Consider the following 56,952-nt stretch of genomic DNA (forward strand, 5'->3'; position numbering starts at 1 on the left):
TCTGTCGCCGAGCTGCGCGCCCAGGCACGCGCTTCATTCGTGCGCCTGGGCCACCGCCACGATGTTCTCGCCGCCTTCTTCCTTCACGCGGGTCTGCGCCTTACCGGACTTTCCTGAAGAGGGTTAGGAATCCACCCGCTCAGAGACTTCGAAGCGTCCCGCCGTGACGACGTGCTTGTTCTCCACGACGAGCTTCGCGGCGCGCAGGGTGCCCCGGACCTCCAGGGCGTAGTCGTTGTACTGCGCCTGGACATGCGTGGCCTCCAGGTTGCCGCCGATGATGACCGGGCCCTGGGACTTGAGCGTCTCGCAGGTGAAGTCACCGCCGACGAACAGCGAGGCGCCTTGGGGGTTTGCGGCCCCACCCTTCACCGTCAGGTTGCCCGTCACCATCAACGCGCCGACCTTCAGCGGGCCGTCGACCTCCAGGTTGCCGTGATGGACGTAGCTCGACTTGGAGACCTTCTTCACCTTCTTGTCCTTGGGCGGTTCCGCGATGGCCGCCTGGATGAGCTCGATGCCCGCGAAGACGAGGTCCGGGTTCATCGAGGACTGTTCCTCGATGCCCTCGAAGAACGCATCGATGGTGACGAAGTGCGCCTCCACGAAGACCGCGTCCATGATGAGGCGGAGCTTCTCCCATGAAGCGGGTCGCACGCCCGGCGGCGCGGCGCCTTGGAGATAGCGGACGACCTTCTCTTCCGAGAGGCCCTTGGGCTTCTTGGGTGGAGGCGGGCGCTGGGACTTCGTCGGCAGCAGCAGCTCCACCAGCAGGGCCGGAACCTTGCGGCTGTGTCGCGAGGTTCGTGCCGCGCCCAGCACGCTCTGCCCTCCTGGAGTCAGACCACGCGGGTCCGCGCCCTGCTCGATGAGGAACCGGACCACGCGGTCCGCGCCGAACTCCGCCGCGCGGTGCAGCGGCGTGTCGTAGCGGTATGGCGCGAGGAGGTTGGCGCCGTACTCCTTCAAGAGCTGGAGGAGCTCCACGTTGTTCTGGGTGACGGCGAGCAGCACCGGCGTGTGCTGGTTCTGGTCAACGAAGTCCAGGCTCACGCCCCCGGCGAGCATCTGGCGGATCTTCCCGAGCGCCACCTCGTTCTCCGCACGCTCCTTGGCCAAGCGCTCGTCGAAGCTGTCCGCTTCGTAGACCTGGACATGGTCCTCGAGGTGTTTATGGCTCTGGACTTGTCGGAAGAGTTTGGTCAGCTCGTACTGCTGTTCCGTCATGGTGTGTGGCCTCGGCGCTTCGCGAATCCATCGCGTGACTCGGGCGTGAATGCAACCCCGGACACGGGCCGTGCCTCAGTCCGCGCGCGTTCCACCCAGCGCGGGCAATCGCCGACGGAGGAACTCTCCAGGAGGACCTCCCGTGAACTGCCGGAAATCGCGAATGAGGTGGGCTTGATCGAAGTAGCCCTGCTCCAACGCGAGGCGGGCCTGGCTCTCCGCCGCGCCGGACTTCAGCACCTGGATGACACGGTCGAAGCGGATGAGTCGCGCGAGCAGCTTGGGCGTCAGGCCCAGCTCCTGACCACATCGCGCGATGACGTGCTTCTGGCTGAAGCCCAGCTCCCGGGCCAGCTCGCCAATCTCCACCTGTCCGCCACTGGCGCGCAGCCGCTGCCACGTCCAGGTGATGACGGGTGAAACCTCGGGCGCCGTGAGGATGCGTGAGAGGAGGAGCTGGTCCAGCAGCGCGAAGCGGGCCTCCCAGGACGGCGCCTCGACGAGCCGCTCCGTGAGCAGCGGCCCCTCCGCGCCGAGCACCGACTCCAGTCCGACGACCTGCCGCGCGAGGTGATGCAGCGGTATGCCGAAGAACCGTCGTGCGCCCACGGGGGTGAAGTTCACCTGCATGCCGTTCATCGACCCGGCCGTCTCGGTGATGGAGTACCCGTCATCCAGCCCCGCGACGAAGCCGACCGGATGCCGGCCGAGCGGTCGCCCCGTCCTCGGGTCGACGATGCGCAGCGGCGGGCCGAAGTCGATGATGAGCACGACTTGCGGCGCGGGAAGCTCGCGTCGACGCACCGGGCCAGGGGTGGATTCACGATAGCCGCAGTAGTCGTGGACGTGCTCGCGCAGTCGGGCGTCGGGCGTGCCGAACACCAGCTCCCAACCACCCTGCTCGGAGGCCTGCCGGACCACTCGCGCATGGGGGCTTTGCGTGGTCATGCGGCACCCTCCGAAGACACGCCGTGTTGACGCCTTAGCATGGCCACCGGTGCCAATAAGGGACTTCCGGTGCCCGCCAACAAGGACCGGCTTCACCTCGCCATTGCCGCGGCCCGTTTTTGCGCCTATGGGACGGGAACGGCCCGTCCCACGGTGCCACTCCCCTGCGAGGACACAGCATGTCGCAAGTGCCTCTTCACATCGCCACCGAGTTCCCGGCTCGCTCGCTCGAAGAGTGGCGCCGACTCGTGGACAAGGACCTGAAGGGCAAGCCCTTCACGTCGCTCCAGTCGCCGCTGGAAGGCGGGCTGACGCTCCAACCCCTCTACGCATCCCAGGACGCCGCGCCGCCGCCCCCGGGCGTCGCGCCGTACGTGCGAGGCACGCAGGCCCTGGGCCACACCGAGGGTGGATGGCTGGTGTGCCAGGAGTACGCCGAGCCGGACATCGCCGTCGCCGCCGAGGCCATCCGCAATGACCTGGAGCGCGGCACACTGGCGGTCTGGCTCTGCCTGGGCCCCACTCGCGGCATCCCCGTGAAGGACGAGGCCACGATGGAGCAACTGCTGGCCTCGGTGCTCCTGGCCCGCACTCCCGTGCACCTGGAGTCCGAGGCGGCGCCCGTCTCCATGGCGTCCCTGCTGTTGGGCGTCGCCACCAAGGCGGGTGTGTCGCGCAAGGCGCTGAGCGGCTCGCTGGGCATCGACCCGCTGGGCATCCTCGCTCGCACCGGCGCGCTGCCGGGTGGCGTCGACGCGATGTTCACCGAGGCCGCGCCGCTCGTCACTTCGCTGAGCGGGAGCGCGCCGGAGCTGCGCGCGCTGCTCATCTCGACGCGGGCATACTCGGACGCGGGCGCCACGTCGGTGCATGAGCTGGCGTGGGCCATCGCCACGGGCGTCGAGTACTTGCGCGGGATGGAGCGCGCGGGCGTGCCGCCGGAGGTCGCGGCGCGCTCGGTGCAGTTCGCGCTGTCCGTCGGCGGACAGTTCTTCCCGGAGATCGCCAAGCTGCGCGCCGCGCGGCTGCTCTGGGCCAAGGTCGTCGCGGCGTCGGGCGGCTCCCCCGAGGCGCAGGCCATGCGGCTGCATGCGCGCACCGCGAGCGCCACGAAGACACAGCGCGACCCGTGGGTGAACATCCTGCGCGGCACGGCCGAGTCCTTCGCAGCGGTCGTCGCGGGCGCGGACAGCGTCAGCACGTCGCCCTTCGACGAGCCGCTGGGTGCTCCCGATGAAGGCGCGCGCAGGCTCGCGCGAAACACACAGCTCATCCTGCGCGACGAGTCCAGCCTCAACCGCGTCGCGGACCCGGCGGGCGGCAGCTACTACCTGGAGCAGCTCACCACCGAAATCGCGCGAGCGGCCTGGACGGAGCTGCAGCGAATCGAAGGCCTGGGCGGCATGGAGAAGGCGCTCACTCAAGGCGATATCGCCCGCGTGCTCACGGAGACGCGCGCGGCGCGGGACAAGGCCGTGCGCACGCGCAAGCAGCCCATCGTCGGAGTGAGCGAGTTCCCCTTCCTGGGTGAGACGCCCGTGAAGCGCGAGGCCCGCAAGGCCTTCGGCGTCGAGAATTCCGCGCGAGTCCCCGGCGTCACAGAGGGCGCGGAGGTGAGCAGGAGTGTGGGCCTCAAGCCCTCTCGCATCTCGGAGCCTTTCGAGCTGCTGCGCGACGCGAGTGATCGCACGCTCGCGGCGAAGGGCCAGCGCCCCACCGCGTTCCTCGCGAGCCTGGGCGCGGTGGCGGAGCACACGACACGGTCCATGTGGGTGGTCAACGCTCTGGCCGCGGGAGGCATCGAGTCGCGCGAGAAGCACGGCTTCGCCGACCCCGCCGCCGCCGTGGCCGCCTTCGCGGAGTCCGGCGCGTCCCTCGCGGTCATCTCCGGACCGGACGCGATGTATCCGGAGTGGGTGCCCGCGCTGACCAGCCAGCTCAAGGCCAAGGGCGCACGCGTGGTCGCCGTGGCGGGTCGTCCTGGTGATAACGAGGCCGCGTTCCGCGCGGCTGGTGTGGACCTCTTCATCTACGCGGGAGCGGACCTGTTCTCGCTCCTGTCCTCGCTGCACGCGCAGCTCGGAGTGGCCTGATGCGCACCCACGTCCCGAACTTCTCCGGCATCGACTTCGACGCACCCGAGACGCAGGCGCCCACGCCCGCACTCAATGCGCAGGGCAGCCAGGCCGCCACCAGCCGGCGCGACGCCGAACACTGGGACACGCCCGAGGGCATCCCGGTCAAGCCCGTGTACACGCGCGAGGACCTGGCGGACGTCGAGCACCTGGGCTCGCTGCCGGGACTGCCGCCGTTCGTACGCGGCCCCTACTCCACCATGTACGTGCAGCAGCCGTGGACGGTGCGCCAGTACGCGGGCTTCTCCACGGCCGAGGCGTCCAACGCCTTCTACCGGCGCAACCTCGCGGCCGGTCAGAAGGGCTTGTCCATCGCGTTCGACCTCGCGACGCACCGGGGCTACGACAGCGACCATCCTCGCGTCGCGGGCGACGTGGGCATGGCGGGCGTGGCCATCGACTCCATCAAGGACATGCGCATCCTGTTCGACCGCATCCCGCTCGACCAGATGAGCGTGTCGATGACGATGAACGGCGCGGTGCTGCCCATCCTCGCGCTCTACGTCGTCGCGGCCGAGGAACAGGGCGTCAAGCCCGAGCAGCTCAGCGGGACCATCCAGAACGACATCCTCAAGGAGTTCATGGTCCGCAACACGTACATCTACCCGCCGGGTCCGTCGATGCGCATCATCGGCGACATCTTCCGCTTCACCGCCGAGAAGATGCCGCGCTTCAACAGCATCAGCATCAGCGGCTACCACATGCAGGAGGCGGGAGCGACGCAGGACCTGGAGCTGGGCTACACGCTCGCGGACGGCGTGGAGTACGTGCGCGCGGGTCTCGCGGCGGGCCTGGGAGTGGATGCCTTCGCGCCCCGGCTGTCGTTCTTCTGGGCCATCGGCATGAACTTCTTCATGGAGGTGGCGAAGATGCGCGCGGCCCGGATGATCTGGGCCAGGCTCATCAAGGGCTTCAGCCCCAAGAGCGACAAGAGCCTGGCGCTGCGCACCCACTCGCAGACCTCCGGCTGGAGCCTCACCGCGCAGGACGTGTACAACAACGTGGTGCGCACCTGCGTGGAGGCGATGGCCGCCACCCAGGGCCACACGCAGAGCTTGCACACCAACTCGCTCGATGAAGCGATTGCGCTGCCCACCGACTTCAGCGCGCGCATCGCCCGCAACACCCAGTTGTATCTCCAGCTCGAGAGCGGGACGACGCGCGTCATCGACCCGTGGGGCGGCAGCTACTACGTGGAGCGGCTCACCCACGAGCTCGCGCAGAAGGCATGGGGCCACATCCAGGAGGTCGAAGCGCTGGGTGGCATGACGAAGGCGATTGAAGCGGGCCTCCCCAAGCTGCGCATCGAGGAGGCGGCGGCCCGCACGCAGGCGCGCATCGACTCCGGCCGTCAGGCCATCATCGGCGTGAACAAGTACCCGCCCGAGCGCCCCGACAACATCGAGATCCTCAAGGTGGACAACTCCGCGGTGCGCGAGGCGCAGATCGCCCGGCTCAAGGAGCTCCGCGCGGAGCGCAACGCGGAGGAAGTGCGGCGGAGGCTGGACGCGCTGACGGAGGCGGGCCGACGCAACGAGGGCAATCTCCTGGCGCTGGCCATCGACGCGGCGCGGGCGAAGGCCACGGTGGGAGAAATCAGCGACTCGCTCGAGAAGGTCTTCGGGCGCTACGAGGCCACGGTGCGAAGCGTGTCCGGCGTGTATTCGAGCGAAGCAGGCAAGGACTCCCAGGGAATCATCCAGGCACGCGCCGCCGCGGACGCGTTCCTCGCGCGGTTCGGCCGTCGGCCGCGCATCCTCATCGCGAAGATGGGGCAGGACGGGCATGACCGGGGACAGAAGGTCATCGCCACGGCCTTCGCGGACCTGGGCTTCGACGTGGACATCGGCCCGCTCTTCCAGACGCCCGAGGAGTCCGCGCGTCAGGCCGTGGAGAACGACGTCCACGTCGTGGGCGCCAGCTCCCTGGCCGCGGGCCACCTCACGCTGGTGCCTCAGCTCAAGCGCGCCCTGCGCGAGCTGGGCCGTGAGGACATCATGGTCGTCGTCGGCGGTGTCATCCCGGCGCAGGACTATGACGAGCTTCGCGCCGCGGGCGCCGCCGCCATCTTCGGCCCCGGCACCGTCATCTCGAAGGCCGCGGTGGAGCTGCTGGAGAAGCTCTCGGCGGCGCAGGAGGAGGCGTGAAGCTGCTGACGGCGGAGGCCTATGTGGAAGGCGTCCGCTCGGGCGACCGGTCCGTGCTGGCTCGCGCCATCACCCTGGTGGAGAGCGGGCACCCGCGCCACCAGTCGCTCGCCCAGGAAGTGCTCACCCGGTTGCTCCCTCACACGGGTGGCAGCCGACGGGTGGGCATCAGCGGCGTGCCCGGCGTGGGCAAGAGCACCTTCATCGACGCGCTGGGCATGCACCTGGTGGGCGAAGGAAGGCGCGTCGCGGTGCTCGCCATCGACCCGTCGAGCACCATCTCCGGCGGCAGCATCCTGGGCGACAAGACGCGCATGGCCCGGCTGTCGCGTGAGACGGCGGCCTATATCCGTCCCAGTCCCTCCAGCGGAACGCTGGGCGGTGTCGCACGCAAGACTCGCGAGACGCTGCTCCTGTGCGAGGCCGCGGGCTTCGACGTGGTGTTGGTGGAGACGGTGGGCGTGGGCCAGTCGGAGACGGTGGTCGCCGACATGGTGGACTTCTACCTGGTGCTGATGCTCGCGGGTGCGGGGGACGAGCTCCAGGGAATCAAGCGCGGCATCCTGGAAGTGGCGGACATGCTCGCCATCAACAAGGCGGACGGTGACAACCAGCCCCGCGCGGAGCGCGCTCGCGCCGAGTACCGCGCCGCGCTGCACCTGATGCGTCCCGGCAACGAGCCCGTGGTGACGACGTGCAGCGCGATGGAGGGCACGGGCATCGCTTCGCTGTGGAGTTCGCTGGAAGCGCAACTGGACAAGCGCGTGGCTTCTGGAGCGATGGAGCAGCGTCGGCACGCTCAGCAGGTGGGCTGGATGTGGTCCATGGTGCAGGACGGCCTGCGGGCGGCCCTGCATGCGAACCCCACGGTGGCCGCCCTGTTCCCCCAGTTGGAACATGACGTGCGTGAGGGCCGTGCCACGGCGACGTCCGCCGCACTGCGCGTCCTGGGTGCATTCCTCCCGGAATCGAGGGCTTGACAGTCCGCGTCGAGCCTCGGCCGTCCCCGCTTCAATCGCTTGCCCGACACCCACCGCGCTCCTACTGTACGCGGCGTGCGAAACGTCCAGTTGACCCCGGTCCCCGGGCCCTACAAGCCGCGATTCCATGTGCGAATCGTGACGGCCGCCTCCCTGTTCGACGGGCATGACGCGGCCATCAATGTCATGCGCCGGCTGATGCAGTCCTCGGGCGCCGAAATCATCCACCTGGGACACAACCGCTCGGTCTCTGAAATCGTCGACTGCGCCATCCAGGAAGATGCCCAGGGCATCGCCATCACCTCCTACCAGGGAGGCCACGTCGAGTACTTCAAGTACATGATCGACCTGCTGAAACAGCGCGGGGCGAACATCAAGGTCTTCGGCGGCGGTGGCGGCACCATCCTCCCCACGGAAATCGAAGAGCTGCATGCCTACGGCGTGACGCGCATCTATTCCCCGGACGATGGCCGCTCCATGGGCCTCCAGGGGATGATCGACCACCTCATCTCGGAGTGTGACTTCGAGAAGCGCCCCGCGGACTACGGGCCGGCCGTCGCGGCCATGCCGGTGCGCGACTCGATGAAGATCGCCTCGCTCATCACCATCGCGGAGAACTTCGCGAGCGCCGGAGACGCGCTGCGCGACGCGATGACGAAGCTGAGCGCGAAGCAGCCGCGCGTGCCCGTGCTGGGAATCACTGGTACCGGTGGCGCGGGCAAGTCCAGCCTCGTTGACGAGCTGGTGCGCCGCTTCCTCGCGGACTTCCCGGACAAGACGCTGGCGGTGCTCTCCGTGGACCCGTCGAAGCGCAAGTCGGGCGGCGCGTTGCTCGGTGACCGCATCCGCATGAACGCCATCGACAACCAGCGCGTCTACATGCGCTCCATGGCGACCCGGCAGAGCAACCTCGCGCTGTCCAAGCACGTGGGTGACTCCATCGAGGTGTGCAAGGCCGCGGGCTTCGACCTCATCGTGGTGGAGACCTCCGGCATCGGTCAGTCCGACACGGAGATCATCGAGCACTCGGACGTCTCGCTCTACGTGATGACGGCCGAGTACGGCGCGGCGACGCAGCTCGAGAAGATCGACATGCTCGACTTCGCGGACGTCATCGCCATCAACAAGTTCGACAAGCGCGGCTCGCTGGATGCGCTGCGCGACGTGCGCAAGCAGTGGAAGCGCAACCACAACGCGTTCACCACGGCGGATGACTCGGTGCCCGTGTACGGCACCATCGCCTCGCAGTTCAATGACCCGGGGATGAACCAGCTCTATCGGGCCATCGTCGACACCGTGGTTCGCAAGACAGGCGCCCCGCTCCAGTCGCACCTGGAGCCGACGCCGGGCATGAGCGAGAAGAAGTGGATCATCCCGCCTGATCGCACCCGCTACCTCGCGGAGATCGTCGAGACGTGCGAGGCGTACGACAAGTTCGCCCGCTCCCAGGCTGCGGTGGCGCGGCGGATGTATCAGCTCCACGGCACCATCGAGGCGCTGCGACAGAACGTCGGCAAGAAGCGCCTGGAGATCGTCGAGCCGAAGGACACGTCCGACGTGGTGCACGTCACCGAGCGCGTCGAGGGCGAGCCCGCGTACCTGAGCGAGCTGGTGGAGCTGTACAAGGACCTGGAGTCCCGCCTGGACCCCGACTGCCGTCGGCTGCTGACTGAGTGGCCCGCGACCAAGCGGCGCTACGCGGCGTCCAAGTACCAGTACCAGGTGCGCGACAAGGTCATCGAGCTGGACCTGTTCACCGAGTCGCTGTCGCACCTGCGCATCCCGAAGATCGCCCTGCCCCGCTACGAGGACTGGGGCGACATCCTCATCTGGCTGCTGCGGGAGAACGCGCCGGGCGCGTACCCGTTCACCTCCGGCGTCTTCCCGCTCAAGCGCGAGGGTGAGGACCCGGCGCGCATGTTCGCGGGTGAAGGCGGCCCGGAGCGCACCAACAAGCGCTTCCATTACGTGTCACGCGGCCTGCCCGCGAAGCGCCTGTCCACCGCGTTCGACTCCGTCACGCTGTACGGCGAGGACCCGGACCACCGGCCGGACATCTACGGCAAGGTCGGCAACTCCGGCGTGTCCATCGCCAACGTGGACGACGCGAAGAAGCTCTACTCGGGCTTCGACCTGGCGGACCCGGCCACGTCGGTGTCGATGACCATCAACGGCCCCGCGCCGATGCTGCTCGGGTTCTTCCTGAACGCGGCGGTGGACCAGCAGTGCGAGAAGTGGATTCGCGCCAACAACAAGGTCGACGAGGTCGAGAAGAAGATCGACGCGATCTACCGGGAGCGCGGGGTGCCTCGGCCCCGCTACCAGGGTGACCTGCCGCAGGGGAGTGACGGACTGGGCCTGCTGCTCCTCGGCGTGTCGGGCGACGAGGTGCTGCCGCGCGACGTCTACGAGAAGATCCGCGCGACGACGCTCCAGCAGGTGCGCGGCACGGTGCAGGCGGACATCCTGAAGGAGGACCAGGCGCAGAACACCTGCATCTTCTCCACGGAGTTCGCGCTGCGGGTGATGGGCGACATCCAGCAGTACTTCACCGACAAGAAGGTGAGGAACTTCTACTCGGTGTCCATCTCTGGCTACCACATCGCGGAGGCAGGGGCGAACCCCATCTCCCAGCTGGCCTTCACGCTGGCCAATGGCTTCACCTTCGTCGAGTACTACCTGTCGCGCGGGATGCACATCGACGACTTCGCGCCCAACCTCTCGTTCTTCTTCTCGAACGGAATGGACCCGGAGTACGCGGTGCTGGGCCGCGTGGCGCGCCGCATCTGGGCCAAGGCCATCCGCGACAAGTACGGCGGCAATGACCGCTCGCAGAAGCTGAAGTACCACATCCAGACGTCGGGCCGTTCCCTGCACGCGCAGGAGATCGCCTTCAACGACATCCGGACCACGCTCCAGGCGTTGCTGGCACTCAACGACAACTGCAACTCGTTGCACACCAACGCGTACGACGAGGCCATCACCACGCCCACGGAGGAGAGCGTGCGGCGCGCGCTCGCCATCCAGCTCATCATCAACAAGGAGTTCGGGCTCTCCAAGAACGAGAACCCCAACCAGGGCGCGTTCATCATCGATGAGCTGACGGACCTGGTGGAGGCGGCGGTGCTCACGGAGTTCCGCGCCATCTCCGAGCGCGGCGGCGTGCTGGGCGCGATGGAGCGCATGTACCAGCGGTCCAAGATTCAAGAGGAGTCGCTGTACTACGAGATGCAGAAGCACGACGGGACGCTGCCCATCATCGGGGTGAACACGTTCCTGGACCCGAAGGGCTCTCCGACGGTGACGCCGCCGGAGGTGATTCGCGCGACAAAGGAGGAGAAGGACTACTCCATCACCGCGAGGGACGCCTTCTGGAAGCGCAACGCGGCGACGGCTCCGGCGGCGCTGGAGGCCGTGAAGCGCGCGGCGCTCGACAACGGCAACATCTTCTCCGCCCTGATGGACGCCTGTAAGGTCTGCACGCTCGGCCAGCTCTCCCGCGCGCTGTACGAGGTGGGTGGGCAGTACCGACGGAACATGTAGTGCTCCAGGGGCCCCGCGCGACACGGGGCCCCTGCCCTCCGCTCACTTCTTGGAGCGCGTGGGCCGTTTTTCGACGGACTGCCATGCAGCACGCGCAAGCACCGGGATGGCCGCACGCAAGTCCGTCTTCGTCCGTCCCGCGAGCCAGTCGCGCACCAGTTCCTGTGCGGGCCCGCGAAGGATGGCGAGGAAGAGTTCGAAGGACATCTCCTCGAACGCGCCGTCCCGGACATGCGCCTGCCACCAGTCCTTCATCTGCCGGAAGAAGCCCTTGTTCTGCTCGCGGATGCTCGCCTCGGCGGCCACGACCGCGGCGACACCTCGAGCACCCATGAGGAAGCGCGTCGCATCTGGCCGCGCCAGCGACCACTCCAGGTGATGGCGAACGAGCGCCTCGACGCCCTCACGGGCTGCCGGCTGCGCCTTGAGCACGTCCACCACCCCTGACTGGTACTCGCCCAGGACGTCCAGGTAGAGCGCCGCGGCAATCGCGTCCTTGCTCTCGAACAGGTGGTAGATGCTCCCCGTGCTGGCCCCCGAGCGCTCACGGATGGCCGCCAGGGTCGTCCCCTCGACGCCCCGCTCCAGGAAACACTCCAGCGCCGCCTTGAGGACCTCTTCTCTCCGGTGACCCGGGTTGCGCATCCCTCTACCCTACATTAGAACGTCATTCTAGAACGATATTCTACACAGCCGGGAGGCCGCCGTGGAGTCACTCATGGAGATGGGTCAGCAGGTGCTCAAGCAGCAGGCGTTCAGCACGCTGATGGGGACCCGGTTGGTGCATCTGACGAAGGGCGAGGTGGTTCTGGAGCTGCCGCTGCGCGAGGAGCTGCGTCAGCAGTACGGCTTCGTGCACGGGGGAGTGCTCAGCTACATGGCCGACAACGCGCTCACCTTCGCCGGGGGCACGGCGATGACGGGGCCCGTCATCACGTCGGAGTTCAAGATCAACTACGTCCGTCCGGCCCAGGGCTCCATGCTCATCGCACGGGCTCGCGCGCTGCACGCCGGGCGCAGACAGTCCGTCTGCCACTGCGAAATCTTCGTCGTCACGGAAAAGGGCGAGACGCTGGTGGCCGTGGCCCAGGGCACCATCGCCGCCATGGCGCCTCGCGAGGAGTCATGAACTCCGCAGCGGTGCCCGTGCCGCAAGGCCCACCGAGCACAACGCCAGCGCTTCACGAGCAGTGGCCCCGGGTGCGCCAGTTGTTCTCCAGGGCCTTCGCCAGCTCCCTGCACTTCGCCATCGCCAGCGTCGATGCGCGAGGAGCACCCCACGTCGCGCCCATTGGCTCCGTGCTGCTGGGTGAGCCCGGGCGCGGCATCTTCTTCGAGGTCTTCGCGCGGCAGCTCCCGGCGAACCTCGCGCGCGATGCCCGGGTGAGCATCCTCGCCGTGGACAGCGGCAAGCTGTTCTGGCTTCGCTCACTCTTCGCGGGGCGCTTTGCTCGCCCACCCGCGCTGCGACTCGTGGGGCACGTGCTCGGCCCTCCTCGACGCGCCACACCCGAGGAGCAACAGCGCTTCGCGCGACGCGTGCGACGACTCCGGTGGCTCAAGGGCCACGCGCGACTCTGGAGCCAGCTCGAACATGTGCGGGATTTCGAGGTCGAACGAATCGAGTCCGTTCACCTCGGGGCCATGACGGCGGGCCTGTCGTAACGGCCCACCCGTCACCGCCAACCAACACCCTCGGGGCCCCGTGAGCACGTCGAGCGCGCATCACGGGCCCTCAAAGGGGCTTCAGCTCACAGCCACTTCGGAGACTGACGACGCGGAGGCGGCTCGGCCGCCTTCACGGGAGTCGGCGCCGGACCCGAGGACCGCGACGGAGCGCTGCCCCCACGCGACGGAGCACCGCCACCGCGCGACTGCTGTCCACCACCACGGCCCGAACCAGAGGAGCCGCCACCACCCCGCGCCGAACGGCCCGCCTCGGGACGCCCCTGGCCTCCGCCACCACCCCGGCGACGGCGTGACGAGCTACCGGGCTGGTTGCCACGGCCGCCACCACCACCGCCCTGCCCGCCTCGCGACTGCCCACCGGAATTCGAGCTGCGCGCGACAGGCTCGTCCACCGAGGCCGAGGCCCCAGGACGCGGCGCCGCGAGGCCCGAGCGGTACGGATGCTCCTCCACCACCGGCACGCTGCGGCGGATGGTCCGCTCGATGTCGCGCAGGTACGCGCGCTCCTCGCCGTCGCAGAAGGACACCGCGGTGCCCGTCGCTCCCGCGCGGCCCGTGCGGCCGATGCGGTGCACGTACTGCTCCGGCACGTTGGGCAGGTCGTAGTTGACGACGAAGCTCAACCCGTCGATGTCGATGCCACGCGCCGCGATGTCCGTGGCCACCAGCACCCGGAGCGCGCCGTTGCGGAAGTCGTCCAGCGCACGCTCACGCGCGTTCTGGCTCTTGTTGCCGTGAATCGCGGCGGCCGTGACACCGGAGCCCTCGAGCTGCTTGGCCACCCGGTTGGCGCCGTGCTTGGTGCGCGTGAAGACCAGCGCACGCTCAATCTTGCCGTCCTTCAGCAGGTGCGTGAGCAAGCCGCGCTTCTGCTCGCGCTCCACGAAGTACACCTGCTGAGCAACGGTCTCCGCCGTGCTGGAGACCGGCGTCACTTCCACCCGGATGGGGTCCGTGAGGATGTTGCGAGACAGGTCGACAATCTCCGGCGGCATCGTCGCGCTGAAGAAGAGCGTCTGCCGCTTCGAGGGCAGCGCCTTGATGACCTTGCGCACGTCATGGATGAAGCCCATGTCCAGCATGCGGTCCGCCTCGTCGAGCACGAACACCTCGAGCGAGCGCAGCGACACGTAACCCTGGTCCATCAAGTCGAGCAGGCGGCCAGGCGTCGCCACCAGCACATCCACGCCGCTCTTGAGCGACTGCACCTGCGCGCCCTGGCCCACGCCGCCGAAAATCACCGCGTGGCGCAGCGGCAGGTTCTTGCCGTACGTCACGAAGCTCTCGCTCACCTGCCCCGCGAGCTCTCGCGTGGGAGTGAGCACCAGGCAACGCACGGGACGCGCGCCCCCGGTCGGCGCCTTGGCGGACAGACGCTGGAGAATCGGCAGCGCGAACGCCGCCGTCTTCCCCGTGCCCGTCTGGGCCACGCCGAGCACGTCCTTCCCAGCCAGGGCGTGTGGAATCGCCTTCATCTGGATGGGCGTAGGCGTGGTGTACCCCTCCGCCTTGACCGCGCGCAGGAGTGTGTCGTGAAGCTGCAATTCGTCGAAAGTCATGGATTCCTAGTCGAAGTGAGTCTGCTTCCTCGCCAGGCAAGGAAGCCCGCGCAGCGAGCCCAATCGAGTTCAATATCGAGGGCACCTGGCGGTGCGCGGTCCGGCCCGGCCGGCCGACCCGCTTGAGAATGTCGGAGAACAGGGGGGTCCTCCCGCCCATTCCACGCATTCGGCCGCGGACCCTGCCCTCTCCCGGGACGGATGTCCCGTGAAATCGAGCCCTTGACAGCCGCTTTTGTGGGGTGTCGGGCGAACGAAGAGGGCCCCGAGGCGTACAGCCCCGGGGCCCTCCTCACCCTTCCGTCATGCCCGTGCTTCGGACAGTGACGCCTGGAGCACTTCTGGCAGGGGCTCATACGTCCCCAGCCGCATGCTGGCCTGGGCCCGGCCCTGCGTCCTGCCCCGCAAGCCCGTCACGTAGCCAAAGAGGCTGGCCATGGGCACCCGCGCCGACACCACGCGGGCATTGCCCCGCGTCTCCATTCCCAGCACCCGGCCCCGCCGCGAGGCCAGGTCTCCCAACACCTCGCCCACGTACTCCTCGGGCGTGGTGACCTCCACGTCCATCACGGGCTCCAGCACCTGCACGCCCACCCGCCGCACCGCCTCCTGGAGCGCCAGGGAACCGGCCATGGAGAACGCCTGGGGCGTGGAGTCGCGCACGTGCGTGTCTCCATCCACCAGCCGGACCTCCACGTCCACGAGCGCCACGCCGTCCCGCACGCCTCGCTCCATGGCACCCGCCACACCCTTCTGGATGGCGGGCACCAGCTCCCTCGGAATGGAGCCGCCCTTCGTGTCGTCCACGAAGACGAGCCCCGCGCCACGCGCCGCCGGAGCCACGTCCAGCACCACGCGCGCATACTGTCCGGGCCCGCCCGTCTGACGGACGTGCCGGTACTCCTGGCGCACGGCGCGCTTGAGCGTGTCGCGGTAGGCCACCTTGGGCTGTCCCACGCGCGCCTCCACGCCGTACTCCGTCCTCAGTCGGTCCACGACCACCTCCAGGTGAAGCTCACCCATTCCGGACAGCAGCACCTGGCCGCTCTCCGGGTCCACGCCCACGCGCAGCGACGGGTCTTCCGCCGCCAGTCGATGCAGGCCCTCTTCCAGCTTCGGCAGCTCCGCGGGTGACTTCGCCTCCACGGCGAGGTGCACCACGGGCTCCGGGAAGCCGAGCGACTCCAGCACCACGGGTGCCTCGGGGTCGCTCAGCGTGTCTCCCGTGCGCACGTTCTTCAGGCCGAGCGCCGCCGCGATGTCTCCCGCATGGACTTCCGAGACCTCCTCCCTGCGATTGGCATGCATGAACATCAGCCGACCCACGCGCTCCCGCTTGCCCGTGGCGGGATTGAGCAGGACGGTGCCTGCGCGCAGCGTGCCCGAATAGACACGCAGGAAGACGATGTTGCCCACGTTCTTGTCACTCATCATCTTGAACACCAGCGCGGCCGGAGGACTGTCGTCCGTTGGCTCGCGCGAGGCACGTTGCTCCGTGCCCGGAACGAGTCCCTCCACCGCCGGAAGGTCCGAGGGCGCGGGCAGGTAGTCGACGACGGCGTCCAACAGCATCTGCACTCCCTTCTTCTTGAACGCCGAACCGGCGAGCACCGGCACCAGCGTGCGCGAGAGGGTTCCCGCGCGCAGCGCACGCACCAGGTCGTCCTCGGTGATGTCTTCCAGACGCCCGTCCACGAACTTCTCCATCACCGCGTCATCCACGTCCGCCGCCGCCTCGATGAGCCGCAGCCGCAACGTCTCCGCCCGCTGCCGGACGTCCTCCGGCACGGACAGCTCCTCGCGGTACTCACCGGCCTCTCCGTCGAAGTGGAGGGTCTTCATGCGCACCAGGTCCACGAGGCCGCGGAACTCCGACTCCTCGCCCAGCGGCAGCTGCACCGCCACGGCGCGAGCGCCCAGGCGCTCACGGATGGACTCCAGGCTCATGACGAAGTCCGCGCCCACCTTGTCCATCTTGTTGATGAACGCGATGCGCGGGACGCCGTAGCGGTCCGCCTGACGCCACACCGCCTCCGACTGGGGCTCCACGCCCTGGCTCGCATCGAACACGGCCACCGCGCCATCCAGCACGCGCAGGGAGCGCTCCACCTCGATGGTGAAGTCCACGTGTCCCGGCGTGTCCAGGATGTTGATGCGATGAGGCGTGCCCGCGGAGGGCCCGTGACGAGGTGACCAGAACGCGGTGGTGGCCGCGGAGGTGATGGTGATGCCGCGCTGCTTCTCCTGCGGCAGCCAGTCCATCTCCGTGGAGCCATCGTGCACTTCTCCCGTGGAGTGGATGCGCCCGGTGAAGAACAGGACGCGCTCGGTGAGCGTCGTCTTGCCCGCGTCGATGTGCGCCATGATGCCGATGTTGCGGTACCGCTCGATGCGAGTGTTGCGAGACATAAAAGACTCCTGTTCCCGTCGGGCAGCGAGGCCCACGGGTGGTGATGGATGAGAGAGGAGCCGGTTGGAGACACGACGGGCGTGGAGCCGTCAGGCGCACGCACGCGCGACATGCCGGAGGGGCTCGAAAGGCCCGCTCAGGGACGCGTGAGGACACACGACGGCTCAGACGGAGCCAGGGCGGAACCGGGCTTCACGACACGCGGGAACCAGCGACCCGCGCACCGGAAGGACTCCGGCCCGCCTGCTCAAATGTCGAGCAGAACCTCGTGACGGGGGGAAAGGCACACGTCCGCCGCCGGCGCGGGGAAGCGCGCAATCAGCAGGGCAGTGAAGGAGACGGGCCTCATGATGCGTATGAGTTAAGACAGACGACTGCCATTGTCAACTCACGGCCCTCGATATCCCCTGAAGCCCCGTGCGCAACGCGCGCGCGGCCCGCGCATCGGCGTGGCGACTTCAGGGGAAGAGGCCTGGCTCAGAGCCCCGCGTCCTTGCAGAGGTCGTCCTGCAACTCGGTCAGCGCCTTGCGGGCGCGCATGGGCTGGCAGGTGTTCTCCAGGAAGTAGGCGGAGCCGCCCACCGTGGCCGCCTTGAGCTTCGCGCCCAGAGCCGCCCAGCACCGCTCGAAGACCACCTTCTTCGCCTCCGCCGCGCGAGCGTCCGCCACGGGCAGGTCCAGCGCCGCGAGCACCGTCTCCCCGAGCGCCTCGTCCTTGCAGACGCCGGAGTCCTTCCGCTCCCCCACCGCCAGGGCGAAGAGGGGCATCGCCACGTATGCGAAGCGGCCTTGTCTCACGAGCCGGGCGGCCTTCAGCGCGGACTCCGGCCCCGTGCCCACCGCGAGCTGCTGATACGTCTCGACACAGTCGCGCCCCTCCTGCGCGAGGCAGCGCTCCAGCCCCTTCACCGCGCTCGCGTCACGCGCGGCGGTGTAGGGAGCTGCCTTGGCAAGGAAGGCATACCGCTGCCCCAGGGTCCGGGCCTTCCGCGCGGCGGCGAACGGCTCTTCGTCGGTGGGCGTCGCCGCTTCGACCGCCGCTGTCGCGGCATCCGTCACCAGATTCCGCCACGAGTCCGTGCGCGTCGCGGCGGGAACATCCTCCGCGCGCTCGAGCAACTCCGCCCAGGCCTTCTGTGAGGCCAGGGCCTGGAGGTCCGCGAGCGTCGCCGGGGGCCGGGCCGCGCCCACCGTCGACACCAGACACGTCAGCACCACCGCGCGTCGAATCATCGTCCGAGACTCCTGCCGAGGAACGCCGCCCCATCGGCCGCGCCCTCGCGGTGGGTGGTGAAGACGAGCGTGGACCCGCTGCGATCCAGCGCGAGCGCGGGACCGAAGCGACACGTCAACGCCGTGACATCCTTCAGCGCGGCACAGCGAGCCCGCGCCTGGGTGAGCAGCGGCGCACAGGCCGCCCAGACATCCACGTCCGCCATCACATCGTCACTGAACGTCTTCCAGTCGAAGGTGAAGGTCGCCGTCGTGCCACAAGCACCGCGCAGCGCCGTCAGGGCCTCGGCGGCGCGCGCGGTGTACTTCTTTTCCAGGTGGGGCCACGCCTTCTTCTCGAAGGCGGCGAGCCTCCCCGACTCACGTTGCAGGGAATGCGCGGTGAGCACCTCGGAGGCGGACACACGCTCCGTCGCCTCCGGATTGAACCGCACGCGGAAGGCAGGCTTGCCCGGAAGGAAGACGTCGTAGACACCGCTTTCACGCTCGGACGCCAGCACCCAGTCCGCGCCGCGATGACGGGCCACGTAGTCGACGCCACCTCGCGTGCCGCGCACCTTGCAGCGCACCGCGAGGCCGTCATGTTCGGAGTCGGCGCCCCGGACCTGGAGCACCGCCTCCGACGACTCGCGCGGAGCCAGCGCGACGACATCCAGCGTCTGACCATCCTTGCCCCGGTACACCTTGAGGGACAAGGCATCCAGGGACTCCGCCGCCACGGCCCCAGCGGACAGGAGCAGCGTGAGCACCATCGCCAGCTTCCGCGCCATACTCAGTTCAGCGCCTTCTCGAGCACGGCCTTGGTGTTGTCCTCGATGTTCGTGTGGTCCTTCCCCATGCGGTACGTGAGGGTGCCCTTGTCGAGCGAGATGTTCGCCTGCGTCGCCCCGTTGACGCTGGTGTCCTTCTTGTCCGCGGGCTTCACGCCGGCGAACAGGCACGACAAGCTGGTGACCTTCTTCGCGATCGACTTCTTGTACGCCGGGCGCTCACACAGGCTCGTCACCCCGTTGATCGCCGCTTCACAGTACGAGCTGAAGCTCGTGCCCGACCAGTCCTCCGGCTTGAAGTTCTGGAAGTCCGTCTTCACGGCGAGCTTCGTGCCGCACTTTTCATTGGCGGCCTTCAGCGCCTCGGCGGTCGACTCCTCGAAGGAGGCCTTGGCCTCCTCCTGCGCGGGCTTCAGGTCCTCCTCGGCGAAAGCGGACATCGACAGCAGGGTCACGACAGCGAACACGAGCTTCGAAGACATGCGGTGTCTCTCCTTGAAGTAGCGACATTCGCGAGTTTCGAAGTCTCCGGCTCCTGATGCAAGATTGGCCGAGGTCAACCCTACCTACCAGCGGGGGCGCCCCTCAGATGCTGAGGGCCCGCACGCGCGCGGCGAGGTTCTGGGTGAAGAGCCGGTAGATGCGCAGCGCGGCGGCCTCGTGCGTGTCCAGGTAGTGCTGGAAGCCGGCCCGGGTGATGCGCAGCGCTCGCACGGCCGTGCGCGCCTTCACCCGCGCGGACACGGGCGCGTCCTGGACCAGCGAGATTTCTCCCAGGTACGCCCCGGGCCCCAGCGTGTTGAGCCGGCGCGCGTCGTCCTCGGTGCCGCTGAAGACATCCACCGTGCCCTCCAGCAGCACGAAGAGGCCCACGCCCGCGGCGCCCTTCTCCAGCACCACCGCGCCCGCGGGGATGAGCACCTGACGGGCCACGCGATACAGGTCCTTCATGTCGTCCAGCGACAGCTCGCCGAAGATCGGAATCGCCTTGAGATACCCGTACCCGTTGGCCTCGGGTGAGGAGCTCTGGGACGGCAGCCGCGCGATGACGGCCTCCGCCTCCGCGTCCATGCCCATGCGACGCAAGAGGCGCGCCTTCTCCGCGGCCAGCGCCGGGTCGCCTCGCGCGACCTCCGAGCCCCGCATCGTATCCGCGAGCAGTGCCAGCGCCCGCCGCGTGAAGCCCTCCGCGTCCAGCAACATGCACATGCGCAGCACCGACTCCACGTGCCGCGCGTCCCCCGCCGGCACGCTGCCCAGCGCCTCGACCTCCGCGTGGGGTTGGCCCAGCTCGCGGTAGATGAGCGCGGCCTCGTACGGACGACCCAGGCGGACCAGGCACTGGGCCACCGCCTCGCGCGAGCCCAGGCCCCGATACACCTCCAGCGCCCGCTCCAGCGCGCCACCGCGCTCGAAGGCCGCGGCGGCCCGGTCCGCTTCACCCGCGCGCAGGAAGGCCTCCGCCGCGTCCACGTACTGGCCTCCCTGGACGTAGAGCGCCGCCATGCGCGCATCCTCGCCACAGCCCACCAGGAGCCGCGCGGCACCGGAGAAGTCCCGAGCCCACCGCAGCACCTCCGCCAACCGCTGGCGCACCTCCGGAGGCGTCAACGCCGCGTCACGCAGCAGGCGTTCCCGCTGCGCCGCGCCCAGCTCCTCGTAGAGCCGCGCGGCCGTCGCGGCCGACTCCAGCCCCATCAGGGATTGCAGCGCCTGGAGCGTGCCCTCCGCACCAGCTCGTTCCCCGCTCGACTCGGGCACTTCCGACTCGGACCCCGCCATTGCGCGTCCCCCTGGCCGGGAGATGAGACCCCCACGTCGACGACCCTACCCAAGGGCCCCGACGTCCCGGCAGACGTGCGCCGGCTATATCACCCCTCGTGGTGCCCCGGAGAGGCGGGTTCATGGGGTCCGCGCGCGACGACGGCGGCGCGGGCTTCAGCGGACGACGATGAGCTCCGTGTCGAAGATGAGCACCGAATACGAGGGAATGGCGCCGGGGCTGCCCTCCGCCCCGTACGCCAGCGACGAAGGGATGACGAGGCGCCGCTTGCCGCCCACGCGCATGCCCGCGATGCCCTGGTCCCAACCGTCGATGACCCGTCCCTGCCCCAGGATGAAGTCCAGCGGGGACTTGCCCTCCGACGAGTCGAACTTCTGACCGTCCGGCAGCCAGCCCGTGTAGTGCACATAGACGCGCCGGCCCGCGGTGGCCGCGTCGCCCGCGCCCGGCTCCCCGAGGTCCTGGAGATAGAGGCCGCTGGGCAGCAGCGTCATCGCCGCCAGGTCCACGTTCAGGCTCTCCGCGTACGTCACCTTGGTGGGGTCGCCATTGTCCGGGTTGCCCAGCGGCGGCGTATTGGGGTCCTCGCTTCCACAGCCCACCAGGGGAAGGAGCAAGGCGCAGAGCAGCAGGGAGCGAAGCATGGGGGTCCTCGAGAAGAAGGCCGGAGTCCGGCGATGAACGAGCCCCAGCCTGCCCCGGAGCGGCGGCCCGCGAAAGCAGAAGCGTGACCGCCTGCCTGCCGACACGGGCACCACACCCGGCGCGAAATGCACGGGCGCCCCCGACAGGCTTCCGCTATGCAGGAGCGCGATGCCACGCTGGCTCAGCCTCCTCATCTTCTTCGTCCCGGTCCTCTCGCTGCTGGCGACCGCGCACGTCTACCTCTACCGCCGACTTGTCCGAGACCAGACCGCGCGACGGGGGCTGCGCCTCGGCGCCCAGGCCGTGTTCGGCTTCGGCTTCCTGGGGGCCGTCGGCTTCCGCTTCCTCGGCGCGCTGTTTCCCTCCGAGTTCGTGCGCATCCTGGGAATCGGCCTGCTCGTGTGGATGGGGCTGGTGTTGTACCTGCTCCTCTTCACGCTGGCCGTGGAGCTGGTCCAGCGCGCGGTGCGGTGGCGCGTCCGTCGCGCCGCGGCGCCCCTGGAGCAGCCCTCACAGCCCCCTTCTCCCGAGCGCCGGGCCATCCTCACCGGAGGCCTGGCCGTGGGCGCGGGGCTCGCGGGCGCCGGCGTGAGCACGTTCGGGGCGTGGCGCGCGTTCCACCCACCCGACGTGCGCGACATCCCCGTGCGCCTGCCCCGGCTCCCCAGGGCCCTGGATGGGTTCTCCCTGGTGCAGCTCACCGACATCCATGTCGGAGACGTCCTCCAGCGCCACTTCGTGGACGAGCTGGTGGCGCGCGCCAACGCCCTGAAGCCAGACGTCATCGCCATCACCGGCGACCTGGTGGATGGGTCCGTCGAGAGCCTGGGTGCCTTTGTCGCCGGCTTCGGAAGGCTGCGTGCCCGGAATGGAGTGTTCTTCGTCACGGGCAACCATGACTACTATTCTGGCGCATCGTCATGGGTGGCTTTCCTGGAGACTCTGGGCATCACCGTGCTGCGCAACCGCGCCGTGTCCATCGGCGACACGGGTGCGTCCTTCATGCTGGCGGGCGTGGACGACTGGAGCGCGGCCCGGATGGGCGAGCCCGGGTACGACCTGGATGCCGCCCTGCGAGGAGTGAGCCCGGACCGGGCCTCCGTCCTCCTGGCGCACCAGCCGTCCAACTTCGACGAGGTCGCCCGGCGCGGCGTGGGACTCCAGCTCTCCGGCCACACCCATGGCGGGCAGATGTTCCCCGGCAACCTCGTGGGCGACGCCATCTGGGGCAGCCGCAACGCGGGCCTCAGCCGCACCGGCGACTCCCAGCTCTACGTCAGCCGGGGCTGCGGCTTCGTCGGGCCCCCGATGCGCGTGGGAGCACCGCCGGAGATTGCTCGGCTGGTGCTGCTGCCCGGGTGACCACTCCCGGCGCGGCGGTCGACATCGTCCGTGATTCCGCCGGGTTGAGAGTGAAGGACCGCGCGAACTCCGCGCTGGAAACACATTTCAGGGCGGGCCGTCCATGAGCCGGGTGATGGGGAGTCCCTCGGACGAAGAGCTCATGGAACGGTTCTGCGACGGAGCACCAGACGCCTTCGAGGCCCTCTTCGCTCGGCATTCCGGCCGGGTGCAGGGCTTTCTGACGCGGATGGTTCGCGACGGCCCGCTCGCCGAGGACCTCTTGCAGACCACGTTCCTGTCCGTCATCCGAGCCCGGGGCCGCTATGAGCCCGGAACCCGCTTCATCCCCTGGCTGATGACCATCGCCGCCAACGCCGCGCGAGACACCCTGCGTCATCGCCAGCATGTGGAGTCCTACTCCTCGGGCGAGGGCACAGCGGGCCCCACATCCGCCCCCCCACCCTCCGGGGACCCCTCCCTCCGCCGGCACCTGCTGGACGCGCTACAAAGACTTCCCCCCGACCACCGCGAGGCCGTGGTGCTCAGCAAGGTGGAAGGCTGGTCGTTCGACGAGATCGCCGCGCTCCGGGGAATCAGCGCGGGCGCGGCACGACTGCGGGCACACCGGGGCTACGAAAAGCTCCGTGAGCTCCTCAGCGGGCTGGGAGAGGCGTGATGAAGGCGCCCATCGACATCGATGCCCTGCTCAACGAGACGCCTCGCACGGACGGCGCCTCGCTCGAACGCGCCCTCGCGAGCGCGCGCGGAGAGCTGGCCCTGCGCGAACCCGTGCGTCGCTGGCGCACGCAGGCCGCGTGGCTGATGGCTTCGTCCGGAGGCCTGGCCATGGGGGTGGCCGGAGTGATGCTCGCCGGTGGCGCGCTCACGGGCTCCGCGCTGTTGGAGCGTGTTCCCCTGCTGCTGCTGTTGCTGGCGACGAGTGCCGTGTGCGCCTGGGGCGCGCTGTCTCCACGAGGGCACGGGTTGCGTCGAAGCGGCGTGGGGCTGGCGATGGCCTGCGCGGCGACGCTCGTGCTCGCGCGCGGCTCTCCCAGCACCACACCTTCGCTGCCAGCCTGGGTCTGTACGGTGAGCCACCTGGCCGTCGGCGCCGCTCCGCTCGTGGTGGCGCTGTGGATGTTGCGCGGCGCGGCCTTCCAGCCCCTGCGTGCCCTGAGCGCCGGGCTGTCCGTTGGGACGACAGGTGCCTTCGTCGGCGAGCTGGCCTGCGAGCAGGACTGGCGTCACGTCGCCAGCTACCACCTGTTCGCCTGGGGGCTCATCTGTGTGATGGCCCTCGTCCTGTCACGTCACCTCAAACCCCGCTCCTACGCCCCATGACCCTGGACCCCTCTCTCATCGTGAGCACTGACGTGGACGGAGCGCCGGTGCGAATCGGAGAGCCCGTCACGGTCATCAGCGCGTCGTCGGACGGAACCATCAGCCCGGGCTTCCTCGGTCGCACCGGCACCGTCGTGGCCCTCGTCTACGACGACCCTGGCCTCCAGTACCCCTCCGACCCGCTCATCCAGGTGCGTGTCGACGGGCTGGGCGAAGACCTCTTCTTCCCGGACGAGTTGGAGCCCCAGTGGGCCCTGCAACGCGCCGCCCGCCAGCGCCGCGAGGACCGCGAGCGGGCCGTGCCGGGAACGCATCGCGTGCAATAGCCAGCACCGCGACAAGCCAGGGCGACAATTCCTGGATTATCAAATTAAGATGAATTACAGGTCAGGACTCACCCATACTCCCGTGCCACTCCATCGGAGGGGCCTCCGCGCCGGTGGAACGTGCCCGTGGCGGAGGCTGAACGCAATCGGGGGAGTCCATGAGAACCGTCATCCTGAAGTGGGTGCTGCTGGTCACCTGCCTTCAAGGCCCGTTGGCCTCGGCGCAGGCGCAGATCTCCGTCTGGCATGCCTTGAATGGACAGACAGAGGCAGCCTTCAACAGTTCGGTCCAGCGCTTCGAGGACAACAATCCCAGCCACACCGTGGCGGTGTCCCAGTTCTCCAGCCAGGAGGACCTCTACACGAGCCTCATGGTCGCCGTGGCCGGAGGCAACGCCCCGGACGTGGTGGTGGGCAATCACACGATGGCGCCCGCGCTCCTGGAAGCTGGCATCGTCGCGCCCTATTGCATCCCCGGTGAGTGCCCCGAGTGCGAGTCGGCGAATCCTCCCCGTTGGTGCGCCTATGCCTCCAATGGGATCTACAACGACTACTCTTCCTACGGCGATTATGGAGGCTTCGAGGCGAGCATGATTCCAGCGCTTCAGCTCGACTCCAACCGCTGCGTACAGGAGGACTGCGCGGAGTGCGCCGCCCCCACGCCGACGGGCTTCGCTCGCCCCCTGTACTGCGATTACATCCATCGGTCCTCGAACCTCGACATCTTGCAGGCGGGGTTCGCGGTGTGGAACGACGAATGGGAATGGGTGTTCCCCATTGGCAGGCCCGCCTGGTGGAGCCACCTCGCCTACGCGGTGGACCTGAGCTGGCTCGAGCAAATGGGCCTCGAGATGCCCGCGACGATTCCCGACGCGGAAGAGACCCAGTCCCACGCCAGCGGCATCCACGCCTACGACCTGGATGGTGAGTACTGCGGCACCGTGCCCTACCGATTCAAGGTGCCCGGGTGGGTGGGTGGCCCTCTTCCAGACCCCTGGGAAAATGCGAACATCTTCATCGTCCCCTCCGAGCAACTCGCGTTCCTGTCCGAACACCGTCCGGGATTGCAAGCCGCTGTCATCGAGGGGCACCGACCGGAGATCATCGTGACGGGCGCCTTCGTGCTCTCCACCACCCAGGAGCGGAGCGCCGCGCTCGAGTTCATGTACGAGCTGGGAAGCGACGAGACGCAGCTCGAGGGCGCGCTGGGCACCACGTTCCTGCCCACGAACAACGGGGCATTCGAGAACACGTTCGACCTGGTGCCAGGAGTCCGGGACTCCGCGCTGGGTGGAGTGCTCGCTCCGACCTACCAGCAATAGTCCGACGCCGAGGGCATAGTCAGGGGGTGGTGACATCCCCTGACGACGCTCCGCGCCCGCTGGGTCGCAAGGCCTACGGCTCGATTCCACACCTGCCCGGCTCCCGCACCGGCCCCGCGGACAAACACCTGTCGCTGGAACTGGCGCGCGTCTGCACCGAGCGCCTCCGCGACGTGCGTGATTCCGTCATCGTCCTGGAGAAGCTGGACGGCTCGTGTGTCGCCGCGGCCCGACTGGGAGACGAGGTCATCGCGCTGGGACGCGAGGGTCGGCTCGCCGCCCACTCTCCCAATGAGGCCCGTCAACTCTGGTCCTCGTGGGTCTCCACCCACGCCGAGCGCTTCAAGGCCGTGCTCCAGCCTGGCGAGTGGCTCGTGGGCGAGTGGCTCGCGCTCGCCCACGGCACCCGCTATGTGCTGGCGCACGAGCCCTTCGTCGCCTTCGATTTGATGCGCCAGGGTGCTCGCCTGCCCTGGGCCGAGCTCACCTCCCGCGTCCGCGCGGGTGGTTTCACCACGCCGGGCGTCATCCACGAGGGCGGCCCCTTGAATATCGACACAGCGATGGCGCTGCTTCCAACGGGCGGGTTCCACCACGCCCTGGACCCCGTCGAAGGGGCCGTGTGGAGGCTCGAGCGCCAGGACGGCGCGGGTGTCAGGGTGGAGCTGCTGACCAAGTATGTCCGTCGCGACAAGGTGGATGGGAGCCTCCTGCCGGAGAACACCGGGCGTCCCGCCATCTGGAACTGGCGCCCCGCGGCGCTCCCATCGAAGGAAGTGCTCCCGTGACTCGGGCCCTCTTCGTCACCGGTAACCAATACAAAGCCGACGAGGTCTCCCGCCTGCTGGCCGGCCTCGACATCACCTGGAAGAAGCTCGCCCTGCCGGGGCTCACCTCGGCGGAGGACGGCACTTCCGCCCCGCTGGACGTCTGCGGCATCGCGAAGCGCAAGGTGCTGGCCGCCCATGCGCACCTCGGCGTGCCCTGCTTCGTGGAGACCACCGCGCTGGAGCTGGACGACGGGGAGGCCTTCACCGGCGCCCGCTTCAAGAAGGAGCTGTTGGCCCTGGGTGAGCGCTCCTTCTTCGCGAAGCACGGCGGCCGCCGGGGCCGCACCCGCGTGGCGGTGGCCTTCTCCGAGGAAGGGGACCCGGACCGCGTCACCCTCTTCGAAGACGCCATCGAAGGCCTGCTGCTCACCGCGCCCCGGGGCGCCGGTGGCTACGGCTGGGACGGCGCGTGGTTGCCAGACGGCTACCAGCGCACGCTCGGGGAGATGGCGCGCAACAAGTTCTTCCTCAACATGCGGCACCGCCCCTACCTGGAGCTGGCCGACCGACTGCGAATCGCGTCCCCGGGTGGCGCTTACGAGGCGCACCTCACCGTCTCCGCCCGCACCGAGGAGGACCTCCAGCGCTTCCGCGCGTTCTGCGACGCGGCCTCGGTGAAGTGCATCTTCATCGAGCTGGGTCGAGGCGCCGAGCCCTTCCAGCCCATGACGGCCTCCTACCACCACGGCACGCTCCGACAGGCGCTGGAGGAAGTCAGGGGCATGGCGCGCGCGCTCGCGAGCGAGGGCTTCGACGTGACGCGTATGAAGCTGGAGGCCCTCGGCAAGAACCGCGACATGCCCGAGGACGATGAGACCGCGCGCGCCCAGCCCGCCAACTACTTCGAGTTCCACGTGAAGGCCCTCATCCCCGCGAGCGGCGAGGGACTGGACACGCTGCATGCCCGCTGCACGAGGCACGGCGCCCACCTGTCACGCAACGCACGCAAGCTTCGCGAGGACGGCGCCAGCGAGCGCTTCGTCACGCTCCGCGTCCACCACCTGGGCAAGGCGAACGCCGACGCACGCTTCAACGCACTCCTCGAAGACCTCTCCGGGCTGGGCCTGACGCTGACGCAGCGACTGCGGGAGTTCACCGTCTACGACTCCAACCTCGGGCTCGACCGGGGCTGGCTGGAGACCTCTTCATGAGCGCGCACACCCTTCCCCTGCGCGCGGGAATCGCCGTCCTGCGCCGCCTCGCGCGCTCGCCCGACGCACCCGAGCTCGTCCTCCGAGGTGGGCTGATGATGCGCCGCTGGAGCGGCCCGGTGCCTCGCCCCGTCGAGGACCTCGACTTCCTCGCGGGCTTCCCCTTCGACACACGCGAGTCCGTCGACCGGATGGGGCGGTTGCTGCGGGATGACACCGGAGACGGCTTCACCTTCGGCGCCCTCCGCTCCGAGGTCATCTGGGAGGAGACGGAGTTTCCCGGCGTGCGTGTCCACGTGGAGACTCAGTTGCCCGGGGTGCAGTCACCCTTCGAGCTGCGCATCGACCTGGGCTTCGGCGACCCGATGGATCCTCCTCCTGAGTGGATCGACTACGAGTCCTCGGACGCGGCTCCCGCACACGTCCTCGCCTGTCGCGCGGAGACACTGTTCGCGTGGAAGGTGCATGGCCTCTTCGAGCGCGGCAAGGGCCGCTTCCGCCCGAAGGACCTCTTCGACGTGTACCTCCTCACGCGGTACGCGCCCCTGGACGCCGCGCTCCTGCCTCCCGCGCTGCGCCTCGCGTTCGACGCACGCGGGGACTCGCTGGCGCTGATGGAGCGGCTGGTCGACAACGACTTCGGTCGCAGCCCGTGGAGCCTGGAGAAGTGGGCGCGCTACCGGGCCAGTGAACCGGAGGGACGCCCCGAGCAGCTCGCGGACGTGGTGACAGCCGTCGCCCAGGCGCTGCGCCCCGTGTGGGAGGTGGCGCGAGCACTACCGCCCTCGCGCCCCGAAGTCGCGCGCCGTGTCAGTACGACGCGGTGAGGCCCCAGTGGATGCTGGAGTACGTGTCTTCGGCCACGCCCCCGTTGTCCCAGCCCGTCCGCGTGCCAGGGCCACTGAAGGTGTCCTTGTAGCGCGACACCTTGAAGCGCACCTGGTAGCCGAACGGGCCCCACAGCTCGCCGGCCACGCCCAGCTCCGCTTCCCAGCCGAACGTCGACACCGAGGTACCGTAGTCACTCACTTCCAGGTCCAGCGCTCCGCCCTCGTCGTCGAAGCCATGGCCGGGCTGAGGGCTGATGAAGAGCTGTCCCGCCGCCTCCAGGCGCACCTGGCGAATCAACGGCACCGACACCTCCAGGCCCACCGCGGGATACAGGCGATGGGTGCCCGACAGCGGGCTGTCCGCGGACTCGTCCACGTCGAAGGAGCGCGTGAGCAGGCCCGCACGCGCGCCCGCGTAGCCGAGCAACTGCGACGAGCCCAGGCCGAAGTAGTAGCGATACATCGCCTGCGCGGTGAGGACCGAGTCGGTGGCCACCACCTCGCGCGTGACGGACTGGCCCGCGTCGTTGAACAGCGTCACGTTCGTGGACGCGTACCCGCGTCGATAGCCCAGCACCGCGCCCAGGCCCCGCAGCGGCGAGGCGTGTCGGGCCAGCGGCAGCAGCTCCAGCTCCGCGGAGATGCCCAGGTACGGCACCGTCGACTCGTAGTCCGAGCGGTCCCCGAGCTGCTCATCCTCGCTCTTCCGGTCGAACTCGTCGCAGGACTTCACGCCCGGACGCGCGCAGTACTTGCGCCACGTCGTCGTGCCACCCAGCGTGAGCCGGGCCAGCGGCGGTCGCACGGGCTCATTGCCCACCGTGCCGCCCGAGCCGGTATCCAGCGCCACCTCGAGGAACGGGTCCGTGGTGGTGTGCGACTCCGGGTCCTCGTCCATCGGAGGGGGACCGTCTGTCGGCTGCGGACCGATGGCCACGACCTCCGGCGTCTGCTCAGGCACCTTCGCGGGGCGCTCCGCCGGGGGAAGCGGCTTCGGCGACTCGACGGGGCGCTCCGCGACGGGAGCCGGCACCTCCGGCCTGGGAATCATGATGGAGCCGCCCTCGCCCGGGGCGGGCGGCGGCGTCTTCGGTGGCGGGGCCTCGGCCACGACGGGAGGAGGCGCCACCGGCTCGGCGGGCTGGATCGGCTCGGACGGAGTGACACTCGCGGGCGGCTCGAAGGCGCGGGGAGCGCTCGACAGCGACTCGACAACGGCGAGCACGGCGCTCTTCGCCTCGGCGGAAGACAGCTTGCCTCGGGTCAGCTTCACGTCCTTCTCACCGAGCACGGCGCCGCTCGCATCCAGCACTCGCACCGTCAGGCCCGAGGGGCCCACCGTGCCCGTGACGGCCGCGTCCAGCTTCATCCTCGGCGCCACGGCGACGAGCCCTGCATCCGTGAAGAGGGCGGCGCCCTTCAGCCCGTCCTTCTTCGCCAGCGTCGCGTACTGCTTGAGCGACTGCACCTTCACCTGCTTCGCGCGGCGAAGGGCGGACTCGAGCTGTCCGCGCACCTTGCCGCCACGATCACCCTCCACCGTCAGCACGACGAGGCGCTTGGGCTCCTCCTTGGGCGCGGCCGCCTTGCGAGTCTTGGCGGCCTTGGGCTTTGCCTTCGCCTTGGGCGCCACCACCTGGGCTGGCGCCGCGCGCTTCTTCTTGACGACCTGCGCCGACGCCCCCGGAGAGGCCAGCGCCACCGCCACGAAGAGCACCAGGCCCCAGCGAACCATCGCGTGTTGGGTGTTCATCATTCAGGAGTGGAAGGTTCACCCACCCCGCACGCGAAGTCCAGGCTTGCCCGGCCGTCCGGTCAGGCGTTGAGGTGCGCCGGAGCTCCCACCACCGTCTGGCCGGACGCGGAGGACGGCTCCGAATCCAACCCACCGAGGTCCTCCGAGCGATCCGTCTCCGCGACGTATTGAGCGCGGCCGATGCCCAGGAAGTCGCGGCGGTAGATGCGCACCATGGCCATGAAGATGGAGGCGATGAGCGGCCCCACCAGCAGGCCCATCATCCCGAACACCGCCAGCCCGCCGAACATGGAGAGGAAGACGAGCAGCGGGTGCAGCGCCATGCGAGAGCCGCACAGCCGGGGACGGATGACGTTGTCGATGCTCCCGACCAGGAACGTCCCCCAGGCCAGCAGGAAGACGCCCTCGCTCACCTGGCCCACCGCGATGAGCACCGCGCCAATGGGGCCCCACACCAGCGCCGTGCCGCCCACCGGCACCAGCGCCACCAGCACCATGGCGGCGCCCCACACCCCGGCATGCGGCACACCGGCGATGAGCAGGCCCACGAAGCCCACCGCACCCTGGATGAGCGCGGTGATGGTGTTGCCGTAGACAATCGCGTAGGCGACGTCGGTGAACTCGCGCGCGAAGGCCTCGAAGTAGCGGCGGTCCAGCGGAATCAACCGCATGACCTCCGCCACCAGCCGGCGACCATCCAGGAAGAAGTAGTACATGGCCACGGTCATCAGGAACATGTTGATGATCAGCTCCGTGCCCGCGCCCACCACGTCCTTCAGGAGCGCCGCGCCGCCCGTCACCGCCGCCATCAACGTGCGCTCCGTCTCCGCGCTCTCCAGATCCAACCGGATGTAACGGCTCAAACCCCGGGGCAGACTGGACGCGAACTGGTGGCGCAGGTCCACCTGCTCCAACAAATCTTGCGCCTGCCCCACGAACTGGAACACCTCACGCGCCACCATCCACCCCACCAGCGCCAGCGGTGCGAGGATGAGGAAGAACACCGTGAGGGTGGACAACCCGGCGCACAGGGGCTTGCGGCCCCGCAGCTTCTGACACAGGTAGTCCTGCACCGGCATGAACAGGACCACCAGGAAGCCGCCCAGCAACACGGGCATCAGAAACGGCAACAGAATCCTGGAGAACAGAATCAGCGCGAGCGCAAACAGCGCCGCGAACACGTAGTTCGACCACCGCCGCGAATCAGCCACCGCCCCACCCCACCCCGCCCGACGAGCCCACCGACCACCCCCAACCTAGGAATCGCGCTTCCCGACGGGAAGTCCGACATCCCGCACATGAAAACACCGACCCTGAATTCTGGACGTTTCACCCTGACTGGCGTCGCGGTCCTCGCCCTTGCCATGGGCCTGGCCGCCCCGGGTTGTGGAGACGGCGCCACCCCCTGCACCGAGTGTCCGCCCCTGGAAGGTCGCTACCGGATGGCCTTCGGCGACGGCGGCGTACCAGCCGACTGCACCCTGCTGGGCGTGGAGCTGCCCCGGGGACGGCCGCTGGACATCACCCGCTCCGGCGACAGGCTCATTGGCAACCTGGAGGGCGTGGGACTCTTGGGGAACGTGTCCGCGGAGGGCTCATTCACCCTCGCCGGCTCCCTGGGCGGAGCCATGGATGGCGGGAGGATGGACACCCTGAGCCTCGCCGGTCGCTACACGTCCTTCGAGGGGGACGGCGGCACGGCGCGACTCGATGGGACGTATACCGGTAACTACTCTCGCCCGAGCGGAACGGCGCCCCAGCGGTGCAGCGTCATCGTTCCGTTTTCGGCGACCCGGGAATAGCGCCACGGGCCGCCAACGGAGGACGGGCCTACTTCTTCTTGCTCTCGGCGGCCTTCGCTTCGGCCTTGTTCTTCTTGGCCCGCTTCTTCCAGGCCTGCTTGATCTTCATCTGCACGCGGCGGTGCTTGCTCTTGCTGCGGGCCATCGTTGACTCCTGTGCTCCGGTGTGGAGACGTGAAAAGAGGCGCTTAACTATCAGAACCCGAGGGGCTGCCGGAAGAGGAACCCTCCGAAGGCTGGGAAGGGGCCTGCTCGGCCCCCGGCTCCCCCCCGGAATCGACCTCCGGGGCGGGCCGGGTCGGGAAGGGAATCCCCTCCGCCCCCCGGACCTGGGTGGGTCGGGCGGTGGACACCGTCACCTCCCCCTCCCGGTCCTCGTCGGTGGGCTTCTCCCGTGAGGCGGGGGCGCTGCTCTGCTGGGGCCGCTTCTTCACCGAGGCGAAGATGGGCTTGCAGGCGTCCACGAAGCGGCGGACCTCGTCCAGGGGGAGCGCCGGGCAGTGGTTCCCGTTGGCCCCCGTCATGGAGGTGGCCATGCAGATGGCGTTGAGGATGGCCTCCTCGGTGGCCTCCATCACCGCCTCGTAGAGCGGATCCAGCCGCTGATCCAGCAGGAGCTTGAGCTTGTAGACCATCTTCTGCGTGCGCCGCGGGATGATGTTCGCGGTGGAGAAGCCGACGACGATCTCCCCCGAGCCGTGCGCCGCGTAGCTGCCCACCCGGCCGATGCCCAGGCCCACCCGCTTGCACAGGCGGTTGATCTGATGGCTCAAGAGCGGCGCGTCCGTGGCCACCACCGCGATGATGGAGCCGTAGGTCTTGCCTCGGGTGGGGGCGCCCTTGAACTTCTCCGCCAGCACCTCCCCCACGGGCAGGCCGCCCACGCGCAGGTTGTGCATCTTCCCGAAGTTGGACATCACCAGCACCCCCAGCGTGTAGCCGCCGAGCACCTCCGGAAGCTTGCGGGAGGACGTGCCGATGCCGCCCTTGAAGTCGCACGTCACCATGCCGGTGCCGCCACCCACGTTGCCCTCGGCCACCGGGCCGGAGGCGGCGTTGCGGATGGCCTCGAACACATGCTCCTCGCGCACGTGCCGGCCGGAGATGTCGTTGAGCCAGGAGTCGTCGCACTCGCCAACGACGGGGATGATGACGTCGTGCTCGTCACCGATGCCCGGGTAGCGCTCGACCAGGTGGCGCGCCACGCCGTCCGACACCGCGCCCACCGCCATGGTGTTGGTGAGAAGAATCGGCGTCTCGATGAGGCCCCACTCCATGAGCTGCGTCATGCCGGAGACCTCGCCCGCGCCGTTGAGCACGAAGCCTCCGCCCGTCATCCGCTCCATGAAGATGTTGCCCATGTTGGGCATGATGGCCGTCACACCCGTGCGAACCGGACCGTGGCCCGGTCTCAGCGGGCCCTCGCCCTTGATGAGCGTGCAATGGCCTACGAGCACGCCCTCCACGTCGGTGATGGCGTTGTATTTCCCGGGCTTGAAGCGGCCCAGCGGAAGACCCAGCTCGCGAGCGCGAACCCGCGGTCCCTTGTACTCGGGGATGTGCACCATGCCGGGCACACTAGCGGACCATCACCCACCGTCAACCACTCCGAACGCGTAATAACTTCAGGCGCACGAATGAAAACGCGGCCTCGCTCCGCGTGAAAACGGGAGCGGGCCGCGTGCAGGTCCGCGAGGCCCCGAACATCCGGGGCTTCACGCGCTGTCGTCAGGCCTTGGCTTCGATGCGCGGGGGCGCGTCACCGTGCTGCGAAGTCGTACCGTTGCCGTTCCCCCCGTTGCCGTTGCCACCGTTGCCGTTGGGCGTGGTGACGACAGGAGCCGCGACAGGCGCCGGGACGAGCGCGCCGGGCTCGTCCAGCGGGTGGGCCTTGTGGTGGTGGTGCGGCACGGTGGAGGCGTGCTCGGTCGCGGCGCGGCGGGCCTCGCGCTCCTTGTAGCGGCGGATGGCGGGGGCCATGATTTCGCCGATGAGCGCGCGGTAGTCCATGCCCGCGCCCTGCGCGATGAGCACCAGGTCGCTCCAGCCCGGCGTGAGGCCCGGCAACGGGTTGCACTCGATGAAGTAGATGCGCCCCTTGTCGTCCATGCGGAAGTCGATGCGCGCGACGTCGCGGCACCCCAGCGCCATGAACGAGCTTCGCGCCGCCGTGCGCAGCTTCTCCAGCAGCGAGGGCTCCAGCTTGGCGGGCGCGTCGTAGCGGATGCGGTCCGTCCAATCGAGCTTGTGCTGGAAGCTGTAGACGGGGTTCTTCTCGCCCTTGTCCAGGAAGACGATCTCCATGGGCGGCAGCACGCGCGGACGGCGCTCGCCGAGCAGGCCCACGGTGAACTCGCGCCCGCCGATGTACTCCTCGATGAGCGCGGGCTGCTGGTACTTGCCGGCGATTTCGCGCACGACTTCGCGCAGCTCCGCCTCGCTGTGGCAGACGCTCTTGGTGACGACGCCCTTGGAGCTGCCCTCCGCCACCGGCTTCACGATGAGCGGGAAGGAGGTGAACTCCTTGTTGAGCCGCTCCTTGCCCGTGGCCATCAACTGGAAGTTGGGCGTGAGGATGCCCGCCTGACGGACGATCTTCTTCGCCAGCGCCTTGTCCAAGGCAATCGAGAGCGTGGCCGGATCGCTTCCCGTGTACGGGATGTCCAGCAGCTCCAGCATCGCGGGCACCTGGCTCTCGCGGTTGCGGCCCTTGAAGCCCTCGGCGATGTTGAAGACGATGTCCAACGGCGTGCTGGAGAGCACCGTGGGCAGCTCCGCGGTGGCCTCCAGGTCGATGACCTCGTGGCCCCAGGACGCAATCGCCTCGCGGATGGCCTGCAGTGTGTTGGGCGAGTCGTACTCCGCCTCGCTGTCCTCCACCGCCTCCGCGTTGGCCATGGGCTTCACGCGCTTGACGTTGTAGGTGAAGCCCACGCGCAAGGGCCCCGTCTTGCGAGCGGGCTTGCCCTGCCGCCGCGCGGAGTCCTTGATTTTGTACCGCTTCGCCGCGCTCTGGATGATGGAGTTGATGACGCCATCCAGGTGCAGCCCGTCCAGCTCCGCCGATGCGTAGATGCCCGCGCCCGGCTCCAGGCTGGGCAGCGCGTTGATCTCCAGGAAGTACGGCACACCCGCGTCGCTGAGCCGGAAGTCGATGCGGCCCAAATCCCGGCAGTCGAGCGCCTGGTAGATCTTCTGCGCCATCTTCCGGATGTCTTCCGCCGTGCGGAGCGGAATCTGCGCCGGAGCGCGCACGGTGACGGCGTTGTCCTTCTTCGTCTTCAGCTCATAGTCGTAGATGGCGTACCGGCGGCCCGCGGTGACGGCCGGGTCCACCACGTACTCCACCGGCGTGAGGACGCCGTCGTAGTCGTTGTCCACCGCCGCCAGGAAGGGCACCGCCAGGTCGCGGCCGGGGATGTACTCCTCCACCAGCACGCCCGCCGGGTACTTCTCCAGCGCGATGGCCACCTTGGCGCGCACCTCGTCCAGCGTCTCCGCGATGGAGTCCTGGGTGATGCCCTTGGAGGAGCCCTCGAAGTTGGGCTTCACGATGACGGGGAAGCGCAGGTTCTCCGCGGTCAGCTCGCTGAGCTTCTCCACGTACTGCCAGCCCGGAGTGCGGATGCCCTGCTTGGCCAGGACGAGCTTGGTGAGCTGCTTGTCCAGCGTCACCGCCAGCGCGTACGCGTCCGAGCCCGTGTACGGGAAGCCCAGCTCATCGAAGAGCGCGGGATAGAACGCCTCGCGGAAGCGCCCCCGGCGTCCCTCGGCGGTGTTGAAGATGAGGTCGGGGCTGTAGGCCTCCAGCCGCGCCACGGTGCGCGAGGCGGGACCACTCACCTCGAAGCGCTCCAGCCGATGCCCCAGCCGCTCGATGGCCGCCGCCAACGCGTTGACCGTCTCCTGGGTATCGAACTCCGCTTCCTCTTCCGAATCAGACAGCCGCAGGTTGTGGGTCAGCGCGATGCGCACGGGAGCCCCCTTCTCTTCTTGAGCGAGCGACCGCGGCGCATCTTCGCCGCGGACATGAGTCTGCCCGGTGCACGCTGGTGCGCCACGGGGTCGCGGGCTGCAACGGTTGCGCCCGCCACAACCTTCCCATCCACCACCTGCGTCTGCGCCCAGGTGTCACCGAGCCGCCAGCCGAGCGGATCTCTCACCACGCGCCACGCCTCGATGCCGCCAATGACGACGAGCCCCGCCACCGCCGCCACCGCGCCCAGCGGCGCCGGCATCATCCCCAGGAGGACGATGAGCGACAGCGGTGCGTTGCGAAGCGTGCTGTCCCGGTGGCGCGCCGCCGAGCGCGTGGGCAGGTGCATCACCTTCACGCCGAAGATGCGCTTGCCCACGCTCTGGCCCTGAATCATCCCGTCCGCGAGCAGGAGGAACAGCAGCGCCACCACGGCGCCCGCCGCGCCACACACCACGTACAGGCCCCAGGCCACGCCCACGTCCACCACGCGCGCGCCCAGCCGCAGCCACAGCGACGCCTTGGGATACGGCGAGCCCGGCGCGGCGTCCTCCACCACCAGCCGCAGCGCACGCCCACCTCCCCGGCTGGAGGCCATGAAGATCCGCTCGCGTTGCGCGCTCACTCCTCGGGCTCCAAGGTGAGACCCTCCTCGTGCGGCTCCGGCTCGTCCAACCCCGCCAGCCGCGCGAGCCGCTCATGCGCGCTCAACGGATGGAACGGAGCGTGGGAACCCGAGGCGGGCGCCCAGGCATTCCCCGCCGCCGTCGGTCCCGACTCGGACAGCCGCAAGAGCTTGGAGCGCGCGGCGTCCACGTCCGGCTCCGCCGCCACACCCTCACGCGTGAAGAAGAGGAACGCCATGGCTGGCCGCTTGGAGGACTCGCGCATCGCGAACTGCACGCCGTCCAGGTTCCAGCCCTTCGCCGTCCACTCATTCAGGGTGCGCTCCAGCGCTCCCTCGTCCACCGTGGACAGCTCCACCACTTTGTACTGCAACGAAAAAGACGTACGAACCACGGGGGAACGCCCGGTACCGGGGCGCCGAGCCGAGCCGCGCCTGCGTTGGGGCGGGGGCTTCTCCGACTTGCGTCTGGGACGCTTCTTCTTGGTGGGCATCGTGCGCGAGCTATTTGGACGCAACACCCGCGGCGGATCAAGCGGCAACCCGCGCGCGGGGGCGGCGGCTGTTGCCTACAGGAGCTTCGCGGCTTCCAGCGCGTGGTAGGTGATGATGAGGTCCGCGCCGGCACGCTTGATGCCGGTGAGCGTCTCCAGCATGACACGCTCGTAGTCAATCCAACCGTTCTGCCCGGCGGCCTTGAGCATGGCGTACTCGCCGGAGACGTTGTAGGCGGCCAGCGGCAAGTCGAAGCGCTCGCGCACGGCGCGGATGACGTCCAGGTAGGCCAGCGCGGGCTTCACCATCAGCATGTCGGCGCCCTCCTCCACGTCCAGCGCCACTTCGCGCAGGGCCTCGCGCACGTTGCCCGGGTCCATCTGGTAGCCCCGGCGGTCGCCGGACTTGGGAGCGCTCTGGGCGGCCTCACGGAAGGGGCCGTAGTAGCCGGAGGCGTACTTGGCCGCATAGGAGAGGATGGGGATGTCGGTCAGGCGCACCTCGTCCAGCGCGCGGCGGATGGCGCCCACCCGGCCGTCCATCATGTCCGAGGGCGCGATGATGTCCGCGCCCGCCTGGGCGCAGGTGACGGCCATCTGCGCGAGCAGGGGCAGCGTGGCGTCGTTGACGACGTGGCCCCCCTCCAGCACGCCGCAATGGCCGTGGTCGGTGAACTCGCACAGGCACACATCGGCGATGACCTGGAGGTCGGGCTCGGCGGCTTTGATTTCGCGGATGGCGCGCTGGACGATTCCGTCGCGCGCGTACGCCTGGGAGCCGAGGGCATCCTTGTGGTCGGGGATGCCAAAGAGGATGACGGAGGGCACACCCAGCGACTTCGCCTGGCGGGCCTCGGCGACGGCGTGCTCCACGGACAGGTTGAAGATGCCCGGCATGGAGGAGATGGGACGGCGCACGTCCCGGCCTTCCACGACGAAGAGGGGGTAGATGAAGTCCCCCGGGTCCAGGCGCGTCTCGCGGACCATCTCACGCAGGACGGGCGAACGGCGCAGGCGGCGGGGGCGATGGACGGGATGGGCCATGGTGGACGCCGATATAAACCGACGACGCCCGACCTTCATCGTTTCCGTGTGGCCGCCCGGCCGCTCACCCTGCGGCGGGCCGCCAGCTGTACTGATGGCGCAGCCGCTCCCGGGCGTGGCGCTGGGCCCGCACCTCCGCGATGTCCGCCTCGTGCAGCGCCCTCGCGTAGCGCACCCGCGCCGCCTCGGTGCCCGCCGACAGGCCGCGCTCGGCGGCCACCAGCTCCCGACGGGCTTCGTCCCGTTGCTGCTCCACGCGTTCTTCGTACGTCATCATTCCTCCTGCCTGGGGTGTGCCGTGGGGGATTGCACGGGACGGACCACCCGCAACCCCACCGCAAGCTGGCGAAACGACGAGGTGTCGCGGCGCGGCAGGGACGGCAGGCGTGCGAAACCCATTTCCCAGGGCCGCGAAAACGCCGTCGCGGAAGACAGCGGCGTGCGCCCGCCCGGCCGCCCTTTCCGACCGTCCGCTCGGAAGCAATCGCCGCCCGCCCCGCTCGTCTACATTCGTGACCGTGACAGACAGCACACCCGCCATCGAAGTGACGAACCTGAGCAAGACGTATCGCCGCGCGTTCCGGAAGACAGGGACCGTCGCCCTCAGGGGCATGGACTTGTCGGTTCCCCAAGGAAGTGCCTTCGGGTTGATTGGCCCCAACGGCGCCGGCAAGACGACCTTCATCAAGAGCATCCTCGGCATCGTCCAGCCGACGGAGGGCACCGTGCGCGTGCTGGGGGGCTCCCCCGAGGACGCCCGCATCCGAGCGCGCATCGGCTACCTGCCCGAGCGCCTGCACCTGCCCCACGCATGGACGCCCACGGCGTTCCTCGCCACGGTGGGCCGGCTCAAGGGGCTGGCACCGGATCCGGCGGGGAACCTGCGCCTGCTGGAGCGGGTGGGCCTGTCGGACGCCGTGGGCCGGAAGATTGGGGGGTACTCCAAGGGCATGCGTCAGCGGCTGGGTCTGGCGGCGGCGCTCATCGGGAAGCCTGACTTGCTGGTGCTGGACGAGCCCACGGACGGCATCGACCCCATGGGGCGCATGGAGGTGCGGCGCATCCTCCAGGAGGAGGTCCAGCGGGGCACGACGCTCTTCCTGAACTCGCACCTGCTGGCGGAGACGGAGCGCGTCTGTGATCGGGTGGCCATCCTCGCGGACGGGCGCGTGCTGCGTGAGGGGCGGCTGGACGAGCTGGTGAGGGGCGAGTCGCGGTGGTTGGCGCGCTTCGCGCCCGGGGTGAGCGTGGAGGCGCTGACTCAGGCGGGCTTCGTGCAGGGCCGGGCCGACGGCGTGTACCACGTGGACGCGGGGGACCCCGCAGTGCTCAATGTCGCGCTGGACCGGGCGCGCGCGGCGGGGGCGCTGCTGGTGGAGCTGCGGCGAGACGGCATGGATTTGGAGTCGGTGTTGCTGGGCACCGTGGGCGCCGGGGCGTCGCGGGTGGAGGTGGCGGCATGAGGCCGGTGCTGGGAATCGCCGGGTACGTGTTGCGCGAGGCGGCGTCGCGCAAGTTCATCCTCGCGTTCATGGTGGGAATCACCCTGGTGCTGGCGGTGGTGGCCGTGAGCCTGCGCCTGGAGGTCATCGACGGGGCCCTGGCGGCCTCGCGCCTGTTCGGCAAGGAGCTTCGCGGGAACATCCAGTCCATCGACGTGGCGCTGCGCCCGGTGTACCAGGCGGCGTCGTTCATCGTGTTCTATGGCGGCATCCTGTTCGGCATCGTCGCGTGCTCGGACTTCGCGCCGGGGTTGATGTCGCCGGGGCGCATCGAGCACCTGCTCGCGCTGCCCATCCAGCGCTGGCACCTGCTGGCGGGGACCTTCCTCGGGGTGATGACGCTCGCGCTGGGCGGAACGCTGTATGGCACCACGGGGCTGGTGCTCATCTTCGGTGTGAAGGCGGGGTACTGGACGGTGGGGCCACTGGTGGCGGGGCTGATGGCGTGCGTGGGCTTCGCGGCGGTCTACGCGGTGATGTTGACCACCGCGACGCTGGTGCGCAGCGCGGCGCTGTGCGCGGCCGCGGGCTTCGCCTTCATGGTGGGAGGCATCATCGCCGGACACCGGCAGGACATCTCGACCTTCTTCGAGGAGGGCTTGAGCCGGAGCGCCTTCCTGGCGGTGACGCTGGTGCTGCCCCGACTGTCCGCGCTGGCGGAGGCGGCGGGAGACATCGCGTCGTCCACGCCCCTGGAAGTGCGCTCGCTGGGGACGCTGCTCCTGGGCGTGTTCGTGTTCGGGCTGGGGGCGCTCGCGGTGGGCTTCTGGCGGTTTGAAGGAAAGGACTACTGACATGGAGAAGCGCCAGAAGCGGCGGGTGTGGTTGGTGATGGCGGCGCTGCTGTTCGTCGTGGCCGCGCTGCTGATGTTCCTGGGCCAGGGCGAAGAGAAAGGGCCCGCGGCCCTCGAGGTGGACTTTCCCCGACGGATGCGCGCGCCGGACCGCGAGCGCGCGGAGCGCCGGAGGACCCAGGTGCTTCCGACGCTGGCACCGACGGACTCGGGGACGGCGGCCGAGCCCTCGCGTCCCAGGGACCCGCTCCTCGCGGCGCTGCCTCGTGGACCGGGCAAGACGGCGGTCATCATCGAGGCGAACGCCCTGAGGCACTCGCCCATCGGCGGGCTGCTGCTGGACTGCCTGATGCGGGACGGCGGCAAGCAGTTGGAGGAGTTCCGCCAGAAGAGCGGCGTGGACCCGCTCCAGGACCTGGACCGGCTCGTCGTCACGGATGAGGGGATGATGCTGTCGGGCAACTTCGAGAACGCGCGGTTCAAGGACTTGCTGGGCGAGCGCGTGTCCGCCGACTACGGCGAGGGCGCGCGGGTGTACGAGGCGGGCGAGTCCAGCGTCACGAACCCGGACGGCACCACCATGAAGCGGCGGGACACGTCCGCCATCGCGACGTGGAACAACCAACTGCTCGTGGTGGGCAAGTCGCCGGACGAGGTGAAGGCGGCCATCGACCGCGTGGAGGGGCGCGGGCCGGACGAGCCCCCCGCCATCTCCGAGAGCAGCACGTATGGCGAGATGTACGGCGTGCTCTCCGTGGAGATGATCGCCCGGCTGTTTCCTCCGGAGCAGGCCGCGCTGGCCCAGCGGCTGCGCGACGTGGCGCAGAACGTGGAGTTGCACCTGGACGCCAGCTCGGACGTGGCGCTGGTGGCGGAGGTGAAGGGCCCGAGCGCCGACGACGTGACGGACCTGGGCAAGTCCCTGGGCGCCGCGCTCTCGCTCGCGCGCATCAAGGCCCAGGCGGGTGAGGACAAGGACCTGGCCCAACTGCTCGACTTCGCCAAGGTGAAGCCCGACGGAGACTCCTTCACGCTGGAGATGGCCGTCCCCCTGGCCGTCATCCAGGAGCGCCTGGCCTTCTGTCGCGAGGAGCGTCGGGCCGCCGAAGGGGGCCGCGCCCCCGAAACGGGAACCCAGGCGGGGGTCGAGCAGGCCCCGGCGCCCGCGAGGTAGTCAGGCCGCTCACGTCGGGCCTCCTCCCCTCCTCGGAGCCACCGAGCGGATGCTCCCCGAGCGGACGAGGGGTCGGGCATTGTGGCCAAGCCGCTGTGATCTCTGCGACACTTCGCCGCGCCCGGCCTGCCTCACTTCTCGAGGCAGCCCAGTCCGACGAGAGAACCGCTTGATGATTTCGCGTGTGTCGAGGGTGGCCCCGCTGCTGTTTGGCTCGGGCCTGTGCGCCCTTGTCTACCAGACGGTCTGGCTGCGGGAGTTTCGTCTCATCTTCGGCGCCAGTACGGCGGCGTCGGCGGCCGTCCTGGCCATCTTCATGGCGGGCCTCGGCCTGGGGGGAGTCCTCCTCGGCGCTCGCGCGGACCGGCAGCCGCGTCCCCTGAACTTCTACGCCAACCTGGAGTTGCTCATCGCCGGCACCGCGGCCCTGAGCCCCTTCCTCGTCGAGCTGGCGCGCGCGGTGTACATCGGCGTCGGCGGCACCACCATCCTCGGCATCGCGGGGGGCACGGTGGTCCGGCTGGTGCTCTCCGCGCTCGTGCTGGCCGTGCCCACGGTGCTGATGGGCGGAACGCTTCCGGCCGCGGCTCGCGCGGTCCAGTCGGATGAGGACCCGGCCCGCCGCCACCTCGCCGTCCTCTACGGCGTGAACACGCTCGGCGCCGTCACCGGCGCGGCGCTCTCCACCTTCTTCCTGCTGGAGGTCTACGGCAACCGCACCACCCTGTGGATCGCCTGCCTCCTCAATGCCGCCGTCGCCATCACCGCGCGCAGCGTGAGCCGGTCGATGGAGCCCGCCGAGGGCACCGCGCCCCCGAAGTCGGAGGCCCCGTCGACCGAGGTCGTCGCCCCCGTGGCCGCGAGCCCTGCCGCACCGCTCACGGTTCCCCTCTCCGCCACGCGCTACGCGCCCCAGTTCGCGCTCGTGTCCGCGATGCTGGTCGGCTTCGCGTTCCTGCTGATGGAGCTGGTGTGGTACCGGATGCTCGGCCCGATTCTCGGCGGGACGACCTTCACCTTCGGCCTCATCCTCGCGATGGCGCTCCTGGGCATCGGCCTGGGTGGCGCGACCTACTCCATCGTCTTCCGTCACCGCCCCGCCACGCTGTCCGGGTTCGCCCTCACCTGCGCGGCGGAGGCGCTGTTCATCGCCCTGCCCTTCGCGATGGGAGATCGCCTGGCAGTCGTCGCCGCGCTGCTGCGCCCTCTGGGAGGCATCGGCTTCGGTGGGATGATGATGGGCTGGGCGCTGGTGGGCGCGGTGGTCATCCTTCCCGCCGCGTTCGTCTCCGGCATCCAGTTCCCGTTGCTCCTCGCGCTCGTGGGCAAGGGAAGTCACGACGTGGGCAAGCAGGTGGGTCAGGTCTACGCCTGGAACACGGTGGGCTCGATCGTCGGCTCGCTCGCGGGTGGCTTCGGCGTGATTCCCCTCCTGACGGCGCCGGTGACGTGGCAGCTCGTCGCGGGCATCCTCGCCGTGCTGGGGCTCGCCTCGGCCACGCTCTCGCTGCGCATCGAGCGACTGCGAGCGGGCCTGTGGATACCCATCTCCGTGGCCGCGCTCGCGCTCGTGCTGCTGACGGCCCACGGCCCCACCGCGGCGTGGCGGCATGGCAGCGTCGGCGCGGGTCGCTCCGGGCTCAAGGACCCGACCATCAACCACATCGATGCCTGGGTGCGCGAAAAGGCCCGCGGCATCGTCTGGGAGAAGGACGGCGTCGAAAGCAGCGTCGCGCTCAACTCCGCGAATGGCCTCTCCTTCATCGTCAACGGCAAGGTGGACGGCAACGCCATTGGAGACGCCCCCACGCAGGTGATGAGCGGGTTGCTCGGCGCCCTGCTTCACGCGGACGCGAAGAACTCGCTCGTCATTGGCCTGGGCACCGGCAGCACGGCGGGCTGGTTGGGCGCCATTCCCAACATGGAGCGGGTGGACGTGGTGGAGATCGAGCCCGCCATCCTCGAGGTCGCCCGGCGGTGCCATGCGGTCAACTCGAACGTGATGGACAACCCGAAGGTCCACACGGTCATCGCCGATGCACGAGAGGTGCTGCTAACCACCCGGCAGCGCTACGACATCATCTTCTCGGAGCCCTCCAATCCCTATCGCGCGGGCATCTCCAGCCTCTTCACGCGTGATTTCTATCAAGCCGTGAAGGAGCGCATGGCGGAGGGCGGCATCTTCGTCCAGTGGCTCCAGGCGTACGAAGTGGACGCCCTCACGGTGCAGAGCGCCTATGCGACGCTGGCCTCGGAGTTCGAGGCCGTGGAGACCTGGCAGGTTCACTCCGGTGACCTGCTGCTCGTGGCGACCCGCAAGCCGATGGTGCACGACATCGCGCGGCTGCGCGCCCGCATCGCCGAGGAGCCCTATCGCACCGCGCTACGCGCCACCTGGCGCACGGACGAGGTCGAAGGCGTGCTCGCGCGCTACGTGGCCACTCCGGCCTTCACCACGCGCGTGGCGGAGGCAAGCCAGGCCCTCATCAACACGGATGACGTGTCCTTCATGGAGTTCGCCTTCGCGCGCAGCCTCGGACGCGATGCGGGCTTCTCGATGCTCTTCTTCTGGAAGACGACACACAACCTGGGGACCGGCCGCCCACAGGTTGTCGGCGAAGTGAACTGGGAGCGCGTGGGGCTGCACCGCGCCTGGACCAGCACCCCGCTCTCCCGCGCCGAGTCCAGCAGTGCCTCCGTGAAGGCGCGCGCGCCCTTCATCGACGCGTACACCCGGAACCAGCTCCCCATCGCTCGCGCGCGTTGGCAGCAGGCGCGCTGGGAGCCCATCGGCCCTCGCGAGCAGTTGGCCCTCGCCAGGGTCCTCGCCGCCGCGGGTGACGAAGAGGCATTGAAGTACACCGCCCCCCTGAGAGCCAGGTTGCCGGTGGAGGCGGACATGCTGGAGGGAATGGTGCACCTGCGCCAGAAACGGTTGGAAGAGGCCACCACCCTGTTCGAGCGCGGCTTCATCGCCATGCGAGACGACCCGTGGCCGGCGCCGGAAATCGTGGCCGACATCATCCCCCAGCTCGTCGGCATCGCTCGCGCCGACAAGGCCCTGGGCAAGCGGCTCTTCGACGTCCTCGCCAAGCCCTTCGCGGCGGAGGCCCTGACGGTGGCGCGAGAGGAGACCCGTGTGGAATTGGCGCAGGTCCTGGACTGGCTGGGGTTGTGCATCGAGGTGCTCGCGCCCATCGAACCGCTGACCATCTGGGACAGCAGGCAACTTGATGATCGACGCCGCTGCTACGCGCACCACGGGCATCCCCTGGCGGCGGTGGCCGCGGCCGACCTGGCGCGACTGCTCGCCCAGGCTCCCTCGGTGTTCATGCTCGAGGCCGTCCAGCTTCCGGAGGCCCAGACGCCCACGGAGTCGGCACCTCCCACTCCGCCCCAGGCGGGCGAGTCCGCGCCGTAAGGCAGGTGGCCTGAAACACCAGGCGCCCAGCCGCGCGTCCAGGGATGCCTCACCCGGCCTTCCCTGGCGCGCCGCGTGCGCCGGCGCTTCACACCACCATCGACAGCACTTCGGGCGTGAAGGCGTTCGCGCCGCCTGGCGTCAACCCCCTCACGCGAAGCTAGGTGTCGGTGTCGAGGAACAGGAGGCCGGCGGGTGGGAGCGGGTCCACCCGCAGGGTCCGCGACGGCAGCGTAGCCTGCGCCTCCATCACCGCGCGCACCTCCCAGATCGGCGGCGGATTGAGCGCGAAGCCCGCCTGGAACGTCCCCGACTCCACCCCCTTCACCAGGGACTCCAATCCCTGCACCGGGAAGACGTGGGGATGTCCCGCCGCCTCGGGGTCCTGGATGCCCAGCACCGTCCGCAGCACCAGCGCGTTGAGCAGCGCCAGGTCCAGGCTGCGCAGCGTCGGGTTGCGAGGCGCGCCCTTCAAATGGGCCAAGTCCAGCCCCTGTCGGAAGCGGAGGATGCGCCCCCGTCCCCCGGGCAGCACCAGCAGCACCGCGTGGTGGCCGGAGATCAGCGTCGCGAGCCGCTCGCGCGCGGCCACCAGGCCCCGAGGCGTGTCGAGCGGCTCATCCAGCTCGTACACGCGCGCGTACGCCGTCACCAGCGTGAGGAAGGTCTCTTCCTTGAAGGTCGCCACGCCCTTGAGCGCGCGGTGGATGGGCAGCAGCTCCAGTCCCGGGTCCGACAGGGGGACCACGGCGGCCAACGTCGGCCCGCTCTCCGCCAGCGCGGTGAGCGGGCGCATGGGCGCCTCGTCCAACACGGCCTGGATGCGCTTGGACACAGGGGAAGGCTCGATGCGGCGCAGCGCGAGGGTGCGGCCGTCAAACTCGCCTTCCCACACGAGGACGGAGCGCTCGCTTGCCTCGGCGAGCAGTCCTCGGAACACGCCATGGTCATCCGCGGTGAGCGTGACTGCCGGCTCGGCCTCCCAGGAGCGGGGGCGATACGGGTCGAACTCCAGCGGCGTCCCCGCGTCCTGGCGCAGCGCGCACAGGAGATAGCGCACCGGAGGGCCTCCCAGCTTGCCCGCCTGGCTGTGGACCTCCACCAGGTACAGGGCGGGCCGGGCGTCGCGCAACAGGATGCCGGACTCGCGCTGTCGGCGCAGCTCCGCGGAAGGGTTGGCGGCCTCCAGGAGGGGCCGGACGTGGGAGGGCTGGGGCACCGCGTTGCTGCGCGGCACGTAGCCGCTGGGCTCGAGGGTTCGAGCCAGCGGGGTCAGCAGGGCCGTGAAGGGATGGACGCGCGCCATGTCGACGGAAGGTGGTGTCTGCCACCTCGCGTTGCCACGGCGCCCGCTCGCTCGCCTGGGGGCCCGTCTACCACCAGACGTTGCGGTACGGCCGGTCCTTCGCCGACGACTTCAGCGACGAGCGGTCCACGCTCTCCTCCCACAGCAGGCTCACCGTGGTGATGGCGCCCGCCGAGCCGAGGAAGGACAGCACATACGGCGTGGACTGGTCGAACCCGCCCAGCACCAGGCCGGAGATGAGCAGCACCGCCGCGCCCACGCCCGCGCCGAAGAGGTCCGCTCGGAGAATCTGCGACGGCGTCGGGTCATACCGCATGGTGGCCAGCGCCAGCGCGCCCGCGCCGATACCGGGCGCCAAGAGCAGCGTGTCTCGCCACGTCTTCGAGGAGATGTCCGTCCCCGAGAAGTGGATGACGGCCAGCAGCAGCGCCGCATAGGCCGCGCCCCAGCCCGCGCCGGAGGCCATCAGCAGGCCGTCGTTGAGCGGAAGCTGTCCGCCCCCGAGCCCCGCGGTGAGCCACGCGCCCAGCTCCGCGCCGAGGAACGCCGACCAGGTCAGCACCCCCGGGTCCTGGGTGAAGAGGTCCATGAAGCCGGCCATGAACATGCCGCCCACCACGGAGTTGCCCATGCCAAAGGTCGACATCGGCCGGTCCACCCAATTGTTGAATTGCCACCACGCGGAGGCACCGAAACCCAGACCCGCGCCAATCAGCGTGCCGGCCAGCATCGCCTCGCGCGAGCTCTGGTCGAAGCTGAAGTCATTGGCGAACGCCTGCGTGAAGAAGCCACCCAGCGCGCCCAGCGTGGTGTGGTGGGCGATGAACTTGAAGCTGCCCGGGCCCGACAGGAAGGGCCCCAGACGCTGGCGGCCGTCCAGCACGGCGCCACTGTCCACGTAGTCGGCCTGAACGGGCGTCGACGCCGGGGACAGGGTGGGACGCAGGCCATCCTGCGTCACCGGCGCCAGGGGCGAGGTGCGCGACGAGTCCGGCTCCTGGGCCAGCGGCGCATCCCGCGTGGGGACATTGCCTTCGTCCGGTGGGGAGGCCTGCTCCTGCTGCGCGGAGATGGGCTGCCCATACCCGGGCTGGCCGGCCGCGGAGTCCCCGGGCTGTTGCTCCGTGGATGGAGGGGACGACGGCTCCGAGGGCGCGGCTTGCTGTGAGGGGTACGAGGGCTGCGCCTGGGACGGCTCCGTGTACGGATACGAGGAGCCCGTCTGTGCGCGCGCGGCCTCGGGCGAAGCGAGCACGAGCGCGAGGACGGCGGGAAGGCAGATCCAGTTTCTCAGAAGTGACACGCAAGCAACTCCTTGGGTCCGTCCGCCACAAGACCACAACCCACGCCCCCGTGGTGTTTTTTGCATCCACCTGGGCCCACTCGCCACGACGGAAGCGCCCCAGGTGGGTGGAACCGTCATGAGCACGGCATTCCTCCGCGCGTGCTTCAATTCTTTCGCGACGCGGATGGCGGTCGGGCATCCCTGCGCATCATGCCCATCGGGTTTTCGTGGTCCGAGCTCGACGTCGACTCCGCGCGCATTCTCGTCGTCAAGGACGTGCCTCTGCCCGACGCCAGTCGAGACTTCGTCTTGTACTGGTGCATGGTGAACCATCGCGCCGAGGAGAACCACGCGCTCGACACGGCCATCGCACTGGGCAACCACCTGCACCTGCCCGTCGTCGTGTATCACGCGCTGCGCCCGGACTATCCCCACGCCTCGGACCGGCTCCACGCCTGGGCACTGGAAGGCATGGCGGACCTGACCTCGGCCTTCGCGTCGCGCGGGCTGCCGTACTGGGTGGAGCTGCCGCGCCATGCACGTGAGCACCACCCGCGCCTGGCGGAATTGGGCAAGCGCGCCGCCGCCGTGGTGACGGACTTCTTCCCCACGTACATCATCCCCGGGCACCTGCGCGGCGCGGCCAAGGCGCTCCACGTGCCGCTGTTCGCGGTGGATGCCTCCTGCGTGGTGCCCATGCAGCGCATCCCCACGCTCCAGGCCGGCGCGTACACCCTGCGGCCGAAGCTGCAGAAGCTGTGGCCGGAGTACCTGGGCCGCACGCTGCGCTCGCGCCACCTCGAGGCCGCGGCCGCGGGGCGCAAGCTGTCACCGGACTTCGACGTGGCGGACGCGCGCGAGGCCCGTCTGTCCCTGGCGAGCTTCCACATCGACCACGCCGTGACACCGCTCGCGGAGCGCGGAGGGCGCAAGGCGGGCCTCAAGGCGCTCGACGCCTTCCTGCACGAGAACCTGGAGGGCTACGACGCCGGACGCAATGACCCGGGCCTCGCGCGCCAGTCCGGCCTGTCCCCCTTCTTCCACTGGGGCAACCTCTTCCCGGGCGAGGCGGCCCGCGCCGCCATCCGCGCGCGCGGCACCGACGACCCGAACGTGCGCGGCTTCCTGGAGGAGCTGCTGGTGCGGCGCGAGCTGGGCTTCAACTTCTGCTTCCACACGCCTGAGGCGAAGCAGCTCTCCGTGGAGTCCTTACCAGGCTGGGCGCGAGAGACGCTGTCCACACACCAGAAGGACGCGCGGGAGCACCTTTACTCGCTGGAGCAGTTGGAGCACGCGAGCACGGCGGATGGCCTGTGGAACGCGGCGCAGCGCGAGCTGGTGGAGCGGGGCCGCATCCACAACTACCTGCGCATGCTGTGGGGCAAGAAAATCCTGGAGTGGAGCCGCACACCGGACGAGGGCCTTCAGCGCATCGCCCACCTGAACGACAAATACGCGGTGGACGGCAGAGACCCCGCGAGCGTGGCCAACTTCATGTGGGTCCTGGGGCTGCATGACAGGCCCTTCCAGGAGCGCAAGGTGCTGGGGAAGGTGCGGCCCATGAGTTCGCCACGCACCGCGGAAAAGTATGACCTGGCGCCCTATATGGCGCGCTGGGGACGGCCCGGGGACCCGCCGGTGAAGCTCAAGCGCGCCCGGCGCGTGGCGGACCGGTGAGCAAGGCTGTTGACATCCGCGCGTCCAAAAGTGACACGGCGGTTCCCTTCCCGTCTCACCGCCACTAAACGCAAAGGTGGGACAACGACGCCAGGAGCCGCGCCATGGGCATGATGAAGTTCGATATTCCCCACTCCCTTCCGAAGGACGAAGTGAAGAAGCGCGTGGAGCAGCTCCTTCAGTACTGGGGTGGCAAGTACGGGGTGAAGGCGGACTGGCAGGGCGAGGGCGCCAAGATTGTCGGCAAGGTGATGGGCATCCAGTTGGACGCGTCCTTCAAGATCACCGACAAGGCCGTCGAGGGCGAGGGCACGGACCCCGGCATGCTGCTGCGCGGTCAGGCCAAGTCCTACCTCCAGAAGAAGTTCGGGTCCGTGCTGGACCCGAGCAAGTCGCTGGAGCAGGTGAAGAGCACCCTGGACTAAGGGCGCCGGGCTTCAGTGCGGAGGCTGTTCCTCCAGCGCGGCGAGGGCGTAGCGCGCCGCGCGGGAGATGGCCTCCGCCGAGTCGGGCATCTCCGGGTAGTGCCCCGCCAGCGTGCGCTGCGGGAAGCGCAGCTGGGCAATCGCGTTGCGGTAGCTGCGACGCGCCGCCTCCGACTCGTGGCTGCGCTCCTGCACCTGGGCCAGCAGGTAGTGGCCGATGGCCAGCGTGGGCTCCAGGAACAGCGCCTTGGCCAGCTCCGAGCGCGCCTCCTTCAGCTCCCCGGCCTGCAGCGCCGCCACCCCGCCAAACACGCGGGCCTCCACGCACAGCGGCTCGCGCAGGATGGCCTGGGCGAAGGCCTCGCGCGCCTCGGGAATGCGCCCGGTGAGCGAGAAGAGGTTGCCCAGCGTCAACAGCGCGTCCAGGTCGCTGGGCTCGTCCACCAGCAGCCGCTGAACGCCGGAGATGGCGGCCGGGAAATCCCCCAGCGTCATCTTCCGCACGGCCATGGCCAGCCGCTCCGCGGGAGGCAGCAGCTTGGGCCACGCGGAGGGCACCGGCAGCTCTCCGGTGACGGTGCGCGCGGGCGCGGACACCGCGGGCAGCTCCACGGTGGGGCGCGTGCGAGCGGCGTCCGAGGTCCCCACCGCGGGCAGCTCCACGGTGATGCGCGGACGGCCCAGGTCATTGACCCGCGACGTCGTCGACGACGACGGGGTCGACGCGGAGGAAATCCCCGGCACGGGCGAGGCGGCGGGCAGCGGCCCCACGGCGGGAAAGGACCCGGAGAGTGCGCTGGCCCCCCGGACCGAAGAAGCCTCCGCCGCGTTGCGAGGACGGGCGCCGAAGGCCCCTTCCACGGGCGGCCGCGCGTACACGGCCGGGGAAAACGGCTCCGGTTCCGGGGCGCGCTGGGACTGCTCCGCGGTGCCGGGATACGGATGGATGCGCAGGGGCGGCGGGCGGTAGCCCTTGTCGCTCGGCGGGCGCCGGTACACGAAGGCGCCGTCCACTTCGATCATCTCGAAGCGGTCATAGACCTTGAAGAGGCTCTCCGAGTACCCGAGGAAGAGCAGCCCACCGGGCCGCAGCGCGCTGAGGAACCGGTCCATCAGCCCGCGGATGGTGGGCAGATCGAAGTAGATGATGACGTTGCGGCAGAGGATGAGGTCCAGCGAGTTCAGCGCGACCTTGTCGAAGACGGGCACGGCCAGGTTCTGCCCGTCGAAGCGGATGTACTCACGCAGCGCGGGCAGCGCCTCGTGGCCATCCTCGACGGGACGGAAGAACCGGCCCAGGCGCTCCGGCTGGATGCTGATGCTCCGTCGCAGGGAGAAGCGCCCCTGCCGCGCGGCCTCCACCGCGGCCAGGTTCAAGTCCGTGGCCCACAGGTCCACCTCGGCGGACAGCGCCCCCAGCTCCGCCAGCACCATGGCCACGCTGTAGGGCTCCTCGCCCGTCGCGCAGCCCGCGGACCAGACGGACACCTTGCGCATCTCCCGCCGCGCGCGCGCCAGCAGGTCCGGCAGCACGCTCTTCTCCAGCGCGCGGAACTGCTTGCCGTCGCGGAAGAACTCCGTGTGCCCCACCGTCACCAGCGGCAAGAGCGAGCGCAACTCCTCCTCGCCCCCGGCTCCCGTCAGTCGCTGGAGGTAGCGCTCCGGCTCCTCCACGCCCAGCGCGGGCATGCGGGTGGACAGCGCCAACCTCAAGCTGTGGAACCCATCCGGGGTAATCTTCAGCCCCGCGCGCTCCAAGAGGAGCGCCGCGAGCTGCTGAAGCACTTTGTTGCTCACGTTCAGCACGCATCCACCCACTGCACCAACGTGGGGCCAATTCGCTCCAGCGGCAGCACTTCCTGCGCCGCCCCGAGCAGCACCGCCTCGCGAGGCATGCCCCATACCGCGGACGTCCCTTCATCCTGAGCGATGGTCCGCCCTCCCCGCTCCCGGATCTCCTTCATCCCCCGCGCTCCGTCCCGCCCCATCCCCGTCAGGATGACTCCGACACAGCTCGAGCCGAAGGCCTCCGCCGCCGAAGTGAGCAGCATGTCACACGAAGGCCGGAAGCCCCGAAGCGCGGGTCCCGAGTCCAGCTCCAGCCGGCCCTCGGGTCGCACCAACAGATGACTGCCCGACGGTGCGATGTAGACCGTCCCCGGCACCATCACCATGCCGTGCTCCGCCTCTGTCACTCCCAGCGCCGTCTCCATCGTCAGCCAGTGCGCGAGGCCCTCCGTGAAACCCTCGCTGATGTGCTGGCAGTAGGCGATGGGCGCGGGAAAGTCTCGTGGAATCTTCCGCAGTACCTGTGCAACGGCCTTCGGACCGCCCAGGGACGCGGCGATGGCCACCAGGGGGAAGGGCGGCGGAGGCAGGTCCTCCTTGGGCAGCTTCGCGGAGGAGCGCGTCTGGCGCACGGCCTTCACCTGGGCCAGCAGCACCAGCTTGCGCGCGATATGGGCCCAGAAGTCCGCGCCGGGGATGGCGGGGCGCTCCACCACGTCCAAGGCCCCCAGGGCCATGGCCTGGAACGCCTCCTGGCCGGACAGCGCGCCCGGATGCAGCGCGAGGACGGGCACCGGCCGCCCCGCCATCACCTGCTCGATGGCCTCCAGGGCCTCCAGGCCGGTGAGGTCCACCAGCAGCACGTCCGGGAAGTGGCGCTGCACGGCGACGAGGGCGCCAGGGAAGTCGATTTCGGCGGGCCCCACCGGGACGAGCGACTCGCCGTCGAACAGGCCACGGGCCGCGAGCGCGCGCAGCCCCTTGCCCACCATGAGCACCCTGAACGCCATCCCCGCCGCGGCCGTGCCACCCAAACGTCGCTCCTCAGGTCAGCCGGTCAATCGCCTGCGCGAGCACTTCCACGCCCAGCTCTCCCTTGACGAGATAGGCATCCGCGCCCGCGTCCAGGCCGCGCCGCTTGTCCTCGGGCGAGGCGAGTGACGACAGGATGATGACGGGGATGCGCGCCACGGCGGGCGTCGACTTCAGCCGCCGCGCGAGCGAGAAGCCGTCCATCTTCGGCATCTGCACGTCGGTGAGGATGAGGTCGTAGCTGTTGTTCTGCACCTTCCCGTAGGCCTCCTCGCCATCCTGGGCCTCCTCCACCATGTGGCCCAGCGCCTTGACGAGCGCGCCTTCCGTCGCGCGGGCAATGGGAGAGTCGTCCACGAGCAGCACCCGGAGCCGCTTGGCCGCTGGCGCCTGGGTGACGGGCCGCGCCATGCGGCGCACCTCCGTCATGATGTCGGGGACATGCAGCAGCACGGCGATGCGGCCGTCCTCCAGCGCGGCGGTGCCGGCGATGAAGGGCGCGCCCTTGAGGAACTCGCCGCCGCAGGGCTTCACGGCCACTTCGCGCTCGTCCACGAAGCCGTCCACCACGAGGGCCGCGTGGTCCTCGCCATGGCGCACGACGACGGCGGGGGGCCGGTCGAACCGGTTGCCACCGTTGAGGCCGAGCAGCGGCCCCAGCGCCACGAGCGCCGTGGGCTTGCCCCGGTGCCGCACCGCGAGGGTGCCGAAGATCTCCAGACGGTCATCCGGCTTGACGCGCATCACCGCCTCGACGTCGGCGGCGGGCATGCCGTAGACGTCGTCGCCCAGGCGCACCAGCAGCACCTTCATCAAGGCGAGCGACTGGGGCAGCCGCAGGGTGATGGTGGTGCCACGGCCGATGCGGCTGTTGACGCCCACCGAACCGCCGAGCGTCTCCACCTTGCGCTTCACCACGTCCATGCCCACGCCGCGGCCGGACAGCTCGCTGACCTGCTCGCGGGTGGAGAAACCGGGACGGAAGATGAGCTCGATGGCCTCTCGCTCCGACAGCGCGGCGGCCTGCACCGCGTTGATGAGGCGCTTGTTGACGGCCACCTGGCGCAGGCGCTCCGGGTCAATGCCGCGCCCGTCGTCCTCCACCTCGATGTGGAGCATGTCGCCATCCACGCGCACGCGGATGCGGACACGGCCCGTGAGCGGCTTACCGAGCTGCTGGCGCGTGTCCGGCGACTCCAGGCCGTGGTCCACGGCGTTGCGCAGGAGGTGCACCAGCGCGTCGCGCACGTCGGCCAGCATGGACCGGTCCACGCCGATGTCGGCGTTCTCGATGAGCAGGTCCACTTCCTTCGTCTGCGTGCGCGCCATGTCCCGCACCGCGCGCGGGAAGGCGTCGAACACCGTGGACAGCGGCACCAGGCGGGCCTCCGCCACGTGGTCCGCCATCTTCGACAGGTTGCCGTGCAGGATGTTGATGCCGTCGTCGTTGCGCCGCACGAAGCGGAACGCATCGTCGCGCAGCATGTGGAGGTCGCTCTCCACGCGGTCCAACACCATGCGCACTTCGTTGGGAATCTCCACCTGCTCGGCCAGCCGCAGGAAACGATCCCCCAGGCGGCTGAAGCGCTCGAACAGCGCCTCCGTCTCCGAGCTGCGCAGCCGACCCCGGGCGCTCTCCACGAGCAGGTCACCCGCGAGCAGGCCCAGCGAGTCCAGCACCTCCACGTTCACCCGAATCGTGCGGTCGGCGATGGCCGACTTCGCCGCGCTCGGAGCCTCCTCCTCCCCACCACGGGCCGGAGGGTGCGCCACGGCCGGAGCTTCCACGGGCGCCGGCCGGGGAGCCGCCACGGAGGGCGGCGCGGCGACAACGGGCGCCGCCACCGGAGGCGGCTTGGGCTTCGCGACATGAATGGCGGGCGCGGCCTGGCCGGACACCTCCGCCATCGCACGCACGATGTCCTCGCTCGCGGACGTGCCGGTGTTCGCACCGGACATGTCCTCGATGAGATCGGACAGGACATCGCAGGCACGGAGCATGACGTCCGTGGCGATCTCCGTGGCCGTGCGTCCCTCGCGCTCGGCGCGCAGGACGTCCTCCGCCGCGTGAGCGAGCTGACCGATGGCGGCGAGGCCCAGCATGCGGGCCTCTCCCTTCATCGTGTGCAGCTCGCGCGCGACGTCGTCCGCGGCCTGATCCGCGGTCTCCTTCTCCAGGTCCAACACACCCAGTTGGATTTTCTGGAGGCGGTCGGCGGTGACCTCCTGGAACTTCTTCAGGAGGGATTTCTTGAGTGCCTCGGTATCCATGGGCGGTGAGCGCTGCGCACCCTCCCCTTCCCAAAAGAGCTAGTCGGCCTTGAAGCGCTTGATGAGCTCCGCCAGCCGTGCGGCCAGCTGAGTGAGCTCCGCCGCCGCCCCCGTCGCCTGCTTCGACGCCTGGGTCGTCTGACGCGTCACATCTTCAATCTCCGCCATGGACGCCACCACCTGCTCGGTGGCCGTGCGCTGCTGCTGGGTGGCGAGGTTGATGACGCGGGCCGCGTCGCTCGTCTCCTGCACGCCGGCGAGGATGCCTTCCACGGCCTGGGCCGCGACGGCGCCCAGCTTCTCACCAGACTCGGTGGCGGACTTGGACGCTTCGGCGGCGCCCGCGGCGGCCGCGGTGGCCTCGCGAATCTCCGTGATGAGGTTCTTGATCTCCTTGGTGGAGTCCAGGACGTTCTCCGCCAGCCGGCGCATCTCCGCCGCGACGATGGAGAAGCCCTTGCCCGCCTCGCCCGCGCGGCTGCCTTCCAGCGCCGCGTTCAGCGCGAGCAGGTCGGAGCGGTCGGCGATCTCGTCGATGACCTCCACCACCGTGCCGATGCGCTCCACGCGCTTGGACAGCTTCGCGATGGAGTCCGCCACGGCGACGCCGTCGCTGCGGATCTGCTGCATGGCCTGGATGAACTCACCGATGGCGCCACGGCCCGCGCGCGCCGCGCCGAGCGTCTCTTCCGCCACGCGCGCCACGCTGCCGGCGTTCTCGGCGATCTGCGCGGAGGCGTGCTTGAGCTCCTCCATGGTGGCGGTCGTCTCGTGGATGGCCGCCGCCTGCTCCGTGGAGGACGTCTCGTGCTGGGTGGACGCCGCCAGCACCTGGTTGGCGGACGAGGACAGCCGCAGCGCCGCCTCGTTGATCTCCCGCACGAAGGTGCGCAGCGTTTCAATGACCTTGCCGAAGCCCTCCAGCAGGGGCCCGAGCTGGGGGTCCTCGGTGGTGGTGTTCCACCGGGACAGGTCGCCTTCGCGCACCAGGCTGATGAGCGCGTCGAGCGCCTGATCGATCTCCTGCGCCGCCACGTGCTTGCGGTGCTCGGAGCTGGCGAAGTTGTCCAGCACCTGGTTGAGCAGGTGGGCCATCTCCTCGCCGCCCTCGCCCACCAGCTCCTTGGGGACGCGGGCCTGGAGGTTGCCGGCCAGCACCGTCAACAGCGTGTCGGTGAAGGCCTTGAGGGGCGCCGGCGGCGCGGCGGCACTCGCCTTGTTGGCGGGGGCCTTGCGCGCGGAGCGGGCCTTGGACGCGGGCTTCTCGTTGGGGGTGTCCAGGGACATTGCGGTCAGTGCCTTCCTTGAGAATCTTGGGTCCTGGCGGTCTCCACCAGGTCAATCAGCAAAACGGTGCGGGCTTCTTCCAGGCACACACCGACGGCATAAGAGGCCGCGCCCGCGGTGGGGGGCATGCGGCGAAGCTGCGTCACGGGGATGGGGCGCACGCCCCGGACGGTGTCCACCTTCAGGTGGCCTTCTCCTTCCGGGGTGTCGAACACGAGCGCGCGGTGGCCTCGGGAGAGGCGCCCCAGCTCCGGCAGGGTGATGTCCTCCGGCAACGAGCGGTCGATGCGCAGCACCTGCGACGCGTCCGTGCCGAAAGTCCCACTGCCAATCTCGAAGAAGAGGATGTCCACCTCTTCGACCTTCTCCTCCACGAGTGACTCGTCGTTCATCGAGCCACCGCGCGCTGCCGGGCCGTCTGCAGCAGCTTGTGGAAGTTGAGCAGGTTGATGCCGTCCTGGGTGGTGCTGCCCTGCACCACGCCGAGCAGATGCTCCGCGGCGGCGTCTCCTCCGAGCGGCGGAGGGAGGATGTCGGAGACCGGGATGCGGCGCAGGCCCAGCACCGTGTCCGCGACGACCCCGGCGACGATGCTGCCGGTGACGCCGATGAACAGGCGGGTGCGGGGACCGATGCGCGCCTCTCCCTTGGAGAGGAAGCGCAAGAGGTCGACGACGGGGAGGACCTCACCGCGATGGCCGGTGACGCCCATGATGAAGGAAGGAGTCCTGGGCAGGGGGGTGAGCAGCCCGGCGCGGAACACCTCGAGGACGTTCTCGCTGGGCACCCCGAACCGCAGGTCTCCCACCCGGAAGCAAAAGAACTCCTGCTCCGGCCGGGCCTGAGCGGCCACGGCACGGTCCGGAGCCATCCGGAGTGCTCGCTGGAGGGGAGTCGAGGTCGTGGTCAAGGCGTCGGAGTATCCGGAGGGGACGAAAACCGGTCAAGGGGAGGTCGCATGGAGGCCGGCCGCTCGCCGTTTCGATGGTCCGCGCTGAACCAAAGGTGTAGGGTTGCACCCTGAATCCTTTGAGGAGGACGATGTCGCGCGTACTGGTCATTGATGACAGCCCGATGCTG

At 69.3% G+C, this 56,952-nt stretch carries 48 protein-coding genes and 1 pseudogene (1 of these 49 only partly in view); 22 read left to right on the forward strand and 27 right to left on the reverse strand.

Annotation, left to right across the window (positions count from 1 at the left end; all coding sequences use genetic code 11):
- Positions 1-123: 123 nt before the first annotated feature.
- Both HUA76_RS43100 and HUA76_RS43105 read right to left on the reverse strand, forming a co-directional pair.
- Positions 124-1,227, reverse strand: coding sequence for an ankyrin repeat domain-containing protein (locus HUA76_RS43100; RefSeq protein ID WP_174464219.1), 1,104 nt, complete (start codon positions 1,225-1,227; stop codon positions 124-126).
- Positions 1,228-1,302: 75 nt separating this feature from the next.
- Entirely contained in the window at positions 1,303-2,175 is an 873-nt protein-coding gene (locus HUA76_RS43105; RefSeq protein WP_174464220.1) for a helix-turn-helix domain-containing protein, read from the reverse strand.
- A 179-nt stretch (positions 2,176-2,354) separates the two neighbouring features.
- Between HUA76_RS43105 and HUA76_RS43110 the strand changes: the two genes are divergently transcribed.
- The 4 genes from HUA76_RS43110 to HUA76_RS43125 all read left to right on the forward strand — a co-directional run bounded on the left by HUA76_RS43110 (position 2,355) and on the right by HUA76_RS43125 (position 10,980).
- Complete coding sequence (locus tag HUA76_RS43110) at positions 2,355-4,268, forward strand: methylmalonyl-CoA mutase subunit beta (protein WP_174464221.1); 1,914 nt, start codon at positions 2,355-2,357, stop codon at positions 4,266-4,268.
- Complete coding sequence (gene scpA / locus HUA76_RS43115; RefSeq protein WP_174464222.1) at positions 4,268-6,457, forward strand: methylmalonyl-CoA mutase; 2,190 nt, start codon at positions 4,268-4,270, stop codon at positions 6,455-6,457. The genes HUA76_RS43110 and scpA overlap by 1 nt, the downstream gene beginning before the upstream one ends.
- Positions 6,454-7,437 (forward strand): methylmalonyl Co-A mutase-associated GTPase MeaB, encoded by a 984-nt coding sequence (gene meaB, locus HUA76_RS43120; RefSeq protein WP_174456636.1) that lies wholly within the window; start codon positions 6,454-6,456, stop codon positions 7,435-7,437. Before scpA ends, meaB begins: the two co-directional genes overlap by 4 nt.
- 75 nt (positions 7,438-7,512) lie before the next feature.
- The gene (locus HUA76_RS43125; protein WP_141645619.1) at positions 7,513-10,980 is read left to right on the forward strand and encodes a methylmalonyl-CoA mutase family protein; all 3,468 of its coding nucleotides are present in this window, start codon (positions 7,513-7,515) and stop codon (positions 10,978-10,980) included.
- A 42-nt stretch (positions 10,981-11,022) separates the two neighbouring features.
- On the opposite strand, the gene HUA76_RS43130 is transcribed toward HUA76_RS43125, so the two are convergent.
- Positions 11,023-11,625 (reverse strand): TetR/AcrR family transcriptional regulator, encoded by a 603-nt coding sequence (locus tag HUA76_RS43130; protein WP_174464223.1) that lies wholly within the window; start codon positions 11,623-11,625, stop codon positions 11,023-11,025.
- Between the two features lie 61 nt (positions 11,626-11,686).
- Between HUA76_RS43130 and HUA76_RS43135 the strand changes: the two genes are divergently transcribed.
- The gene (locus HUA76_RS43135; protein ID WP_220137893.1) at positions 11,687-12,109 is read left to right on the forward strand and encodes a PaaI family thioesterase; all 423 of its coding nucleotides are present in this window, start codon (positions 11,687-11,689) and stop codon (positions 12,107-12,109) included.
- A complete protein-coding gene (locus HUA76_RS43140; RefSeq protein ID WP_174464224.1) occupies positions 12,106-12,645 on the forward strand; it encodes a pyridoxamine 5'-phosphate oxidase family protein in 540 nt (179 codons plus the stop codon). Before HUA76_RS43135 ends, HUA76_RS43140 begins: the two co-directional genes overlap by 4 nt.
- Positions 12,646-12,731: 86 nt before the next feature.
- On the opposite strand, the gene HUA76_RS43145 is transcribed toward HUA76_RS43140, so the two are convergent.
- The 7 genes from HUA76_RS43145 to HUA76_RS43175 form a co-directional block, all read right to left on the reverse strand.
- Positions 12,732-14,228: a DEAD/DEAH box helicase gene (locus HUA76_RS43145; RefSeq protein ID WP_174464225.1), complete on the reverse strand. Its 1,497-nt coding sequence runs from the start codon at positions 14,226-14,228 to the stop codon at positions 12,732-12,734.
- 303 nt (positions 14,229-14,531) lie between these two features.
- Positions 14,532-16,637 (reverse strand): elongation factor G, encoded by a 2,106-nt coding sequence (gene fusA / locus HUA76_RS43150; RefSeq protein ID WP_174464226.1) that lies wholly within the window; start codon positions 16,635-16,637, stop codon positions 14,532-14,534.
- Positions 16,638-17,115: 478 nt separating this feature from the next.
- Entirely contained in the window at positions 17,116-17,871 is a 756-nt protein-coding gene (locus tag HUA76_RS43155; RefSeq protein WP_217440931.1) for a hypothetical protein, read from the reverse strand.
- Positions 17,868-18,641: a hypothetical protein gene (locus HUA76_RS43160; protein ID WP_254614874.1), complete on the reverse strand. Its 774-nt coding sequence runs from the start codon at positions 18,639-18,641 to the stop codon at positions 17,868-17,870. The genes HUA76_RS43155 and HUA76_RS43160 overlap by 4 nt, the downstream gene beginning before the upstream one ends.
- Before the next feature lie 2 nt (positions 18,642-18,643).
- Positions 18,644-19,123, reverse strand: coding sequence for a hypothetical protein (locus HUA76_RS43165; RefSeq protein WP_174464227.1), 480 nt, complete (start codon positions 19,121-19,123; stop codon positions 18,644-18,646).
- Positions 19,124-19,226: 103 nt separating this feature from the next.
- Positions 19,227-20,423 (reverse strand): cyclic nucleotide-binding domain-containing protein, encoded by a 1,197-nt coding sequence (locus HUA76_RS43170; protein WP_174464228.1) that lies wholly within the window; start codon positions 20,421-20,423, stop codon positions 19,227-19,229.
- 156 nt (positions 20,424-20,579) lie between these two features.
- Entirely contained in the window at positions 20,580-21,068 is a 489-nt protein-coding gene (locus HUA76_RS43175; protein ID WP_141645612.1) for an FKBP-type peptidyl-prolyl cis-trans isomerase, read from the reverse strand.
- Between the two features lie 169 nt (positions 21,069-21,237).
- Here HUA76_RS43175 and HUA76_RS43180 point away from each other — a divergent pair, with 169 nt between their 5' ends.
- The 8 genes from HUA76_RS43180 (at position 21,238) to HUA76_RS43215 (ending at position 28,210) form a co-directional block, all read left to right on the forward strand.
- The gene (locus HUA76_RS43180; RefSeq protein ID WP_174464229.1) at positions 21,238-22,431 is read left to right on the forward strand and encodes a metallophosphoesterase; all 1,194 of its coding nucleotides are present in this window, start codon (positions 21,238-21,240) and stop codon (positions 22,429-22,431) included.
- Between the two features lie 115 nt (positions 22,432-22,546).
- Positions 22,547-23,089: an RNA polymerase sigma factor gene (locus tag HUA76_RS43185; protein WP_174456855.1), complete on the forward strand. Its 543-nt coding sequence runs from the start codon at positions 22,547-22,549 to the stop codon at positions 23,087-23,089.
- Positions 23,089-23,754: a DUF1109 domain-containing protein gene (locus HUA76_RS43190; RefSeq protein WP_174464230.1), complete on the forward strand. Its 666-nt coding sequence runs from the start codon at positions 23,089-23,091 to the stop codon at positions 23,752-23,754. Before HUA76_RS43185 ends, HUA76_RS43190 begins: the two co-directional genes overlap by 1 nt.
- On the forward strand, positions 23,751-24,080 hold the full coding sequence (locus HUA76_RS43195; RefSeq protein WP_174464231.1) for a Carotenogenesis protein CarS: 330 nt from the start codon (positions 23,751-23,753) through the stop codon (positions 24,078-24,080). The genes HUA76_RS43190 and HUA76_RS43195 overlap by 4 nt, the downstream gene beginning before the upstream one ends.
- A 158-nt stretch (positions 24,081-24,238) precedes the next feature.
- Positions 24,239-25,402, forward strand: coding sequence for a hypothetical protein (locus HUA76_RS43200; RefSeq protein ID WP_174464232.1), 1,164 nt, complete (start codon positions 24,239-24,241; stop codon positions 25,400-25,402).
- Between the two features lie 29 nt (positions 25,403-25,431).
- Positions 25,432-26,190 carry an RNA ligase family protein gene (locus tag HUA76_RS43205; protein WP_174464233.1) on the forward strand — a complete coding sequence of 253 codons (759 nt, stop codon included), beginning with the start codon at positions 25,432-25,434 and terminating at the stop codon, positions 26,188-26,190.
- On the forward strand, positions 26,187-27,383 hold the full coding sequence (locus tag HUA76_RS43210; protein WP_174464234.1) for a non-canonical purine NTP pyrophosphatase: 1,197 nt from the start codon (positions 26,187-26,189) through the stop codon (positions 27,381-27,383). The genes HUA76_RS43205 and HUA76_RS43210 overlap by 4 nt, the downstream gene beginning before the upstream one ends.
- Positions 27,380-28,210, forward strand: coding sequence for a nucleotidyl transferase AbiEii/AbiGii toxin family protein (locus HUA76_RS43215; RefSeq protein ID WP_174464235.1), 831 nt, complete (start codon positions 27,380-27,382; stop codon positions 28,208-28,210). The genes HUA76_RS43210 and HUA76_RS43215 overlap by 4 nt, the downstream gene beginning before the upstream one ends.
- Here HUA76_RS43215 and HUA76_RS45945 read toward each other — a convergent pair.
- Together HUA76_RS45945 and HUA76_RS43225 are read right to left on the reverse strand one after the other, a co-directional pair.
- A complete protein-coding gene (locus tag HUA76_RS45945; protein WP_254614875.1) occupies positions 28,194-29,969 on the reverse strand; it encodes a hypothetical protein in 1,776 nt (591 codons plus the stop codon). The two genes, HUA76_RS43215 and HUA76_RS45945, sit on opposite strands and share 17 nt — an antisense overlap.
- A 59-nt stretch (positions 29,970-30,028) precedes the next feature.
- Positions 30,029-31,180 carry an AI-2E family transporter gene (locus HUA76_RS43225; RefSeq protein WP_141649014.1) on the reverse strand — a complete coding sequence of 384 codons (1,152 nt, stop codon included), beginning with the start codon at positions 31,178-31,180 and terminating at the stop codon, positions 30,029-30,031.
- A 153-nt stretch (positions 31,181-31,333) separates the two neighbouring features.
- Here HUA76_RS43225 and HUA76_RS43230 point away from each other — a divergent pair, with 153 nt between their 5' ends.
- Complete coding sequence (locus tag HUA76_RS43230; RefSeq protein WP_141649536.1) at positions 31,334-31,771, forward strand: hypothetical protein; 438 nt, start codon at positions 31,334-31,336, stop codon at positions 31,769-31,771.
- Positions 31,772-31,799: 28 nt separating this feature from the next.
- Here HUA76_RS43230 and HUA76_RS43235 read toward each other — a convergent pair whose 3' ends face one another.
- The 7 genes from HUA76_RS43235 to HUA76_RS43265 all read right to left on the reverse strand — a co-directional run bounded on the left by HUA76_RS43235 (position 31,800) and on the right by HUA76_RS43265 (position 38,184).
- Positions 31,800-31,916 carry an aminopeptidase gene (locus HUA76_RS43235; RefSeq protein WP_141649535.1) on the reverse strand — a complete coding sequence of 39 codons (117 nt, stop codon included), beginning with the start codon at positions 31,914-31,916 and terminating at the stop codon, positions 31,800-31,802.
- A gap of 43 nt (positions 31,917-31,959) precedes the next feature.
- On the reverse strand, positions 31,960-33,339 hold the full coding sequence (locus HUA76_RS43240; protein ID WP_174456650.1) for a P1 family peptidase: 1,380 nt from the start codon (positions 33,337-33,339) through the stop codon (positions 31,960-31,962).
- Between the two features lie 160 nt (positions 33,340-33,499).
- Positions 33,500-35,746, reverse strand: coding sequence for an ATP-grasp domain-containing protein (locus tag HUA76_RS43245; RefSeq protein WP_174456651.1), 2,247 nt, complete (start codon positions 35,744-35,746; stop codon positions 33,500-33,502).
- The gene (locus HUA76_RS43250; protein WP_141647270.1) at positions 35,731-36,345 is read right to left on the reverse strand and encodes an RDD family protein; all 615 of its coding nucleotides are present in this window, start codon (positions 36,343-36,345) and stop codon (positions 35,731-35,733) included. Before HUA76_RS43250 ends, HUA76_RS43245 begins: the two co-directional genes overlap by 16 nt.
- A 23-nt stretch (positions 36,346-36,368) precedes the next feature.
- Positions 36,369-36,767 (reverse strand): hypothetical protein, encoded by a 399-nt coding sequence (locus HUA76_RS43255; protein ID WP_371823614.1) that lies wholly within the window; start codon positions 36,765-36,767, stop codon positions 36,369-36,371.
- Between the two features lie 174 nt (positions 36,768-36,941).
- A complete protein-coding gene (hemB, locus tag HUA76_RS43260; RefSeq protein WP_254614876.1) occupies positions 36,942-37,910 on the reverse strand; it encodes a porphobilinogen synthase in 969 nt (322 codons plus the stop codon).
- 64 nt (positions 37,911-37,974) lie between these two features.
- A complete protein-coding gene (locus tag HUA76_RS43265; RefSeq protein ID WP_141647261.1) occupies positions 37,975-38,184 on the reverse strand; it encodes a hypothetical protein in 210 nt (69 codons plus the stop codon).
- A 238-nt stretch (positions 38,185-38,422) separates the two neighbouring features.
- Between HUA76_RS43265 and HUA76_RS43270 the strand changes: the two genes are divergently transcribed.
- From HUA76_RS43270 to HUA76_RS43285, 4 genes are all read left to right on the forward strand, one after another.
- Positions 38,423-39,373, forward strand: coding sequence for an ABC transporter ATP-binding protein (locus HUA76_RS43270; protein WP_371823615.1), 951 nt, complete (start codon positions 38,423-38,425; stop codon positions 39,371-39,373).
- A complete protein-coding gene (locus HUA76_RS43275) occupies positions 39,370-40,206 on the forward strand; it encodes a hypothetical protein (protein WP_174464237.1) in 837 nt (278 codons plus the stop codon). The genes HUA76_RS43270 and HUA76_RS43275 overlap by 4 nt, the downstream gene beginning before the upstream one ends.
- Before the next feature lies 1 nt (position 40,207).
- A complete protein-coding gene (locus HUA76_RS43280) occupies positions 40,208-41,380 on the forward strand; it encodes a hypothetical protein (protein WP_254614877.1) in 1,173 nt (390 codons plus the stop codon).
- 172 nt (positions 41,381-41,552) lie between these two features.
- Entirely contained in the window at positions 41,553-44,801 is a 3,249-nt protein-coding gene (locus HUA76_RS43285; RefSeq protein WP_174464261.1) for a fused MFS/spermidine synthase, read from the forward strand.
- A 160-nt stretch (positions 44,802-44,961) separates the two neighbouring features.
- Here HUA76_RS43285 and HUA76_RS43290 read toward each other — a convergent pair whose 3' ends face one another.
- Positions 44,962-46,107 carry a DUF1015 family protein gene (locus tag HUA76_RS43290; RefSeq protein ID WP_174464238.1) on the reverse strand — a complete coding sequence of 382 codons (1,146 nt, stop codon included), beginning with the start codon at positions 46,105-46,107 and terminating at the stop codon, positions 44,962-44,964.
- Positions 46,108-46,174: 67 nt separating this feature from the next.
- Positions 46,175-47,410, reverse strand: coding sequence for a hypothetical protein (locus tag HUA76_RS43295; RefSeq protein ID WP_246137641.1), 1,236 nt, complete (start codon positions 47,408-47,410; stop codon positions 46,175-46,177).
- 192 nt (positions 47,411-47,602) lie between these two features.
- Between HUA76_RS43295 and HUA76_RS43300 the strand changes: the two genes are divergently transcribed.
- Together HUA76_RS43300 and HUA76_RS43305 are read left to right on the forward strand one after the other, a co-directional pair.
- Positions 47,603-49,069 (forward strand): deoxyribodipyrimidine photo-lyase, encoded by a 1,467-nt coding sequence (locus HUA76_RS43300; RefSeq protein WP_174464262.1) that lies wholly within the window; start codon positions 47,603-47,605, stop codon positions 49,067-49,069.
- A gap of 104 nt (positions 49,070-49,173) precedes the next feature.
- The gene (locus tag HUA76_RS43305) at positions 49,174-49,494 is read left to right on the forward strand and encodes a polyhydroxyalkanoic acid system family protein (RefSeq protein ID WP_141647258.1); all 321 of its coding nucleotides are present in this window, start codon (positions 49,174-49,176) and stop codon (positions 49,492-49,494) included.
- A 12-nt stretch (positions 49,495-49,506) separates the two neighbouring features.
- Here HUA76_RS43305 and HUA76_RS43310 read toward each other — a convergent pair whose 3' ends face one another.
- The 6 genes from HUA76_RS43310 to HUA76_RS43335 are packed head-to-tail and all read right to left on the reverse strand — an operon-like array spanning position 49,507 to position 56,743.
- Entirely contained in the window at positions 49,507-51,300 is a 1,794-nt protein-coding gene (locus HUA76_RS43310; RefSeq protein WP_174464239.1) for a CheR family methyltransferase, read from the reverse strand.
- Entirely contained in the window at positions 51,294-52,292 is a 999-nt protein-coding gene (locus HUA76_RS43315) for a chemotaxis protein CheB (protein WP_174456859.1), read from the reverse strand. The genes HUA76_RS43310 and HUA76_RS43315 overlap by 7 nt, the downstream gene beginning before the upstream one ends.
- 34 nt (positions 52,293-52,326) lie before the next feature.
- Positions 52,327-54,585 carry a hybrid sensor histidine kinase/response regulator gene (locus tag HUA76_RS43320; protein ID WP_174456658.1) on the reverse strand — a complete coding sequence of 753 codons (2,259 nt, stop codon included), beginning with the start codon at positions 54,583-54,585 and terminating at the stop codon, positions 52,327-52,329.
- A gap of 39 nt (positions 54,586-54,624) precedes the next feature.
- Entirely contained in the window at positions 54,625-55,872 is a 1,248-nt protein-coding gene (locus tag HUA76_RS43325) for a methyl-accepting chemotaxis protein (RefSeq protein ID WP_141649262.1), read from the reverse strand.
- Between the two features lie 5 nt (positions 55,873-55,877).
- Positions 55,878-56,264: a Frizzy aggregation protein FrzB gene (locus HUA76_RS43330; RefSeq protein WP_141649263.1), complete on the reverse strand. Its 387-nt coding sequence runs from the start codon at positions 56,262-56,264 to the stop codon at positions 55,878-55,880.
- Positions 56,261-56,743, reverse strand: coding sequence for a chemotaxis protein CheW (locus tag HUA76_RS43335; RefSeq protein WP_141649264.1), 483 nt, complete (start codon positions 56,741-56,743; stop codon positions 56,261-56,263). Before HUA76_RS43335 ends, HUA76_RS43330 begins: the two co-directional genes overlap by 4 nt.
- A 170-nt stretch (positions 56,744-56,913) precedes the next feature.
- On the opposite strand from HUA76_RS43335, the pseudogene HUA76_RS43340 reads away from it, so the two are divergent.
- Positions 56,914-56,952 (forward strand): annotated as a pseudogene (locus tag HUA76_RS43340) (response regulator); it runs 839 nt beyond the window's last position.

This window comes from Myxococcus sp. CA056 (assembly GCF_013336715.1).
GTDB classification, from domain to species: Bacteria; Myxococcota; Myxococcia; order Myxococcales; family Myxococcaceae; genus Myxococcus; species Myxococcus llanfairpwllgwyngyllgogerychwyrndrobwllllantysiliogogogochensis.

Excerpts from the sequence above, each read along its gene's own strand:
- HUA76_RS43100 (WP_174464219.1), bottom strand. The coding sequence starts at position 1,227 with ATGACGGAACAGCAGTACGAGCTGACCAAACTCTTCCGACAAGTCCAG.
- HUA76_RS43105 (WP_174464220.1), bottom strand. The coding sequence starts at position 2,175 with ATGACCACGCAAAGCCCCCATGCGCGAGTGGTCCGGCAGGCCTCCGAG.
- HUA76_RS43110 (WP_174464221.1), top strand. The coding sequence starts at position 2,355 with ATGTCGCAAGTGCCTCTTCACATCGCCACCGAGTTCCCGGCTCGCTCG.
- scpA (WP_174464222.1), top strand. The coding sequence starts at position 4,268 with ATGCGCACCCACGTCCCGAACTTCTCCGGCATCGACTTCGACGCACCC.
- HUA76_RS43130 (WP_174464223.1), bottom strand. The coding sequence starts at position 11,625 with ATGCGCAACCCGGGTCACCGGAGAGAAGAGGTCCTCAAGGCGGCGCTG.
- HUA76_RS43140 (WP_174464224.1), top strand. The coding sequence starts at position 12,106 with ATGAACTCCGCAGCGGTGCCCGTGCCGCAAGGCCCACCGAGCACAACG.
- HUA76_RS43145 (WP_174464225.1), bottom strand. The coding sequence starts at position 14,228 with ATGACTTTCGACGAATTGCAGCTTCACGACACACTCCTGCGCGCGGTC.
- fusA (WP_174464226.1), bottom strand. The coding sequence starts at position 16,637 with ATGTCTCGCAACACTCGCATCGAGCGGTACCGCAACATCGGCATCATG.
- HUA76_RS43155 (WP_217440931.1), bottom strand. The coding sequence starts at position 17,871 with ATGATTCGACGCGCGGTGGTGCTGACGTGTCTGGTGTCGACGGTGGGC.
- HUA76_RS43160 (WP_254614874.1), bottom strand. The coding sequence starts at position 18,641 with ATGGCGCGGAAGCTGGCGATGGTGCTCACGCTGCTCCTGTCCGCTGGG.
- HUA76_RS43165 (WP_174464227.1), bottom strand. The coding sequence starts at position 19,123 with ATGTCTTCGAAGCTCGTGTTCGCTGTCGTGACCCTGCTGTCGATGTCC.
- HUA76_RS43170 (WP_174464228.1), bottom strand. The coding sequence starts at position 20,423 with ATGGCGGGGTCCGAGTCGGAAGTGCCCGAGTCGAGCGGGGAACGAGCT.
- HUA76_RS43175 (WP_141645612.1), bottom strand. The coding sequence starts at position 21,068 with ATGCTTCGCTCCCTGCTGCTCTGCGCCTTGCTCCTTCCCCTGGTGGGC.
- HUA76_RS43180 (WP_174464229.1), top strand. The coding sequence starts at position 21,238 with ATGCCACGCTGGCTCAGCCTCCTCATCTTCTTCGTCCCGGTCCTCTCG.
- HUA76_RS43185 (WP_174456855.1), top strand. The coding sequence starts at position 22,547 with ATGGGGAGTCCCTCGGACGAAGAGCTCATGGAACGGTTCTGCGACGGA.
- HUA76_RS43190 (WP_174464230.1), top strand. The coding sequence starts at position 23,089 with ATGAAGGCGCCCATCGACATCGATGCCCTGCTCAACGAGACGCCTCGC.
- HUA76_RS43195 (WP_174464231.1), top strand. The coding sequence starts at position 23,751 with ATGACCCTGGACCCCTCTCTCATCGTGAGCACTGACGTGGACGGAGCG.
- HUA76_RS43200 (WP_174464232.1), top strand. The coding sequence starts at position 24,239 with ATGAGAACCGTCATCCTGAAGTGGGTGCTGCTGGTCACCTGCCTTCAA.
- HUA76_RS43215 (WP_174464235.1), top strand. The coding sequence starts at position 27,380 with ATGAGCGCGCACACCCTTCCCCTGCGCGCGGGAATCGCCGTCCTGCGC.
- HUA76_RS45945 (WP_254614875.1), bottom strand. The coding sequence starts at position 29,969 with ATGATGAACACCCAACACGCGATGGTTCGCTGGGGCCTGGTGCTCTTC.
- HUA76_RS43230 (WP_141649536.1), top strand. The coding sequence starts at position 31,334 with ATGGGCCTGGCCGCCCCGGGTTGTGGAGACGGCGCCACCCCCTGCACC.
- HUA76_RS43235 (WP_141649535.1), bottom strand. The coding sequence starts at position 31,916 with ATGGCCCGCAGCAAGAGCAAGCACCGCCGCGTGCAGATGAAGATCAAG.
- HUA76_RS43240 (WP_174456650.1), bottom strand. The coding sequence starts at position 33,339 with ATGGTGCACATCCCCGAGTACAAGGGACCGCGGGTTCGCGCTCGCGAG.
- HUA76_RS43250 (WP_141647270.1), bottom strand. The coding sequence starts at position 36,345 with ATGGCCTCCAGCCGGGGAGGTGGGCGTGCGCTGCGGCTGGTGGTGGAG.
- hemB (WP_254614876.1), bottom strand. The coding sequence starts at position 37,910 with ATGGCCCATCCCGTCCATCGCCCCCGCCGCCTGCGCCGTTCGCCCGTC.
- HUA76_RS43265 (WP_141647261.1), bottom strand. The coding sequence starts at position 38,184 with ATGACGTACGAAGAACGCGTGGAGCAGCAACGGGACGAAGCCCGTCGG.
- HUA76_RS43275 (WP_174464237.1), top strand. The coding sequence starts at position 39,370 with ATGAGGCCGGTGCTGGGAATCGCCGGGTACGTGTTGCGCGAGGCGGCG.
- HUA76_RS43280 (WP_254614877.1), top strand. The coding sequence starts at position 40,208 with ATGGAGAAGCGCCAGAAGCGGCGGGTGTGGTTGGTGATGGCGGCGCTG.
- HUA76_RS43285 (WP_174464261.1), top strand. The coding sequence starts at position 41,553 with ATGATTTCGCGTGTGTCGAGGGTGGCCCCGCTGCTGTTTGGCTCGGGC.
- HUA76_RS43290 (WP_174464238.1), bottom strand. The coding sequence starts at position 46,107 with ATGGCGCGCGTCCATCCCTTCACGGCCCTGCTGACCCCGCTGGCTCGA.
- HUA76_RS43300 (WP_174464262.1), top strand. The coding sequence starts at position 47,603 with ATGCCCATCGGGTTTTCGTGGTCCGAGCTCGACGTCGACTCCGCGCGC.
- HUA76_RS43305 (WP_141647258.1), top strand. The coding sequence starts at position 49,174 with ATGGGCATGATGAAGTTCGATATTCCCCACTCCCTTCCGAAGGACGAA.
- HUA76_RS43315 (WP_174456859.1), bottom strand. The coding sequence starts at position 52,292 with ATGGCGTTCAGGGTGCTCATGGTGGGCAAGGGGCTGCGCGCGCTCGCG.
- HUA76_RS43320 (WP_174456658.1), bottom strand. The coding sequence starts at position 54,585 with ATGGATACCGAGGCACTCAAGAAATCCCTCCTGAAGAAGTTCCAGGAG.
- HUA76_RS43325 (WP_141649262.1), bottom strand. The coding sequence starts at position 55,872 with ATGTCCCTGGACACCCCCAACGAGAAGCCCGCGTCCAAGGCCCGCTCC.
- HUA76_RS43330 (WP_141649263.1), bottom strand. The coding sequence starts at position 56,264 with ATGAACGACGAGTCACTCGTGGAGGAGAAGGTCGAAGAGGTGGACATC.
- HUA76_RS43335 (WP_141649264.1), bottom strand. The coding sequence starts at position 56,743 with ATGGCTCCGGACCGTGCCGTGGCCGCTCAGGCCCGGCCGGAGCAGGAG.